Origin of the sequence: Micromonospora sp. NPDC048843 (assembly GCF_040649965.1) — a bacterium.
GTDB classification, from domain to species: Bacteria; Actinomycetota; Actinomycetes; order Mycobacteriales; family Micromonosporaceae; genus Micromonospora; species Micromonospora hortensis.
Genome location: NZ_JBEZGJ010000004.1, coordinates 57046 through 107305 on the forward strand (window position 1 = coordinate 57046; position 50260 = coordinate 107305).

Sequence of the window (50260 nt, forward strand, 5' to 3'; positions counted from 1 at the left end):
ACCGGTCGGCCACGCCGACCGCGACCGCCTGCTGTATGCCTTTCTCGCCGCAGCCCGCTCCGGTGAACTGGCCCAGCTCGAGGAACTGCTCGCCGAAACAGCCATCTCCTACGCCGACGGCGGCGGCACCGTCCGGGCCGCCCAGCTACCCGTCGTCGGACGTGACAACGTCGCGCGTTACATCCTGGGACTGATCCGGAAGTTCGGCCGCGACCTCTCACCGGAGATCGTCGAATCCAACGGCCACGCCGCGATCCTCGTCTCGCGGCCCGGGGCAACTGTCGCTCTGGTCACCATCGACGCCTCACCCGCCGGGATCGAACGAGTGTTGATCATCCTCAACCCTCAGAAACTAGCCCAGTTCCAGCGGTGACAGTCGGCACCGGCGCCTGGCGACGCGTGGTTCGTCGACGGCACGTACGTCGAGGTCGATGGTCTGGCGCCTGAGTCGTCGCCGAACCTGCCGGTGCCGCTCGCGCGAATGGGATCGTTGCTGAGTGACGAAGTCGCTTGACCTGCATCTGGAGTTCGATCGGAGTGCGGGTTCCCCGGGTCGCTCGCTGGAGAGCGCGTTACGGGAGAGCATTCGGACCGGCCGGCTGCGGGCCGGGTCGCGCCTACCTGGCAGCCGGAGCCTGGCCGCCGACCTGGGCTTGGCCCGGGGCACCGTGGTGCAGGCGTACGCGCAGTTGGTGGCGGAAGGGTGGCTGCTGGCGGCACCCGGCTCGGGCACCCGGGTCGCGGACGTGCTCCATGATCCGCCCGGCACGCGCGGACAACCGCGGCCGTCGCCCCCGGCAGGGCCATTGATCGAGTTGCGGCCGGGGATTCCCGACCTCGCGTCGTTCCCCCGAACGGCCTGGGCGGACAGCGTCCGCCGGGCGCTGACGACGGCTCCACGCGGCACGCTGGACTACTCCGAACCGACCGGGCTACCCGCACTGCGGGCGGCGGTGGCCGGCTATCTCGCGCGCACTCGGGGGGTGCTCTGCGACCCGGAGGCTGTGGTGATCACGGCGGGCCTCACCCAGGGCCTCTCCCTGCTGGCGCGGACGCTGCACCGGCGCGGCGTCCGCGCCATCGCCACCGAGAACCCTGGTCTGGCCCATCACCGCACGGTGCTGCGTGCTGCGGGCCTGACAGTCACCCCGCTCACCGTCGGCCCCGGCGGGGCCGACCCGGATGACGCGGCGGGTCAGGCCGCGCTGCTCACCCCGGCGCACCAGCATCCGACCGGGGTGGTGCTCGCCCCACGGCACCGCTACCGGCTCATCGCGTGGGCACGGAAGCACGACGCGTTCCTGATCGAGGACGACTACGACGGCGAGTTCCGCTACGACCAGCGGCCGGTGGGCGCCATGCAGGCGCTGGCACCAGAGCGAATCGTGTACGCGGGCAGCACGAGCAAGTCGCTGGCGCCGGGCGTCCGCCTGGGTTGGTTCGTCGTACCCGAGCCACTGCGTCGCGAACTGACGACGACGATCGTGGAGGCCGGCGCCGCAGTTTCCGCGATCGACCAGCTCACGATGGCCGACCTGCTCACGCACGGTGACTACGACAGGCACATCCGCCGCATGCGCCTGACCTACCGACGTCGCCGGACCGAGCTGGCCGCCCGCCTTGCCGAGGTGACCACCACTGCGCTGAAGGGCATCGCTGCCGGCGTACACGCGCTGCTACCGCTGGCTTCCGTGGCGGAGGAGCGCTGGCTGATCCAGGCCGGACGCCGCGAGGGACTGCGCCTGATCGGCCTGCACGGCAACGGCTACTGGCACGATCCCGCGGATGAGCGGCAGGCGGCAGCCCTGGTCCTCGGATACGCGGCGCCGCCGGCTCACGCCTGGCAGGAGGCACTGTCCGGACTCTGCCAACTGGTCCATCAGACCGGTCACCAACTGGTCCATCCTGCTGGTCCGGTCGGGGATACGTTCGACTCATGCAGACCATGAAGATCGGAAATAACGAGATCGTGCTGCTGGGCACGGCCATGCCACCGGAGTTGCCGGATGGCTCCCACGTGATGACAGCGACGATCGAACTGCCACCGGGCGACCCGGGCACGCCGCCACACCGGCACTCCGGCCCGGTCTTCGGCTACCTGCTCGAGGGCGAGATGATCTTCGAGCTGGAGGGCGAGCCCGAACGGGTGATCAAGGCCGGTGAGGCGTTCTGGGAGCCAGGCGGCGACGTCATCCACTACCGGTCGGCCAACAACCTGTCCGATCAGGTGACCAAGTTCCTGGTCGTGATGGTGTGCGCGCCCGGCCAGGAAATGCTGGTGCTGGTGAGCCCCGACGAGCTCGAACAGCGTAAGAACCGCCGCTCAATCCGGCCGAACTGACGGAAGAGGCACGTCATGCGTATCGTTCTCGCCGGTTCGACCGGCGTCATCGGCCGCCGGCTCGAGCCGATCCTGACCGCCCGGGGGCATGAGGTCATCGGGTTGGCCCGCAACGGCCCGGTCGCCGTCGACGTGCTCGACCGGGACGCGGTCGCGGCCGCCGTCCGCGACGCCCGGCCCGACGTGGTGATGCACCAGCTGACCAGCCTGAGCACTGGCGACTTCGCCGCCAATTCGCGACTGCGCCGGACCGGGACCCGCAATCTGGTCGACGCGGCGCTCGCCGCCGGGGTACGCCGGATCGTGGCGCAGAGCATCGCCTGGGCCTACGAGCCGGGCGCCGAGCCCGCGGCCGAGCAGACCCCGCTCGACCTCGACGCCCCAGAGCCACGCCAGACCAGTGTGGCCGGTGCCGCCGCGCTCGAATCCGCCGTCCAGGAGGCGCCCGAGTGGGTCCTGCTGAGGTACGGCACCCTCTACGGCCCGGGCACCTGGTACGCCCGCGACGGTCTGATGGCCCAGTTCGCCGCCGCCGGAAAGGTCCCCGCCGACGCGGACGTGAGTAGCCTGCTGCACGTCGACGACGCCGTCGCCGCCGCGGTCGCTGCTCTGGAGTGGCCCGTCGGCGTCGTCAACGTCTGCGACGACGAGCCAGCCGCCGCCTCGCAATGGGTGCCCGCGTTCTGCGCGGCGGCCAATGTGCCAGCGCCAGCGGTGACCGAGGGCGAGCGGCATGGCTGGGCGCGAGGAGCGAGCAACCACCACGCCCGCACGCACCTTGGCTGGAGCCCGACCCATCCCTCCTGGCGTCAGGGATTCGCCACCCTGTGAGGCGTCCGCACAGTTTGATCTTGCAGAAGCAACGGAGACGAAGAGTCATGTTCGATCACCCCGAACTCGCCGCGCTCAGCGACGACTATGCCCGCTTCGGGCTGGAGCGCGATGCGGTACGCGAATGGGAGGACGGCGCCCGCACCGACAATCGCGCCGGGTCGTACGAGTGGTGGTACTTCGACGCCCACCTCGACGACGGCGCGAAGGTTGTCGTGGTGTTCATGAACAAGGACCTCGGCGCGGCGGGTAGCCCGCTGTCACCGCAGCTCCGGGTCAACCTGGAACTGCCTGACGGGACGATGTCCCACAACACGATCGCGATCCCCGCAGCGGACTGGTCGGCGGCGAGCGGGCGTACCGACGTCGGCATGGGGCCGGGCAACCGCTTCCACGGCGAGAGCCTGCGCGAGTACCGGATCCAGGCGACCGCCGGGGGGCTGAGGGTCGACTTCACACTGACGTCCGAGGTCCCGGCCTGGCGTCCGGCCACCGGGCACATGCTGTTCGGCCCGGAGGGCGACCTCGAGTTCAACTGGCTGCCCTCGGTGCCCCAGGGAGCCGTGCGGGGCTCGTACACGATCGACGGGGTGCGGCACGAGACGACCGGCGTCGGCTACCACGACCACAACTGGGGCAACGTCGGGCTGCCGAAGATCATCAACGACTGGTACTGGGGACGGGGGCAGGCCGGACCGTACACGGTCATCGCGTCGTTCATCACTGGCGCCGAAAAGTACGGCTTCGCCGAGATCCCCATCTTCATGCTGGCCCGCGACGGCCGGATCATCGGCGACGATCCAGCGAAGATGACGTTCGAGCGGGACGGGGTCTACACCGACGCGAAGACCGGCAAGCCGGTGGCGGGCATCGTCCGCTACACCTACGTGGACGACGACGACACGTACGTGGTGACCTTCGACCGCGAGCGCGACCTGGTCCGCAATCCCCTCACCAAGGACCTGCCCTGGCTGAAGCGGGCAGCGGCCCGGTTGGTCCGGTTCAACGGCGCCTACCTCCGCTTCGCCGGCCTGCTCACGATCGAGCACCACAAGGGCGGACAGGTGGTCGAGGCGTTCGCCGAGGACGCGATCTGGGAGCTCATGTACTTCGGGCACGCCCGCGCCACCGCCGCGGGTTCGTCAGTGCCCGGTCGGCGGGTCGCCCGGAAGCGGCACTGAGTTCATCGGCTGGCGAAGGCGCTCGATCAACTCGCGGGCGGCCTCGGCGTACCGCTGCTCCGATCCGCGGGGCCGGTGTCCCTGGATCGGCGGCGGGACGCTGTCGCCAGGTAGCGGCACCACGTCGGCGGGATCCCGTAGCCGGCGGTCCACCGTTGCCGCCGTCCCGCGGACGGTTACCGGCGTGGTTGTCCGGTGGGCGGTGAATATCCAGCCGCCGATCGAGTCGGTGTCACGCCACAGGTTCACCCACCGCCAGTCGACGCGAGAGCCGATCTCGTGCAGCACCTCGTCGTCGACGAAGGCGGGGAACAGTCGGGCGTAGAGTCGGCTCAGAGGTGACCCATGGGTGAGCAGAGCGACTCGACTGCTGACCTGCGGCGGTAACTGGAGCACTGTCGCGGCGGCCAGCACCGAACCGTGGCTGTGTGCCGTGAGCAGCACGAGGTTGCCGCGTCCGACCAGGTACGTGATTCGTCGGGTCAACTCCGGCACCGCTCGTTCGGCGTAGCAGGGTGGCGCGAACGGGTGGGCGGCCCGGGGCCAGAACGTGCCCAGGTCCCACAGGACACCAACGTGGCGCCTGAATTCGGCCGTCCGGTAGGCGAAGATTCCACCGATGGTCAGGCCGAGGATGATCGCCGCGATCCCCCAGCTCCCGAACGCGATGGAGAAGGTGATCAGGTCGCCGGGCACCCGTGCGTACCGCTGCACAGACTCGCTCGGCAGCAACTCCAGCAGACCGAGGGTGGTGGTGGCCGTGCCGATCCCGGCCAGGCAGGCGTAGACCACCGCCAACGGAATCAGTCTTTCCGTGAAGCGGGCCCTGGCTATCGCCTTCTGCACCTGCCGCAGCCGGGTCGCGGCTGCGGGCGGGGGGTCCGGGTAGTCGCAGGCGACGATCGCCGCCGCAGCACGAAGCCGACGGCGTCGAGAGATGAGAATGACCGGAACCGCTACCACCAGCGTGAACAGCACTGTCCGGAGAAAGCCGAAGATCGCCCAGGTGAACGCCGGCGGCAGACCGGAGGCCAGACCCTCTCCGGTCGGCGCGTCGCGATCCAGGAAATCCGCCACCCGGTAGACGAACTCGGCGGACACTGCCACCGCCAGACTGACCGCGCTGGCCGCCATCACCAGCGCGCCCAGCCCGAGCAGCGGGATGGCGTCCCGCCGTCGACCCCGGCGCCAGAGCAGCACAGCGCCGAGGGCGGCCAGCAGGATCGTCTGCGCAACGAACAGCGAGGTGAGTAGTGCGCCGTAGCCGGGCAGGCCTCCCACCTCGCGCCACGGCGCCGGGCTGGCGAGGACGTGGACCGTCACCACGATGGTCAGGGCCACGGCTACCGTCCGTACCGTGCGGGTGATTCGGTCCAGTCGCTGATCCGAGGCGGCCCGGTCGAGCAGCGGTGGCAGGCAGAGCAGGACCACGCAGCTGGCCAGCACCGTCCCGGTGGCCACGGCCAACGCGATCGTGCTGGCCGAGGCGCCGTTCGCGGCTCGGGCGGCAAGCAGTGCGACGTCCAGTGTCGCGAACGCCGCCGCGACGTGGATCGAGCGCAGCCGACCCACCAGCGGCCCGGCGTCCCACTGACCGATCCCGCTGAGTCGATGCTCGGAGACCTCGTCCGCCGGAGCGCGGAACGCGTCGAACATCTTTCCCGGCCGGGTGCTGGCCCGCCAGAGCAGGCCGATGGCGGCGGCCGGAACCACAGCGAGTACCGCGAGGCGCAGGCCCACGGGTTGCCCACCCAACCAGGACAACCAGGTGCGCCCGGCCAGGCAGCCTGACGAGCCCATGCACTTCCACGCGACCAGGTCCAGCGTGACGCCGACGAAGGCCAGCACGTAGAGCGCGGTGAGGGTGAGCGCCAACAACCGGCACAGGGATCTGACAATCGCGTCGGAGCCAGGGCTCGCCGGTCGCATCCAGATCGCCAGGTTGGCAAGCATGAACGGCAGGAGGAACACCAGCGTCAGTGTTCGGACCACGCTTCCGGCGGGCAGGTCACCCCAGCGGTACGCCTCCGTCACCCGTTCACCGCTGCCGCACGAACATGGGCGTTGGGGTCGGTAGAAGCCCCCACTGCGGTCGCCCGCGACCTGCTCGACCTGCGCCACGTTCAACACCTGGGCGGCGCTTGCGCTGGCGGCGCCGTGTACCCGCAGCTCCACCACGTCATCGCACATCCCGGGCCCGCTTGACCGCGCTGATGCACCCGACATCGGCCCCTCCGAAGCACCTTCGGTGGCCAAGCCGGGTGAGCCCAGCCCCCGCGCCACTCGCGGCGGTGTACCCCGCCCGGCCTAGACCAACCGTGCGCCCGCCGCACGGCTGGCTAGCGCTTACAGGTCCTCGGGCCGCACAAAATTCCTGTCTCGATCTGGTGGGCGGTGGCTAACGTACGCGGATGAGCATTGTCCCGAGGACCGGACTGCGGCTGCGGTTCCTCAGCGATCCGGGCGAGTTCCTGGCCGTTGCGGGTGACTACCTGGGCGCCGATCCGGTCGTCAGCACTGTCGTGACCACCATCGCGCACCGGCTGTTAACGCAGCGGGCCGACGGGATCCCGCAGCCCGACCGCAACTGGTGGCTGGTGGTCAGCGACGACTCCGGTGCCGTGGTCGGTGCCGGGATGCGCTCGGCGCCGTATGCCCCCTATCCGCCGTTCCTGCTGCCCATGCCCGACGAGGCGGCCGTTGCGCTGGCCCACACCTTGCACGAGCGCGGGGAGGAGGTCCTCGCTGTCAACGGGGCCCTGCCCGCCGCTGAGCTGTGCGCCTCCGCGCTGGCCCGACTCGGCGGGGGTGAAGTCCAGGTCACCCAGCACACACGGCTGCACGAGCTCGGCGAGCTGACGGGGCCACCACCGGTGCGGGGCAGCCTGGCGACCGCGACCGAGGACGACGCGGGACTGGTCACGCAGTGGCTCGCCGCGTTCACGGGTGACGCCGACGAACAGGCGGGCCGCCCGCCCGGTACGAGTGCGCACGAAGCGCTCGACCACGCGGAGGTGCTGCGTCGGATCCGAGCCGGACGGCTGTGGTTCTGGGTCGACGAGACCGGGGAGCCGGTGCACCTCACCGGCGCCAACCCACAGTCGTTCGGGGTGGCCCGCCTGGGCCCGGTGTACACACCGCCGGTCCAGCGCGGACGTGGTTGGGCCAGCAACGCGGTAGCCGAGGTTTCCCGCCGAATCCAGGCCGACGGCGCGCGGGTCTGCCTGTTCACCGACCAGGCCAACCCGACGTCGAACAAGATCTACGCCGCCCTCGGCTACCTGCCGGTCGTCGACATGGCCAACCTGGTCATCGTCCGATGAGCAACTGGCGGAGCGGCTCCACCGATCAGATCGAGGTCTGCTCGCGCAGTCAGTTGGTCGAGGTGGCGGCGGTGTTACCGGAAGCGGGCAGGTTCGTCGTCGCCCGGCTCGACGGAACGAGGATGACGGACGCGGACCACACCTTCTACGAGTTCTCCGACGCGCTGCTCTTTCCCGGCTACTTCGGTTGGAACTGGGACGCGTTGTCCGAATGTCTCCGTGATCTGCACTGGTTGCCTGCGGACGGGTATCTCATCGTCGTCGAGAACGCGCCTCGGGTGCTGTCGAGCAGTGCCGAGGATCGGCACACACTGTTCCAGATCCTGGCGCAGGCCGTTCATCACTGGGCGAGCCCGTTCGGCCAGCCAGAGTTCACTGTGCTGCTGCTCTGTGACCGCGACGACGAGGCGACTCTGTTGCGGGAGGAGATCGCCCGCGCGGACGCCGGTACGCCTCACCGAGACGGGCCCGCTGATCGTCGGACGTAGGAGACGGTTGTCCCAACCAGCAACACCGCTCCTGCGAAAAAGTAGGTGTTGACTCCGATGCCGGTCCAGAACTCGCCCGCCGAGATGTCCGCCGCCCCCACGAAACCACCGCGACGGACACCGGTGACCATCAGAAGATTCTCGACCATTCCTGGAACACCCCGGATGACGAGCAGCATGCTGCCGAACAACAGTGGCACCAGCAGTAACCATTGGGGAAGACGCCGAGCCGGCGGGCGGACTGTGGCCAGAACGACGGCTGCTCCGATGGCTGACATGGAGATGAGCACCACGTTGAAGATCACGTAGGCCCTCATGCCCCACTGTCCATCACCGGTGGGATCGGGCCCGGGGAAGAACACCAGGAGCACGTGGGACACCACAAAGAAGATCAACCAAGCCAAGGCGCCGTACGCCCAGCGACGACCTCTGTAAGCGGGCATACCAGCACCCTCGCCGAGCCAACACCGTGACGCCTCCCTCCCCGGGCCGGTTCCACTCCCCCAGGAGAGCGAGGTGCGGGAGCGCCAACACCTACCCGACTAGGTCTCGGCGGCGGGTTCTCGGCGGCGATCGCTGGCAGCAGATGCTGCTACCGGGGTGCCACTTTCGGCATGATCCTCCGTTCGCCGGTGGCGGCCATCGAGTGCATCGCGCCGCTGGCGAACGGGATCAGCCGAGCCAGGCCCGGCTGTCCGTTGCGCCGGGCCAGGTCGGGCCCGAGACGAGCCATCAGCAGGTGAGCGCCGGCAAGGGCCGGACGTAGAGGGTGATGTCGCTGATCACGCCGGCCGTCTACAGCCAGTCGTGTTCACGGGCGTAGCGGGCCGCGTCGTGGCGGGTCCGGGTCTGGGTCTTGCGCATCGCGTTGGAGAGGTAGTTGCGGACGGTGCCCGGAGCGAGGTGGAGCCGAGCGGCGATGTCGGCGACCGAGTAGCCCTCGCCGGTGACCCGCAGGACGTCGGCTTCCCGGTCGGTGAGGGGGCTGTCCTCGGTGACGGCGAGGACTGACACGTCCGGGTCGATCCAGCGTTTCCCCGAGTGCAGGGTGGCGATGACCGAGGTGATGTGGGCCGGCTCGGCGGACTTGCTGACGAAGCCCTGGACGCCGAGCTTCAGCGCCTTGCGCAGCACGCCGGGGCGGGCGTGCCGGGTCAGCATGAGGATCACCTGCTCCGGTCGCTCGCGGCGGATCTCGGCGACGGCGCCCAGGCCGTCCACGCCCGGCATCTCCAGGTCGATGACCAGCACGTCGGGCCGGTGCCGCAGGGTGGCGGCGATCGCCGACCGGCCGTCCTGCGCCTCGGCGAGAACGGTGATGTCGCCCTCCATCGGCAGCAGCGCGGCCAGGGCCGTGCGCAGCAGCGCCTCGTCGTCGGCGAGCACGATGGTAGTCATCGGCCGTCCTTCCCGCTGACCGTCGGGGGCGCGTCGGCCCGAGCGGGTGGCAAGACCGCCGCGGTCAGGAACCGCCCGTCCTTCTGTTCCACCGTCAGCTCACCCCCGTCGCCCGCCACCCGTTGCCTCAGTGCCGCCAGCCCCCTGAGCTCCGGGGGCGTGCTGGCGGTCACGCCGTCGTTGACGATGGTGATGCCCGACGCGGCGAGCGTGATCTGCACCTGGGTGGCCTGCGCGTGCCGCAGGATGTTCGTGGTCGTCTCCCGCAGCACCTGCCCGAGCAGCTCACTGGCGCGGGGATCGACCTCGGCCTCCCGGGTGACCCGGACCCGGATGCCGGCGGCCTCGAACAGGTTCTTCGCGTTTTCAATCTCCGCGGTGAGGTTGAGCCGCCGTTGTGCGTAGGCGAGTTCCTTGGTCTGCGCGATGGTGTCGCTGACCAGCGTGTACGTCTCCCGCAGCTCCTTCTCCGCCCGAGCGGTGTCGCGGAGCAGCAGTCGCTGGGCCAGGGCGATCTTCAGCTTGACCACGTGCAGGGTGTGGCCCTGGATGTCGTGCAGGTCGCTGGCGAACCGTACGCGCTCCCGGACCACGGCCAGCTCCGCCTCGCGTTCCCGAGTCTGTTCGAGCTCCCGGATGAGGTCGTAGAACCGCTCGCCGACCACCGTGAAGGCCGTCACGACGACGGTGAGAGCGGTCGGGATGAGAACGTAGGTGACCAGGACGTGACCTATGTCGTCCCGCTGCACCAGCAGCCGTGCCGCGCCGACGGCGGCGACGTAGGTGAACAGCCCGGCCATCGTCAGAGCCCGACGCCGTCGCACCTCGCGCAGGGCAAGCGAGCCTACGGCGCAGACACCCCAGTAGGCGTTGGGGCTGCCGGTCACCAGGACCCCGAGGGGCCAGACCGCTGCCGCCACAACAAGGCAGGGCAGCGCGACCCGGGCGAGGTCGTTTGCCGTCCACCGTTCGAAGGCCACCACGGCCGCCACGGCACCCGGCGCCAGGACGACGATGTGCCACCAGCTACGCGCGTCGGTCCAGAGCAGGACCACCGCGGCGAACACCACCGGCGGCAGTGACGTGGCGAGGTTGAGCCGGCGCAGTCTCCCCTGCGTCGACTCGGTGAAGCGCGGCGTTCTCGCGGTCACCATGTCAGTATCCGGCAGCCAGAGGCGCCGACCAGTGACACCACGTCACATGCGGTGATGACGTGGCGCCACTGACGGGTCGGCGGCGCCCGCGCTGTCATTGGTGTATGTCCACCACACCCGTCATCGAAGTCGACCGGCTGAACCTCACCTATGGCGACTTCCACGCCGTCAAGGACGTCACCTTCGAGGTGCGACCCGGAGAGCTCTACGCGCTGCTGGGCACCAACGGAGCCGGAAAGACCTCGACCCTTGAGGTTGTCGAGGGACATCGGAGGCCAACCTCGGGCACCGTACGCGTCTTCGGGCACAGCCCCGACGACCGGAGAGCGGTACGTCCCCGAATGGGCGTCATGCTCCAGGAGAGCGGATTCTCCCCGGACCTCACCGTCCGTGAGTCCGTCGGTCTGATCGGTCGGCTCACCCGACGCACCGACGACGTCGGCCGGGTGCTCGACATGGTCGACCTCACCGGCCGAGCCGGCCGCAAGGTGTCGCAGTTGTCCGGCGGGGAGAAGCGGCGGCTGGACTTCGCCACAGCGGTCTACGGCACCCCGGAGCTGATCTTCCTGGACGAGCCGACCACAGGCCTCGACATCCAGTCCCGCGATGCGGTCTGGGCGACGGTGGACCGGCTCCGGGAGAACGGCGCGACCATCGTGCTCACCACGCACTACCTGGAGGAGGCACAACAGCGCGCGGACCGGATCGGGCTGATGCACGAGGGCGCCTTCCACAGGGAAGGCACCGTCTCCGAGTTGACCCGCACCCTGCCCGCTGTCATCCGCTTCTCCCTCCCGGCACCGGTGCCGACGCTGCCGGTGCGGGCCACCGTCGACGCGGACGGGAAGGTAGTTGTCGAGACCTTCGAACTGCAGAAGGACCTGCACCTCCTGCTCGGCTGGGCGCAGGACCACGTCGTGGAACTGCGGGACCTGGCGGCGGGGCCGACCCGCCTCGACGACGTCTTCCGCGCCATCAACAGTTGATTCGATCTTCCGCGAGGAGCCTCACCGTGTTGTCCATCGCGTCCAGCGAACTGATCCAGATCTTCCGTAACCGGCTGGTGCTGATCACCAGCCTCATCATCCCGGTCGCGGTCTGTGTGTTCTTCGTCCGTCAGCACGAGACCTACGCCGCCATCGGGAGCCTCGGCTACATCGCCGCGATCGTCACGTTCACGGTGGCCGCGTTCGGGCTGTACGCCACCGCCGTCACCACCCTGGCGTCCCGGCGACAGAATCTCTTCCTCAAGCGGCTGCGCTCCACCGCCGAAGGCGACGCCGGCATCCTCGCCGGCCTCCTGCTGCCAGTGGTCGTCCTCGCCGGGGTGCAGGTGACAGCGATCCTGACCGCCCTGGCAGTGGTCGCCGGCGCACCGGCGAACGTCGCCCTGCTGGTGGTGGCGGTCCTGGCGACAGTGGCCATGATGATCGGCTTGGCGTTGGCCACGGCCGGGTTGACGAACTCCCCCGAACACGCCCAGGTCACCACCCTGCCCGTTACCCTCGGGGTGATCGCCATGGCCAGCTGGGTGGGCATCACCGGCACCGAGAACCTCGCCTGGCTCAAGCGGCTGCTGCCCGGCGGCGCGGCCACCGAACTGACAATGAACGCCTGGAACGGCGGTGTCGCCGTGACCGACTCCCTGCTCCTGCTCGCGCCCACGCTCGGCTGGGTCGTCGTCGCCGTCGCTCTGGCCACCCGACTCTTCCGCTGGGAGCCGCGCCGATGACCTTCGACGCCCGGTCGTACGCGCCGACCCTGGTGGAAGATCTCCTACTGCTCCTGTTCCAACCCAGGTCCGGGACCATCGCGGGAGAGAACACCCTCTTCTACGTCCTCGGCGGCGCCGTTCTCGCGGACCTCACCCTCGGCGGCCACCTGACCAGTGCGGACCGGGGACGGCTCCGGAGCGTGGCGGGTCACCCACCGACGGATGGCCTCCTACGCCCCGCGTGGGACTACCTCGCCGAGAAACCGAGGGGGGTGCAGACGGCCCTGGCCGCGATCGGTCCAGCCCTGCGCCAGCCAGTGCTGGAGCGGCTCATCGCGCGAGGCGACATCGACCAGGAGCCCCGTAAGGTGCTCGGCCTGTTCCGGACGACGGCCCTTCGGGAGGGCAGAACCGAACGACGGGCCCGCTTGCTCGCCGACGTTCGGCAGGTCCTCGTGGACGGCGCGGAGCCGCAGGCGCGGGTCGCCGCGCTCGCGGCGCTGCTCTCGGCGAGCGGGACGCTCCCGCAGTTCCACAGCGAGATCCCGTGGACGTCATCGGTGATCAGCCGGGCCAAGGAACTCGAGCGGGGCAACTGGGGTGCCGACGCCGCGGCGGCGGCCGTGACCAGCACCGTGACGGCCACCGTCGTCAACAGCGCCATCGCGGCCATCACGGGTCGGTGAAGGTTCCATGCTCACTGCCTGGAGTTGGCCGGGTGCGGTCGTTCGGGCGGTTTCCCCTTGGCGTGGACCGCGTCGGAAGCGGCGATGCCGGCGAGGACGATGACGGCGGTGACGGCCACGGCCAGCGGCGGCACGAAGATCATGAATGGCGACGCGCCAGCAAGCGCCAGAGCGCCGATGATCCGAGAGTGGGACACCCGGGCGAAGACGGCATGTTCCACCAAGGCTCGTCCGATCAGGAAGAGCATCGGTCCGCCGAGGACGACGAGGATCCACGCCGCGTTGGTATGCCCGAACGGATGTTCGATCACGATCTCGTATCCGACGGCAACGGCGACGATCCCGGCCACCATGAGTACATGCGCGAGGAAAGCCTCCCGGATTAGGTGCGCGGGCTCAGCGGCGGCCCTGATGGCTTCGGGCAACAGCTGGCCCGCCCTGAAGATGTAGACACGGAAAAGCAGCACAGTGGTGATGAAGGAAACCGAGAAAGCTGCCGCCGCTCCGCCGTTTCGAAACGATGTGTCGCTGTAGGTCGAGCCGGTCGTCAAAATCAATTCGCCCAGGGCAATGATGAAGAATTGTCGGTAACGCTCAGACAGGTATTCGGCCAGGACGGGCCACTGCCGTTGGGTGGGGCGGGACCACGGTGCGGGATAGAACAACAGCAGTGCCGCGCCGTCGATGGCGATCGCGAGCGTCCACAACAGGGTGCGGGCCAGATCCGTCACGATCGCGCCGGCGATCCACGGCACTGCCGACAACGTGAACCAGAAGAACACTCCAGCCGCTCGGCGCTGAGCTTCGTGGCCGCGCAGAAGCGGCACGATGACCAGCCCACGGATGATGTGGACGGCAACGTACGCACCAGCGAAGGCCAGACCTCTGTCACCGAACGCGTGCGGCACCGCGACTGCCATCACCAGCGCCCCGAGCATGGCCGTGTAGACCAGCACCTGAAGCTGCGGCCGCTGCGGGTCGTAGAGGTCGGTGACCCACGCCGTGACGAACCACAGCACGATGAAGGCCAGCAGCAACAGCAGCGTCTCGCCCGCCTCGATGAGGACGACACGCTGCTCGGTGAGTTCCTCGACCAGCCGCTGCGAGACCCGATTGAGGGCAAAGATGAAGACCAGGTCGAAGAAGAGTTCCAGAAGGCTCGGTCGCTGGGGTTGCCCGGGTTTTCGAAGCAGCGCTGCTGCCCTTGTCGACATGGGCCGCCCATTCCTGCCGGCTTCGCCTATCCGGGTATTGGTACCACGCCGGGCAGGTCGTCGAGTCGTTACCCGAAGAATGCCAGTGGGCGCGCGCCGATCCCTGGGTGCCCGAGGCCTCGGCCGGTGCGGTCAGCGGCAGCAGACGCGAGGCGTCAGCAAAGTGCTAGCACTGCTCAGAATCTCGCTCACGAGTAGCGGACAGCCGACACCAGAGCACGATGTAGCCGACTGTGACCATCAGATCACTACGCGCACACTCCTCTCCGAGATGTTCCCGTCGACTGGAGGAACAGATGCGTCTCCGATCGTTCGTCACCACGGCGCTGGCCGCCGTCCTGGCAGCCAGCGCACTCGCGCCGCCGGCACCGGCTGCGGCGGCCACCGCCGACCGCTGGGGCTTCGCGTACGTCAAGGACCCCACAGTGTCGGCCTGGACCGTGCTGGACACCAGCCGGCAGTGGGGTAGCTGGAAGACCGCGTTTCCGGCCGCCTGGGCCGACGGCATCAAGCTCGCGCCCGGCCGGTTCCAGGTCCGCTTCCCGCAGATCGGCGCCGGTTCCCGGGGCGTGCCGCACGTGACCCCGGTGAACCGGACCGGTCACTACTGCGAGGTGGTCCGCTGGTTCCAGTCCGGCACCGACGAGATCGTCGACGTGCAGTGCCACAAGCCGGGCGGCACGCGCGACGACACCCCGTTCACAGTGCTCTGGACGACCAGCTCGGGCGTGCTGCCGGCCGGCACCGCCCACGCGTACGCGCAGTGGAGCAGCGGCCTGGTGGCGCAGTCGTACAACTCCACGGGTGCGGTGAACACTGTCGGACCGCTGGGCGTCGGGCAGTACCTGGTGCGGCTGCCCGGGGTGGGACTGGCCGGGCTGCTCGCGGGCAACGTGCAGGTCACCGCCGTGCAGCCGAACGCCGGTCCGCGTCGCTGCAAGGTCTACTCCTGGAGCGCCGTTGGCACCGGCGTGCAGGTGTACGTCTTCTGCTACGACCAGGCCGGCGCGTTCATCAACACCGACTTCGTCCTCTCGTACCACCGTCGGCGGCCGGTGATCGGCTCGCTCGGACCGCCGTCGTACTTCGGTTATCTGGGCACCGCCGTCGGCGGGCCGACCAACGACAACTCGGTACTCGGTGTCGGTGCGAACACCGTGGCACCGTTGGCGCCCTCCGGCCGCTACCTGGCGACCTTCCCGCAGGTCGGCCTCAAGGAGACGCACGTTCAGGTGGTGGCGCAGGGCACCGGCAGCAACTACTGCCACCTCACCCAGCCCTGGACGTACACCACAAACGCCGACGTCGACGTCATCTGCTTCGACAACGCCGGTGTCGTCACCCCGCACCGCTTCCTGGCCACCTTCACCTCCCGACTCTGACGCCACATCGCGCCGCGCCGGCGGTCTCCATTGCCGCCGGCCCGGTAAAGGCCCCTGACGTCAGCGCAGGAGCGGGGCGAGGCCATCGAGGAGGCGCTGGAGGCCGAACTCGAAGAGCGTGTCCAGGCTCCAGACCATGTCGTCGGCGGTGATGAAGCGGGCCATCAGCGGGAGCCGCCCGTCGGCCAGAGCCGCGCCGATCCGTTCTCCGTGGGCCGCCACCCACTGGGTGTCGGTCAGGCCGCTGTCCTGCTCGGCCTGCGCCTCCTCGGCCAGGTTCACCGCCGTGCCGCGCACGTAGTTGGCCACCGCCACCGCCGCCGTGAACTGTGCGTTCAGGTCGAGCCCGCGCCCCTCCAGGGCGCGCATCATCCACTCGGTGTGGGCCATGGCGTGCGGGGCCGGCAGTGGCCGGGTGAAGGAGAGCGCCTGGGCCAGCCAGGTGTGCCGACGATACATCGCCCACTGCAACTGGGCGACGGCCTCCAGGCAGACCCGCCAGCCGTCGTGGTCCGGGGTGAGGGCCGGGGGCGGGTTGTCGGCCATCACCTTGTCGATCATGAACAGCACCAGCTCTTCGCGGTCGGCCACGTACCGGTAGATCGCCATCGTCGGAATGCCGAGCTGGCCGGCGAGCCGGCGCATCGACAGGCCGTGCAACCCCTCGGCGGCGGCGATGGCCACGGCGGCGGCGACCACCTGCTCGCGATCAGGGTCGGGTGCTCTACCCGCACCGGCCGCGGCGACCACTGTGCCGACGCCCCGCAGGGGCTCAACGAGACCCCGTTCGCGCAGCGTTGCCAGGACCTTCGTCGCGGTCGCCATCGCGATCCCGTACTCGGCCATGAGCTGCCGGGTCGACGGGATCCTCACCCCGGGCGCGAGCTCGCCCGACAAGATCCGGTCCGCGAGATCGGCGGCGATCCGACGGTACGGCGGTTCCTCCACAACAGCCTCCCGTGCACTAGTGCAGTCACGGTACCCCGTGGACAAATACGGGTGCCAGCCTCACTGTTGATGGCAGCTAGTGCACTCATACGCTGTACGACATGACTGATTCCACTGCTCTGAAGTCGCTTCGTAACGCCGCCGATGGCCCCGGTGGCCGCGCGGTGACCCGCGAACCGGTCGCTGCCTCGTACGCCGACACAAGCGTCTCGCGAGGAGCGATGTCATGACTGTGCTCCGCCCCGGCCAGCAGGGCCATGTCCCGGATGCAACCGCTGGGAGCATCGACGGCGCCCGGATCAACGTCGTCGACGCGTTGCGCGGGATTGCGCTGCTGCTCATCCTGCTGGTGAACGTGTGGTACTTCAGCTCCGGATATGCGTTCCAACTGGTCAGCGATCCGTCGTACGGTGCGCTCGACCGGCTGGTGGCAGGTGCCGTCGAACTGCTGTTCGCGATGAAGGCGTACCTGCTGTTCTCATTCCTGTTCGGCTACAGCTTCACCCTGCAACTCGACTCGGCGGCCCGGCGTGGGGCGGCCTTCGGCCGGTCGTTCCTACGCCGGCTGTCCGGGTTGTTCGTACTCGGGGCGCTGCACGCGGTGCTGCTGTTCCACGGTGACATCCTCACCACGTACGCGTTGCTGGGTCTCGTACTGCTCGCCATACGGCGGATCGAGCCGCGCTCCGCCCTGCGTACGGCGGCGGTCATCGTGGGCGTTACCGCGTTCGTTGTCGGTCTGGCCGCGGTTCTCGGTGCCGCTGTGGTCCCGGACCAGGCCGCCGCGGTCACCGCCGGTGCGCGTTCGACGGAGGCCCTACGCGGCGGGCTCGGTGATGTCGTCCTCGAGCACCTGCGCTCGTTGCCGGCGATGCTCGGCGCCCTTGCCGTGCAAGGACCGTTGGCCTTCGCCGCGTTCCTCGTCGGTCTGGCCGCTGGCAAGCACCGGATGCTCGCCGCCGCGCACGCCCACGAGAACGTGCTGCGCCGATGCGAGCGGGTCGGCTATCCGGTCGGCCTGGCCGGCGCCGCCGTGTTCGCGATCGGCGGCGGCACGGCGAACATGACCGGCCTGATGGTCAGCATCGTCACCGCGCCGTTCCTCGCGGCGGCCTACGCCGCGACTCTGCTGCGTCTGTTCACACGGCGTCCGCGCGTCGCGGACGCGTTGGCGCCCGCGGGGCGCATGGCGCTGACGAACTACCTGGGCCAGTCGCTCATCTGCGTGCTCGTCTTCACCGGCGTCGGGCTGGGCCTGGCCGGCCACACCGCGCCGGTGCAGACGCTGCTCATCGCACTGACGATCTTTGTGGTCCAGGTGGCAGCCAGTCGTTGGTGGATGCGGCGGTTCCGGTACGGCCCCTTGGAATGGGCGTTGCGCGCGTGGACCCACGGCAGGCGACCCGCCATGCGCCGGTAGGCCCGACAGCTCCGAACAACCTGCGCGGCCGGACGGCGACCATCATCGACCGGCCGGCTGCGCGGCGGCGTCCAGGTGTGCGGCCGTGCCCGGCCGGCGACCCGGCCTACGTACCCCGGACCATCCGAACGTGCATGGCGACCACCCGCGAGCTTCGGTCAGATCCCGCCGACAGCCGCCGGGGGCCGGCGTGCAGCACTGTCGGCGACGAGGACCGGCTCGGTCGCTGACCGCATCGGTGGCCGCGCTCCGACCTTGCCGCCGCCGGTGGCGTACCAACCGGGAGGGCCATGACGAGGGGACGGAGCCTGGCCGTGAGCTCGTCGTTGAAGGGGTCAGCCTTGCCGCCACTTCTGGTTGGCGGTGCCGGCGCAGTCCCAGATGATCAGACGCGCGCCGTCGTTGCCGTTCCAGCCGTCGATGTCGACACACTTGTTTGCCTGCGGATTCACCAGGTCGCCGGCCGCCGACAGGACGAACTGCTGAGCACCGGTGCCGTTGCAGGACCAGAGCTGAACGACCGCACCGTTGGCGGTGGACCCGCCGGAGACGTCCATGCACTTGTTGTTCTGGGACCGCAACGCCCCGCCGCTGAACGTCCAGGCCTGGGCGGCAGTGCCATTGCATACCCAGGTCTGCAGCGGTACTCCTTCGGAGAAGTTGGACGACGGCACGTCTATGCACTTGTTGTTCCAGTTACTGATCAAGCGGGTGTTACCGCCTCCGCCGGAGGTGATCAGACTGAGTCCATAGGTGCTGAGGATCTCGTTGACCGGCTGGAACCACATCGTGGCACCGGAACTGCAGTTACCGGACCCGCCCGAGGTCACGCCCTGCGCCTGGTTCCCCGAGATCCAGGAGCCGCCGGAGTCCCCGGGCTCGGCACAGGCGTTGCTGCGGCTCAGGCCGGAGACGGCGCCCTGGGCATAGTTGATCGTCTCGTTGCGGCCCAGAATCGTGCCGCAGCGCCAGCCGGTCGTACGGCCGGACCGGCACACCGAGCTGCCGATCGCGGCGTCCTGCGAACCTGCCACCGTCACGTTGCCGCCGGAGTAGTTGTTGACCCACGGCTGAGGTGTCCAGGAACTGTTGGTACGGATCCACGAGTAGTCGTTGCCGGGGAAGGACGAGCCCGCGAAGCTGCCCTGTGCGACGTTGTTGTAGCCGAGGGTGGGGCTACCAACTCCGCCACAGTGTCCGGCGCTGACGAAGCCGCCGACGACCGCGAAGCCGACCGAGCAGAGCGTGTTGCCGTTGATGACGTACTGGTCGCCACCGCGGACGTCGTACAGGGGCCGGGGTGCTTCGGGGGCCTCGACGACGGCGATGGCGTCGACGGCGACGTCGCTCTGCCGGGCGAACGCTCTGGCGGCTGCCTCGCCGCCGGGCTTCACCCGCACGACGACGCGGTTGGCCTGGACGTCGACGTACCAGCCGTGGACGCTACCGCCGGCCTTGGCACCGTGTCGGTCGAGCGCCGCCAGCGTAGCGTTGAGCTGGTTCTCGCTGCGGGAGACGACGCTCACGTCCGCGCCCTGCGCGCGTACCACGGTGATGGCGGAGGCGTCGGTGACCGCGACGGTCAGGCGATCGCCGCCCTCCGGGATCCAGGCGCCGGCGAACGACGGGCCGAGCCTCGCGCGCAGCCGCCGCTCGACAGCGGGCGCGGTGGCCTCGACCCGTACCCGCTTGACGATCTGGGCGTCGGTGAGGTGCAGATCCCTCCGCATGGCGGCGACCATCGCGGGGTCCATGTCCAGGGTGGGCGAAGCGCTCGGCGCGTCCGGAGCCGGACCCGGGTCGGCGAAGCCCGCGGTCGGCGTGAGGCCGAGCGTGGCGAGCACCACGGCGGCGATGCCGAACATCCTCGGTGCACGGTTCATGGCGATTCCTTCCAGCTCCCGGCGGCAGGTCGACTGCGGACCGGCGGTGGCGGAGGAGGTACCGAACGGCGCGGAGAGCGCTCTCTCGCACAGAGAGTGTGGACCGGGAGATAAATCTCTGTCAATGCCATAGTGGTGTCCGCACGCTCGGGCGGCTGTCCGGACCGCACGGCCGAACCCAGCACATCCAACGCCGCGAGCAGGGGCGCGGTGCCCGGCCTAGGTGTCCCGGATCGTCAGCCACCGCTTGGAGACCGAGGCCACCTCGGTGCCGCCGCGCTCGATCACGTACTCGTGGTCGAGCAGGTCACCCTTCATTTCCAGGTCATCAGGCCCCGGCACGTCGATGGTGAACCTGTCGCGAAACGGCGTGAGCAGCTTCTTACGGACCTCTGCCGCCTTCTCGCCGCCGATCCGGACCTCGTACGTGGGACGCAGCGCCACCAGGTGCCGCGACCGACCCTTACCGCCGCCCCTCAGCGGTCCTCCAATGACGACCGATCGGCCCGGCGATCGGTAGCCCTCGGTGGAGGGTTGATCGCCGGGCCGCCCCGGTGACGAGCCGCGCAGGGCGGCCCGTCGGTCAGCCGGTCAGAGGCCGGCGGCGTGTGCGGCGGCGGTGCCGCCGACCACGGGCAGGACGATGTTGCTGCTCTTCAGCGCGACCTGGAGGTTCGCGGCGGTGGTGTCCGCCTGGCTGGAGTACTGCGGGTAGCTGGCCACGATGATCACGCCAATCCGGTGGCCGGGCTTGAAGACGTAGTCCTCGGGCAGCAACGGGAAGCTGAAGTTGTACGACTCCCCCTGCACCAGCGGCACGGCGACGCGGATCGACTGCCGGTTCTGGGCGTCCATGATGCCCTTGGTGACCAGCTCGTAGTCGGCAGTGGCCACCCGCTTCGTCGTCTGCTTGTAGCAGCCGTCGTCGGTCGGGCTGCTCTGGCCCCAGCAGTCCTCGGTGGTCAGGGTGATGATCCCCTCGCCGGAGGCCCGGTGCGCGACCCGGTCGTCGGTGCCGTAGTCGACAAGGATCGCCCCGAGATTGGTGTCGGTCTGATCGGCGGAGGCCCGCAGTTGCACTGTGGGTGTGCCGGAGATGTGCAGCGGCGCGGTGAGTGGCGCGGAGAGGAAGGCCAGCCGGTTGGGCTGCACCACGTCCGGGTTGAGGATCATGGTGTTCTGGCTCTGCGTGCGACTGTCCTGGAACGCCCCGGTCGCCGGCTTCGCGGTGGGCACCAGCCCGAGACCGCCCGCGCCGGTGGTGCCGGGCTGGAGGAACACCTCCGTGTCGGCCTTGCCGGGGACCGGCCAGTCGGCGTGGGTCTCCCACACGTCGGCGGAGCGCTCCAGGTCCACCCGCGGCTCGTCCATGATGCCGTTGGCGACGTTCTGCAGCCAGAAGTCGAACCACCTGTGCAGCGTCGACACCCACACCGCGCGGCGCGAGTCGAACGGGTCGACGTGGCCCTCCTGCGACAGCCACAGCTTGCGCGGCACGTTGTTCTCCGCCAGGGCGTACCAGAACTTGCTGAAGTGGTCCGGCCGGACGTTGTCGTCGTTGAGGCCGTGGTAGAGCAGCACACTGGCGGTGACGTTGGGGACCTTCTTGACGTAGCTGCGCTCGTTCCAGAAGGCCGTGTAGTCGCCGTGCTCGTCGCCGTCGGCGGCGCCTATCGCGTCGCGCACCGGCTTGCAGTAGTCCCGGCGCTCGGGGTTGGTGACCGTGTTGGCCAGCGAGGACACGTAGCTGTTGCCACGGGTGACCACCCCGTTGCTGCGCACGTAGTCGTAGTACTCGGTCGGTCCGCTGATGGGTACGACAGTGGTCAGGCCCTTCACGCCGGTCACCGCCGTGGCCATCGCCAGCGAGCCGTCGTACGACTTGCCGATCATCCCCGTCTTGCCGTTGTGCCAGTCCGCCTTGACGACCTCGCCGGCGGCGTTACGGGCGGTGGCCCGGCCGTTGAGCCAGTTGATGGCCTGCTTGGCGCTCAGGTTGTCCTGGTTGGCGTTTGTGGTCGGGCAGCCGGTGGAGTTGTTGGTGCCGACCATGTCCAGCAGGATGACCGCGTAGCCGCGCGGCACGAAGTAGTTGTCGTAGAACAGTGGCCACTTGTCGAGCAGCCCGTCGCCGTCGAGGTCCGCCTTGCATTCGGACTCGTTGCCTCGGCAGACCGTCGAGTAGTAGGGGCTGGCGTCCATCACCACGGGGGCCTTGAGCCCCTGCGCGGTCGCCGCCGGCCGCATCAGGTCGAACGCGATGATGTCGCGCAGACCGTCGTTGTCGCTGTCGAAGGTGGAGTCGATGAACAGGCGTTCTCGAATGGCGTCGGCGTAGCCGAACACCGGCTGGGTGACGCCGTCCTGGACGACGATCGACGGCGGGCCGTCCGCCGCCTGCGCCTGCGGCGCCGCGCCGAGGGCGGCGAGCACAGTCGCGGACAGTACGGCCACGCCTGTGCGCCAGCGCGTTCCCACTGTAGGCATGCATTCTCCTTGATGTGTCCGAGGCTGCGTACGCTACGAGCCGGTGGCCTGCGCCACCACCTGCACCTGTAGGAACTTCGCCGGGTGTGCTTCGACGCGGGCCGCACCCGGGGTGCCCGGGTGACGGGACTACGGCTGGTCGGCCAGCACCAGCTCCCGCAGCCGCCGGTCGAGTGTCGGGGCGTCCAGGCCACCCGGCCAGCCGCGGAGCAGGGCGCCGCCCTTGGCCACCAGCACGACGGTCGGCGGCTCCCGCACCGCGTACGAACGCCAGATCGTCTGCTGGTCGTCCACGACCACCGGGTACTCCACCCGGTGAGCGCGGAGGTAGTCCTGGACCTCGTCGGCCTGGTCCGCGCCGGTCACACCGACGAAGACCACCCGGTCCCGATAGCTGCGGGCCAGCTCACTGAGAGCGGCCTGGCGGCTGGCGCAGGTGGTGCACCAGGAGCTGAAGAAGGTGAGGACCACGGGACGCTGCGCCCACAGCTCGGCGGCGGCGAACGGTGTGCCGTCGGTCAGTGCGCCGGTGAACGCCGGGGCGGCCGGGGCGGTGCCGGGCGCCGGGCGCAACGCCAGGTCGGCGGGGACCGGCCCGGGCAGCGCCGCCGCCCCTCCGACGGGCGTCGGGGCGGGCGCGGGCTCGGGCGTGCTGCATCCGCCCAGCAGCGCCGCCGCCAGCACCAGCGGCAGGAACACCCGCCTCATGACGGCACCACCGCCACGAGCGCCGGGCCCTCGCTGCTGTCCGGCGTCAGGTCGAGCGCCGGCCGGCCGTCCACCTCCAGCCGATAGGAGGCCCGCTGCGGCACGCGCACTCCAACGGCGAACTCGCAGTAGGTGGGCAGACGCTCGACCCCCAGATCCTCGGCGAAGGCGGCCACCGCGGTCCCCGCCGGTAGCTGCCCGCTGGCCAGCGCCGCCCCGTCCGGGTCGAGCACGCGGAACGGCGCCCGGTTGTGGAAGTGCTGGTACGGACCGGTTCCGGCGCAGTCCACGCCCGCGGCCCGGATGTTGATGTCGCGAACCAGGACCCGGACGGTCGTCGGATCGACAGCCTCCTGGGCGGCGCCGACGGTGCCGCAGCCGGTAGCGCCAGCCAGCAGCAGGGAGAGCAGAGTCACGATGCTTCGCCGCACGTCATCCTCCTTCCGTCCGCCTGCCGGGTCCGTGGCGGCCTACCGCCGCGGACCCGGCAGGAACGGGGTCAACCTCGGGCGCAGGTCAGGACTTCTCGACCCGGCACTGCTTGGTCACCGTCTTCGTCGGGTCGCTCTCCGAGGTCGCGGTGAGCTTCACGAAACCGGTGTTCGCGGCGGCGGCGGTGGCGCCCACCGACACCTTGACAGTGGTGGCCTTGCCGAACTGCGCGGTGGCGAGCTGGTTGGGCAGCCAGGTCCGCCAGCCCTTGCCGGCGACCTCCGCCGACAGGCGGAAGACGTCCGACTTCAGGTACGCGCTGACGTCCTCCGGGTGCTGCTGCCCGCCGGCCGAGTAGGAACCGGTGTTGGTCAGCTCGAACGAGCAGGTCACCCCGCGGTTGGTCGGCTTGCCGCCGCCGCTCACCTCGCCCTTGCCCAGCAGCACGCCGTGACTGCTCGGCCCGCCGGTGCCGTCGAGCGAACGCACCGCCACGGTGTAGGAGAGCGAGCCGGCCGAGTCCCGCTTGAGGTCGATGATGTAGAAGTGCAGCCGGTTGGCCTCGTCGACGTACTCGTACTGGCTTCCGGTGTCCGCGCCGGCGTGGAACAGCGCGTCGGAGAGCTGCCGGTAGTCACCCATGGTGATCTTCTGCGGGGTGCCGTCGGGCCGGTAGAAGTCGATCATGTCGATATCCTGCGGGTTGGCGTCCACCACCCACTGAAAGGGCGCGCTGTCGGCGTTCTTCGTCTTGCTGACCAGCACGCCACTGTCCGGGGTGAAGGAGTCCGCGCCCATCCGGTCGACGACCTCGACCGTGTAGTTGTTGAAGTTGCCACCGTCGCACAACGGGTCGGTGGTGACGCCACACGTCGGCGACAGGTCCTTGTTCAGCGCGATGTTCACGCCGCTCAGACCCTTCTGGCCGGCGTCGACCGCCCGGGCCGTGACCTGCGCGACCACCAGGCCCGACGAGGCCAGCGACTCCCGTGACAGCCGCAGCACGTGCTCCTCACCGAGCAGGCCGATCTTGAGTTTGTCCCGCACCGTGTGCAGCGAGCCCATCGAGCCGCCGTTGGTCGGCGGGATCTGCCAGCGGGTGTGCGGGCCGCCCGGGCCATTGAACGACCCGCGCGACATCATGCTCCAGATCCCGGTGTACGCCCTGCGCAGCGGCTCGCCGTACGGGTTGTTGTAGTTGTCGCCGATGCCCAGCAGATGGGTCAGCTCGTGGGCGTAGACGCCCATGCCGGAGCTCTCCCCCTGCGTCGAGGACCCGCCACCGGCGTTCGGCCACAGTGTCGCCGCCGCCTTCCACGAGGTCCAGTTCACGTAGCGGGTCTTAGCCCAGTTCGGCAGGTTGGGGTCCGGCGGGCCCCAGGCATCCGGCACGTCCTCCTTGTTCTGGAAGATCATCTGCCCGAACTCCTGCCAGGTCGACGACTCGTCCTGGCCGGCGCTGAGGATGAACACCAGCTCGTACTGGTTGGCGACCTCCTCGCCGACGGCAGCCCGCCAGGCGCCCAGGCCGTCGGTACGGATGTTCTTGCCACACACGTCCCCGCTCGGGCAGGCGCCCGGGTTGAACCCGTTGTCCAGCCCGTACTGGTAGGACTTGGCCGGCATCTGGTACGGCCCGAACCCGGTGAGGTCGACGCCGTAGCGACCGTTGGAGTCCTGCATCCAGTACTCGTGCAGCGTGTGGCCCTTGTTGAGGGTGTTCGGGGTGTTCAGGAAGTCCTGGTAGAACTTCGGCACGTCCGCCCGGGGAATGTTTGTCGCGACGGACTGGGGGTTGCCGAAGACCGTCGAGCGGGCCCGCTGGGAGACCGCGAACGTCTCGTCCGGATAGTCGAGCGCCACCAGGGCGATCTTGAAGTTACGGACCGAGCCGGACACGCTCGGGTCGGCCCAGTTCTTGCCGGGCACGGCCTTGTAGTCGTTCCAGGTCATCGTGTCCGGGTTCTGCCAGGCCTGCGGGTCGAGGACCTGGAACGGCGCGGTGCCGCCGGCCGGGTTGGCCGGGGCCGCGGCGGCCTGCGCCGCGCCGGTCGCCACGAGCGTGGTCACCACGGCTGCGGCCAGCACGGCCCGCCTCAGCCGGGTGCGGTGGGGGGTAGCACGGTGCACGGAACCACCTCTCGTCGGAGGAAACGCGGCGCCGGCGTCCCGGTGGGGGTGTAGCGGAACACCTGTCAGCAGGCCGCGCAGCGAATCTAGGAGTACGGACCGGTGCCGGTCACTGTGCAGATGTCGGCAGGTGGGCCGGCGACTTCCGACACCTGAATGACCGGCGCCCACCGGCGGATCAGCCAGGGCCGGTCCCGGAAGCCGGATCGGCCGTTGCCGCGAGGGCCCGCAGCACGTCGCGGCGCACCCGGTCGGCGGCAGTCCCGGACAGCGGTCCGCGCGGTGGACGGCAGCGCCCACCGAACCGTCCGGCGCACTCCATGGCGAGCTTGACGGCCTGCACGGCTTCCGGCCGAGAGGCCCAGCCGAGGATCGGGTGCAGCTCGGCGTAGAGCGGCAGCGCCCGGCCCAGATCGCGGGCAGCGCACAGCTCGTACAGGCGCACGGCCTGGCGGGGCAGCGCGTTGGGCAGGGTGGCGACCCATCCGGCGGCGCCACACAGCACCAGTTCGAGCACCACGTCGTCCGCGCCGACCAGCACGTCGACGTGCGGGCAGAGGTCCCGCAGGCGGTGCAACCTGCGTACGTCGCCGGTGACCTCCTTGACCGCGACGATCCCGTCGATCTCGGCGACGGTCGCCAGCAGGTCCGGCGTGAGGTCCAACCGGGAGTCGTACGGGTCGTTGTGGGCGACCACCGGCAGGCCGACCGCCGCCACCTCCCGGTAGTGGGCGACCACGTCGGCGGGGCGGGCGGCCGGTCCGTCGGGTGGCCGCGCGAGCACGCCGTGGGCACCGGCCTCGGCGGCCTGTTCCGCCCAACGGCGGGCCTGCCTGCTGCCGTAACCGCCGACGCCGGGCACCACAGCGCAGCCGGACGGTGCGGCCTGCACCGTCGCCCTCACCACCGCGGCCCGCTCATCGTCGGAGAGGGCCCGGTACTCCCCCATCGACACGCACGGCGAAACCCCGTCGCACCCCTCGGAGGCGAGCCAACGGACGTGTTCCTGAAGCTTGTCGAAGTCGACCGACAGGTCGGCGCGAAACGGCGTGGCGATGGCGACCAGCACGCCCTGCCAGGGCCTACCAGCTCCCACTCGGCAATCCCCCGCCCGTCATCCCACCCGCACCGAGCGCGGTGCTGGTGCGGTCCGTACCGGAACCCTAGGAACGCCTGTCGCCCCTGGTCTTCGGACAGATGCCGGAACCGTCGCGACGCGGCCCGTCTTTTTGTCGTGACTTCGACAGTGGACCTTGCGCGATGACCCACCCGCACCGGAGGGTAAGGACTGGCGGTCGCGCGATCCCTGTCACGCAGCGCAACCTTGGGAGTTACATGCACGGTGAGCTCCAGCGAATCGTCGACGCCGTCGCCGTCCGGGTGGGGCGACCCGCCCTCATCGAGGACCGGCGACAGCGGGTGGTCGCCTACAGCGAGCACGACGGCCCGATGGACGACGTCCGCCGGACGTCGATCCTGCGCCGGCAGACGACGCCGGAGGTGATCGCCTGGTTCCGAGACAGGGGCATACTCACGGCGCACGCGCCGGTCCGCACCCCCGCGTGCGCCGAGCTGGACCTGCTGGCGAGGGTCTGCGTGCCGATCCGGCACGACGACCTGTTGCTCGGGTTCGTCTGGTTCATCGACGCGGACGGTTCGATGACCGACGCCGACATCGCCACCGCGACCGGCCCCTTCACCGACCTGTCGTTGGCCCTGTACCGGGAGAACCTGCTCGGTGAACTCGCCTCACAGCGGGAGACCGAGGCCACCCGCACCCTGCTGGTGGAGAGCCGGCAGGCGCGCGAGCACGCGGCGCGGGCGCTGCTGGAGGAAGGCGTGGTGGTCGCCGACGGGGCGACAGTCGCGCTCGTCGCCCAGCTCGTGCCGGCCGCTGGGAGGCAGCCCGACGAGGTGGCCCGGATCGCCCTTGAACAGGCCCTGGTAGCCACCCGCCGGTGGATCGGCGTGCGGGAGACACTGCACCTGGTCTGGCACGACCATGGGGTGCTGCTGGTCTGCGGCGACCGGGTCGCTGGCCGCCCCTCGCCGGAGGCCTCCGCCGCTCATCTCAACGACGCGCTGGGCGCCTCGACCCGGGGCCTGGCCTCGGTGGACCGGACGGTGACCGGGATCGGACAGCCTCGCGGCGGGCTCTCCAGCGCGGTCGATTCCTACCAGGAGGCTGCGCACGCCGCCCGGGTCGGCACACAACTACCCGCGCTGGGCGGGGTCGTCTCCTGGGCCGGCCTGGGCATCTACCGCGTGTTGTCTCAACTGGACAGCGAGCACCTCGACGTCGCGGGTGTTCATCCCGGGCTGGAGCGGCTGCTGCGCGACGATGCCCACCAGGTGCTGCTGGAGACCCTGGAGGCCTACCTCGACCTGGCGGGCAACGCGCACGCGACCGCCGAGAAGCTCCGGTTGCACCGGACGACCCTCTACTACCGGCTGCAACGGGTGGAGCAGCTCGCCGGGACCGACCTCAAGGACGGCAACGAACGGCTGTGCCTGCACCTGGCCATGAAGCTCGGTCGGCTCACCGGCCATTACCGCACGCCGTGACACCGCCGCCGGCCCGTTGGGCGACCACGGACAGCAGCGGCTGATCCGAGCGGCCGTGGGGGCGGTCCCGGCGTACCTCGTCAGACGAGGCGGGTCATCCAGCCGTGCGGGTCGGCGGCCCGGCCGTACTGGATGTCAAGCAGGTGGCGGCGCAGCCGCATGGTCACCGAGCCCTCGGCGCCGGCCTCCGGGGCCGTCACCTCGCCGCCGTCCCAGACCAGGCGCCCGACCGGCGTGACCACGGCGCCGGTGCCACACGCGAAGACCTCGGTGATAGCGCCGGAGGCCACGCCCTCCTGCCATTCCCTGATCTCCACCGGGCGCTCCTCGACCTCCAGGCCCAGGTCCTTGGCCAGGATGAGGATCGATCCCCGGGTGACGCCCTCGAGGATCGTGCCGAGTCCCGGGGTGATGATCCGGCCGTCGGCAGTGATGAAGTAGAGGTTCATGCCGCCGAGCTCCTCCACGTAGCGGCCCTCGGCGGCGTCCAGGAAACAGACCTGCTCACAGCCGTGCTCGGCGGCCTCGACCATCGGTGCCAGGCTGGAGGCGTAGTTGCCGCCGCACTTCGCCTCGCCCGTACCGCCCCGCGCCGCCCGGGTGTACTCGGTGGAGAGCCAGATGGAGACCGGCTTGACGCCACCGGAGAAGTACGCGCCGACGGGGCAGGCGATCACCATGTAGGTGATCTCCTTGGCCGGGCGAACTCCCAGGAACGGTTCGGAGGCGAACATGAACGGCCGCAGATAGACGCTGTATTCGTTCTCGTCCGGGACCCACACCTGATCGGCACGGACCAGTCCCTCGACCGAGGCCATGAAGTCCGGCACCGGCAGTTCGGGCAGTGCCAGCCGTCGGGCCGATCGGGCGAAGCGCTCGCCGTTGGCTTGCGGCCGGAACGACCAGATCGAGCCGTCCCGGTGCCGGTACGCCTTCATCCCCTCGAAGATCTCCTGGGCGTAGTGCAGCACGGCCGCCGCCGGGTGCATGAGAATCGGACCGAAGGGGATGATCTCGGAGTCCTGCCAGCCGCCGTCCGGCCTCCACACCGCCCGTGCCATGTGGTCGGTGAAGTGCCTGCCGAACCCCGGATTCGCCATGATCTCGGCTCGCCGCTGCGCGCTCGCCGGGCTCGGATTCTGGTGCAACGGGAACGGCAGGCTCATCGCCGGGTCCTCTCAATGGCCGCATCCCTGGGCGCTCAGGTCACCGCGAACGAACACAGGGGGAGCTTGTCGGATGACAGGTGCAGAATACCGACCGTATTGTCGCCGATCGTGGACAGATTGCGGCGACCCGGAACGACCGGCCAGCCGCAGGCGGCTGGCCGGCTGTGCCGGGAGCGGCACCTCGACGGTCAGGGCCGCAGCCACCAGGGGCTGGTGTAGGCCACCGCGAAGTCGTTACAGGGGTGGCCGGCCGGGCCGGGGGTGCCGTTGGGCACTGACGGGTCGGAGATCCGGAGCACCACCCAGTCGCCGTCGGTGACGTTGAGCGACACTGTGAAGTCGGTGACCTGGCCGTTGACGGTGTCGATGACGTCGACGACGGTCGGCGCCGAGGTGCCGGGACGGAGGACCTGGATCCGCAGGGGCTTGCCGTCCCAGGCCGAGCCGCGGTCCAGATCCAGCAGGAACCGGACGTCACCGGAGGTCACGTTCAGCACCCCACCCATGCGTACGCCGTTGGCTGTGGCGTCAACGCGCAGGCCCGAGACGCGCGTGGCGAAGGAACGGCGGGCGGCCATCGCCTCGAACACCGCCGCGCGGGTGTTCTCGGCGACCCACAGGCCGCTGCGGCCCTTGCCCTCGTGGAAGCCCCACGTGGTGCCGTGCTCGTCGGTGACACCGGTCAGAGCCGGCCGCCAACCGGCGTTCAGGCAGGCCACCAGCGGTGACGTCACACCCGACGACCAGCCCTCGAAGAGGAAGTCGTCGGTCCGGTTGAACATCTCCAGCCCCACGAGCTGATTGCGGACCGAGGCGTTGAGGGAGAAGTTGTTGAACCGGCCCGCCTCCCGACCAGGGTGGTTGAAGCTCGCCAGACCCCCGGGCCTGCCGGCGAGCCAGTTGTACAGGCTGCCGGGGCTACCGGCCCGCAACAGGTCGGCGAAGTCGGAGGTGTTCCAGACGTTGATGTGCCCCTGCAACGGATGCGACCACTCGAACCCGCGGATCGCTGTGAACTGGCCCGGGTCGTTGGCCGCGTTGGCCAGGTCACCGGTGGTCCGCCACTCGGACGAGCTGAGCCCGTCGATGGCGAAGAGGGTGGCGTGGTCGGTCAGCGCGGCGACGTCCAGACCGGCCTCGCGCATCGAGGCGAACGCGGCCTCGGCGCTGCCGTCACCGTCCGACATGACCGTGTGGTTGTGCATGTCGGTGTGGACCAGCATCGTGCCCTGGGTGATCAGGGATGACCGGCCGGCGCCGGCCGCAGCGGTCGGGGCCCCGGCCATCGTCGTGTTGGCCGCCCGGGCGGCGGTCGGTAGCGCGGCCAGCATCAGCGTTCCGCCGGCACCGGCCAGGAGCGCCCGTCGGCCGAGGCCTGCGGGGATCTCCACCTGGCCGTACGGCACGTCGTCGTCGGATCCGTGGTCGTGATGGCAGTGGTGTGGGTGATGTCCCGTCATAGGTATATGGATGTAGATAGATTTGGCCGAGACGTCAAGCCGAGTCGTCGGTCAGGCGAACACTGCGGTACGCCTGGTGTCGCTAGTGCAGGGGTTGGTCGCCGGACCAGTTCGGGCGCAACGCGTGCGTCCCGCCCCGCCAGTTCTCTGCGCGAGGTGATGCCGAGCTTGCGGAAGATCTTGCGTAGGTGATAGTCCACAGTGCTCGGGCTGATGAACAGTTGTGCCGCCACCTCGCGGTTGGAGGCGCCGTTCGAGACCCGCCGCGCGATGGCCCGCTCCTGGCTGGTCAGGCAGCAACTCTGGGCGAAGTGGTTGGTCGTGTCGTGGCCGGCCAGCCTGCCACGCAGTTCGCGGCGGGATGCGACGCCCAGCCGGTGGAACACTCCGCGTAGGTGATGTTTGACGGTGTGGGTGCTGATGACCAGGTTCGTCGCGACCTCGACGTTCGTGGAGCCGGCCGCCACCAGCAGGGCGATCTGTTCCTGCCGCGGGGTCAGTACCGCACGGGGAAGGACTCGGGCAGGCTCGGTTACGACGCGGCGCATGGTGCTCCTCGGGCGAGGGTTCGGGGTCTCGACGACCATCCGACCGCACCGCGGTGCACGACGAGTGCAGACTGAGTGCTCGCCCTAGCCGCTCACGACGCACCCCTCATCAGGCTCAGGCGGGCCCGGACGTACGCGACCATTGTCCGGTATGTCTCGGCCTGTTCCATGCCGGAGAACTCGATGAGTTCCCGGAAGCCGTTGTCGGCGATGAGGCTCTCGAACTGCTGGCACCCCCGTTCCGCGCGCACCAGGTCGCCCAGATCGAAGGCGGCCCGCGCGAGGATCGCCGCGACGGCGCACCGGGGACCGTCCGACTCACAGAGGCCTTCCGTCAATCCCCACTCCGACACCTCCACCGCTCGTTCGAGCCGGCCAAGTTTCCAGGAGGATTCGGCGATGACCTGTGCGTAGTAGATCTTCAGGTGATCGAGGTGCTGCGCCACGGCAATGGACAACCCTTCGTCCGCGAACCGTGTGCCGGTCTCGAACCGAGAGGACCCCAGGAGCGCTCTCGTGAGTGTCAGCAGCGCAACGGCGAGCAGTTCCTGGTGCCCCGTCTGCCGGGCAAGATCCACCGAGCGTTCGCCGTACGCGTTGGCGGCGTCATGGTCACCACGCGACAACGACAGCACGGCGAGGTTTCGCAGGACGTCGGCCTGCCCGGCCAGCTCTCCAGCGCCTTCGAAGATGGACAGGGATCGACGGAGATGCTCGTCGGCCTGCGGCAGCGGGGCGAAGACCTCACCGACGCTACGAAGAAGTTCGGCCTCCATCAGTGGCTCACCGAGCACGCTGACCAGATCGAGGATCGCGAGTGCGGTCTGTGTCCGGCCCGGGGGTATGGAGGTGCTGCCCGGCGCCGAGGCGGCGAGGACCATGGCCGCCGCGTCCCGCCCGAGGCCGTGTGCGAGGGCCAGATCGATTGTCGCCCACAGGGCGGCCCGTTCCCGTGCGTACCAGGCGGCAGCCTGTGGCACGCTGTCGAACGATTCAGGCGTCACCTCTGACGGCGGTTCGCCGACGGCGCCGACTGGCTGCCGGTGGTGCGTCGCGTACGCGGCGCGGGCCGAGTGCAGGTAATGCGTGATGAGACGCCGCTCGTACTGCGGGCGTTCTTGATCCTCGTCGAGGAGCTCACCCGCGTAGGCCCGCAACAGGTCGTGCAGCACATACCGCCCTGGCTGCGACTCGTCGAGCAGATTCGCGGTCACCAGTTCCATGAGCAGTGCGCGCGCCTGTGCGCGACCGACTCCGGCGACACTGGCCGCCGACTCCAGCGGGATCAGTGGACCCGGGTGGACGGCGAGGGCACGAAACGCCTGCGCCGTTGCTGGGTCGAGCGACTGGTACGACCACGAGAACACCGATCGGACGTCGTCGGACGAGTCCGCGCTGGACAGCGCGTCGAGTCGGGCGGACGGCGCCGAGACGTCGCTGAGGGCCGCGCTCAACGGCAGGGCCGGGTTGAGGGCCACGCGGGCCGCGACGATCGCCAGTGCGAGCGGCAGCCCGGCGCAGAGCGTGATGACCTTGTCCAACGCGTCCGGGTTCGCTGTGGCGCGACGGACGCCGAGCCGGTTGATCAGAAGCTGGCGGGACTCGGCCCCGGTCAGCCGATCGACGTGCAGGTAACGTGCGCCCTCCCGGGTGACCAGGCTCGTCATCCGGTTGCGGCTCGTCACGATGACCAGACAGCCCCGGGAGGCTGGCAACAGCGGGCGGACCTGATCGGAGTCGCGCGCGTTGTCCAGGAGGATCAGCAGGCGACGACCGAAGAGGCGACTGCGGTAACGAGCTGCCTGCGCGTCGACGGTCTCCTGCGGTGACGAGACCGCCGGCTCGCCCAGGGACGCGAGCAACGTGGCGAGTGCCTCCTCCGGTGACATGACGCGTCCGTCCGGATCGAGACCCCTCAAGTTCAGGAACAACTGGCCATCGGGGAACTCGCTGGCGATCTGGTGGGCCCAGTGCACGGCGAGCGCGGTCTTACCGATGCCACCCATGCCGCCGAGCACGGTGATCACGATGGTGGCATCGCCGAACGCGTCGGACAGTTGGTCGTCGAGCACGGCGGCCACGTCGTTTCGGCGGACGAAGCCCGCGACCTGCGGCGGCAGCTGTGCGGGCCGGGGAGCCTCCGGCGGGCGCAGTTCCTCCTGCAGGGTCCAGCCGCTGGCGAGTAGTTCCCGATAGGCCTCCCGCAGCTCCGGCCCCGGGTCCACCCCCAGTTCCTCGGCGAGACGTTGACGGGTCCGCTCGAAGACCCGTACCCCTTCCGCCCGGTGACCGGTGGCCACGTACGCGCGCATCAGGCACGCCTGTAGCGCCTCGTCCAGCGGCACCGCGGCGGCCACGCTCAGCAGTGGGGTCAACACGGTGTCAGCCATGCCGTGGGCGATCGCTGCCTCGCTGGCCGCGAGCGCCACCGCGACGCGCTCCCGTTCGATGGCGACGAACTCCGGCGAGCTCAACGCACTGGCCGGAAGGTCGGTGAACGCAGGGCTTCGGCCAAGCTCCAGAGCGGTCAGGTACGCCCGGACGCCGGCCATGACGTCCTCGCCGGCGAGCGCCTCGCGGGCCCGCCGGACCAACTCGCGATACATGGCCAGATCGGAGGCCTCGGTCGCGAGGGTCAGCCGGTAGCCCGTACCGGCCGGTAGGAGGTATCGACCGGTTTCGCGGACGTCCAGGTCCGGTTCGAGGATCCGCCGGAGGTTCCCGACGTGGCGGTGGATCTGGTTGGCGGCGCTGGCCGGCGGTTGTTCGTCCCACAGGCTGTCGATGATGGTGTCGAGGCTGACCGCGTCACCCCCGGCGGCGAGGAGCTTGGCCAGGATGATCCGCTGGCGGACCGGGCCAAGATCGACGTCCGAGCCGTCTCGCCGGCAGCCGAGACCGCCGAAGACCTTGAACTCGCAGTGGGACGGCGGCCCGTCCGGCAGCCTGCGGTCGGGCGTCGTCACGATTGACATCCTAGGGATGGAAGGGCAGCGGCTTCGCTTTTCGGCTCAGCCTGCGGTTTGCCCCGGGTCCCCCGCATCGCCCACTTCTCGTTGTCCGACGAGCCGGTCGCCAACAACGGGGACTACGTGGTTCGGGCGATTCGCGAAAGGGTGTCATCTCCGTACCTTCGGCATGGTTCCAACGCGGAACGCAAGCCCAAGGAGTGCGCATGCCCCATGTCACAGTTGGCTCAGAGGGAGCCGACCCGATCGAGATCTATTACGAGGATCACGGCTCCGGTACGCCTGTGGTACTCAGCCACGGCTATCCGCTGAGCGGGCAGGCCTGGGAAAAGCAGGTCTCCGCACTACTCGCAGCCGGTTACCGGGTCATCACGTATGACCGGCGGGGTTGGGGCAAGTCCAGCCAGCCCGACGGTGGGTACGACGTCGACACGTTCGCCGACGACGTGAACGTGCTGCTCACGAAACTGGACGTCCGCGACGCCATTCTCGTGGGTCACTCGATGGGAACCGGCGACGTTGCCCGGTACCTGGGTCGTTACGGCACCGAGCGGGTCGCGAAGGCCGTGCTGATGTCGCCGATCCCGCCTTTTCTCCTGCGGACGGACGATAACCCCGAAGGCGCACCGCAGTCGTTGTTCGATGGGTTCATTGAGGCCGCGCGGGCGGACCGCAACGGGTGGCTCAAGCAGTTCCTAAAGAACTTCTACAACTTCGACGTCTATGGCGGCTCGCTGGTCAGCGACGACGAGTTCCAGGCAAGTGTGAACGTGGCCGTGGCCGGATCTCCTGTCGCCGCGGTGGCCTGTATCCCGACCTGGCTCACCGACTTCCGTGCCGACCTGTCCAAGATTGACGTGCCGGTACTCGTGATTCAGGGCGACCAGGACCGAGTCCTGCCCATCGCGGTTACCGGCCAGCGGGTGTCCGCCTTCGTCGGTGATTCGCGCTTCCTCGTCATCGAGGGCGGGCCGCACGCCATTGCCTGGACCCACAGCGATCAGGTCAACGCCGCCCTGCTCGACTTCTTTGCGAAGTGAAGTGAAAGGAAACACTGTGACATTGTCCTTCCGGCGGCGCCTCATCTCCGTAGGCGTGGCCATCGGTGCCCTCACCCTGGTAGGTGCCGGTATCGGCACCGCGCAGGCTTCGACGAGTAGCGCTTTGCATTCGCGCCCCGCAGCGGTCAAGCCGACAGTCGTGCTCGTGCACGGGGCGTGGGCGGACGGGTCGAGCTGGGACAAGGTGGCGGCCAAGCTCCAGCACGACGGTTACCGGGTGGTCACGCCGCCGAACCTCCTGACGGGCGTGCAGAACGACGCCGCGAATCTGCGCGCGTACCTGGACACCATCACCGGACCGATCGTCCTCGTCGGGCACTCGTACGGCGGCATGGTCATCACGAACGCCGCTCTGGGCGACAAGCAGGTCAAGGCCCTGGTGTACGTCGACGCGTACATCCCGGACCAGCACGACACGGTGCTGTCGCTGACCTCGGCCGTGCCGGGCTCGGTCTTCGCGGCCGAAGCGTCCACCGTCTTCGACCAGGTCGCGATCCCCGGCGACGACCCGCACAATGTCAACCTCTACGTGAAGCCGTCGATCTTCGGCAAGGCGTTCGCCGACAAGACCATTTCCGCCAAGGACGTCGCGGTGCTGGCGGCCCGGCAGCGTCCGCTGGCCTTCAATGCCCTGGTCGAGGAGTCCGGCGAGCCGGCCTGGCGCACCATTCCCTCGTGGTCGGTGATCGGCAAGCAGGACGCCGTCATCCCTGCCGCTCAGCAGGTCGCCATGTCCAAGAGGGCCAAGGCGCACGCCATCGAGATCAACGCCCCCCACCTGTCCATGGTCACGGACGCGGGAGCGGTCACGAACCAGATCGAGGCGGCCGCCAAGGCGACCGACTGACACGACAGCCGGCCGTGGCGTCGCTCACCGCGATGCCACGGCCGGCCTCTTCGCCGTTGCTGCCGAGGGTCATGAGACGGTCAGGCGGTCGTCCGGGCCGCCTCCACGATGACCTCGGTGACCTCACCGGGATGCGAGATCAGGCCCAGGTGACCGGCGTCGATCCGGGTGATGTCGGCCCCCGCACGCTTCATCATCTCCTCCTGACGAGCCGGCGGGATGACCCGATCCTCGGTGCCGATCACCGCCCATACCGGGATCGTCTTCCACGCCGGCTCCGTGGCCGGCTCACCCAGGGCGTTCGTGGCCAGCGCGCTCTGGGACACGGCGAGCACCTCCGCCTGCCGCCGAGGCAGACCGTTGGCGAAGCCGGTGATGAATATCTTCGGCAGGACGTACGCGTCGACAGCACCTTCCGGGGCACCGGGGAACGGCACGAGCTTGAAGACGCTCGTGGGGTCGGTCAGAGCCGGCTCGAGCACCGAGCCGGAGCCGGCGGTGAGTTGCTCCACGGTCTCACCCTTGTCCGGGGCGAAGGCGTCGACGAACACGAGTGCCTTGACATTCTTGTTGCCGGTCAAGGCATCGCTCGCCACGAAGCCGCCGTACGAGTGGGCCGCGACCACGATGGGACCTTCGATGGTGGACAGGAAGTCCTTCAGGTAGCCGCTGTCGATTGACGGCCCCCGGTTGGGTTGCGGCGCGACCTGGACATCGAAACCGCGTGCCTGGAGTCTGCGGACCTCCCCACTCCAGCTCGAGCCGTCGGCCCAGGCGCCATGGACCAGGACGATTGTTGGTTTGGTGCGATGCCCCTCGTCCGGCGTTGGTCGCCCACCGCCGTCCGCGGACACGCCTGGGGCGGCTGAGCCGAGCACCGTCACCAGCGTTGCGGCGGCCAGCGTTGCGGCGATGGCCTTCGGCCGACGTAGCGAGATACCGAGCATGTCTCTTCTCCCTCGTTGGTCAGTGGTTTCCGAACGCGGGCAGATGTGCGCGATGACGTGCATGATCGCCCGACCTCACCGTATTCACGCCGAGCGCGAATCTCGGACAGAAGAGGAAAATAACTCAAGTTTCACCTTGCGGGAGGACACGCCACCAAACGGGCTCACTCGACGGCCGGTGGACGCTCCAGCCGGCCGCGCTCCCCCGACTTCCCGGCATCTGTAAACAACCCTTGATATTAACTCTCACGAACGTCAATATGTGGAGGTCGCGGGTCATCGAAGCCTGGGGAGTGAGCCATGAGAAGCCGTCGAATTTTCGCAGTGGTAGCCGGGGCGGCGATGACCGTCACGGCCGCCGTCGCCTTCGTTCCCAGCAGCATGGCGGCCGTACCCTCGGCCAACGCCGTCCCGATGGTCGCCTGCACCGCCCCCACCTGGGCCGAGGGCCCCACCTACCAGGCGGGCGCCCAGGTCACCTACAGCGGCCGGCTCTACCAGGCACTGGTCACCCACACCGCACACCCCGGCGCCGGCTGGAACCCCGCCTCGACCCCGTCGCTCTGGCGTGACCTCGGCGCGTGCTCGGGAACGACGCCGCCGCCCACCACGCCACCGCCGACGACCCCGCCGCCCACCACGCCACCACCGACCACACCTCCCCCCACCACACCGCCGCCAACCGGTGGGAACTGCGCGGTGAAGTCGCGACCCACCGGCAAGGTGTTGCAGGGCTACTGGGAGAACTGGGACGGGGCCACCAACGGCGTGCACCCCGGCCTCGGCTGGATCCCGATCACCGACAGCCGGCTCAACCAGCACGGCTACAACGTGATCAACGCTGCGTTCCCGGTGATCCGCTCGGACGGCACGGTCCTCTGGGAGAACGGCATGGACGCCGGCGTGAAGGTGGCCACCCCGGCCGAGATGTGCCAGGCCAAGGCGGCCGGCGCCACCATCCTGATGTCGATCGGCGGAGCCGCAGCGGGCATCGACCTGAGCTCCGCCGCTGTCGCCGACCGGTTCATCGCGACGATCGTGCCGATCCTGACGGCCTACCACTTCGACGGCATCGACATCGACATCGAGACCGGCCTGACCGGCAGCGGCAACATCAACACCCTGTCCACGTCGCAGGCCAACCTGATCCGGATCATCGACGGAGTGCTGGCCCGGATGCCGTCGAACTTCGGCCTGACCATGGCACCGGAGACGGCCTACGTCACCGGCGGCAGCGTGGTCTACGGCTCGATCTGGGGCTCGTACCTGCCGATCATCAAGAAGTACGTGGACAACGGTCGGCTCTGGTGGCTGAACATGCAGTACTACAACGGCAGCATGTACGGCTGCGCCGGCGACTCGTACCCGGCGGGCACCGTGCAGGGCTTCACCGTGCAGACGCAGTGCCTGAACAACGGGCTCACGATCCAGGGCACCACCATCCGAGTGCCGTACGACAAGCAGGTCCCGGGTCTGCCGGCACAGATCGGGGCGGGCGGCGGCTACCTGTCGACGTCGCTCGTCACGCAGGCCTGGAACTCCGTGCCCGGCCTCAAGGGCCTGATGACCTGGTCGGCGAACTGGGACGGGTCGAAGGGCTGGACCTTCGGCGACAACGTGAAGCGCCTGCAGGGCCGCTGACGGGTGACGGCGGCGCACCGACCAGGGATGAGAAGTCGTGCCACCATTGCGAACCAAAGTTCGGTCCCGCTGCGATAGGTAGGCATGACCGTCCAGGACGACGCCGGCCTCCTGGCCCTGATCGCAGGCGGCGACCGGAACGCGCTCGAGGCGTTCTACCGCCGGCACGCGCCGTGGCTGCGTCTGCGCCTGTGCTACCGCTGCGCCGACGACGCCCTCGTCGACGACGTCGTGCAGGAGACGTTCCTCGCCGTGTGGACCGGCGCCGCGGCCTCGTTCCGGCCTCGCGACACCGACGCCGCTGCCTGGCTGTGGCGGATCGGGTCGCGCCGGCTCATCGACGCGCTGCGTCGCCGCACGTCCCGCGACCGGCTCGGTCGGCTACTGGCCCGCCTGCGCGGCCGCGACGAGTCGTCCGCCGAGGAGCAGGTACTGATCGGGCTCGAGCACGGCGACCTCGGCGGGGCTCTCGCCCGCCTCTCCCCGGAGCTGCGCGCTGTCATCCGCGCCACCGTCCTTGACGGCCTCTCCACCGCCGAGGCCGCCGTCCTGCTCGGCATCCCCGCCGGCACCGTCAAGACCCGGGCGATGCGCGCCCGCCGGCAGCTGCGAGAGGAGTTGACATGACCTGGCACCTGCTCGACGAGGACCTACGCGCCTACGCCACCCGTACCCTCGCCGCCCCTGGTCTGTGGTCCACGGAGGCGCACCTGGTCGCGTGCGGTGAGTGCCGCGAACGCCTCGCCGCCGCCGCCGCGACAGTCGACCTGGAGTCGGCGATCGACGGAGGCTGGGCCCGCCTCGACGTCGCCCTGGACGCGCCGCGACCGGGGCCTGTCGAACGGTTGATGATCACGGTAGGCGTTCCCGACCACACCGCGCGGCTGCTCGCGGCGACGCCGGCGCTGCGGCTGTCGTGGCTGGTGGCGATAGCGGTCACTGCCGCGTTGACGGCGACGGTCGCCGTGTTCACCGACCCGGTCGTGTTCCTCGCCGTGGCCCCGCTGTTGCCGCTGGTCGCGGTCGCCATGTCGTTCGCGCCCGGCATCGACCCCACCCACGAGATCGCTGTGGTCACTCCGATCCGCTCGTTCCGGTTACTGCTGTTGCGGTGTCTCGCGGTCCTGTCCGCGACCACCGCGCTGTCCGCCGTGGCCAGCCTCTTCATCTACGAGTACGGGCTGCGCGCGACCGGTTGGTTCCTGCCGTCGCTCGCCCTGACAGTGCTGTCGCTGCTGCTCTCGCCTCGCCTCGGCGCGGGACCGGCCGCTGTCGCCGTCGGCGTCGGCTGGGCGGCAGTGGTCGCCGCCACCTTCGGCGACCGGCTCGTCTTCACAGTGGCCGGGCAGGTGGGCGTCGTCATCGTGGGCGGGATCGCCGCGGTGGCACTGTCGCGTCAGCGCGGCACCTACGACAGCTACCACGTCCCCAACCTGATGAGGAGAGCTTCATGACTGCCGTTCGGGCAACCGGTCTGGCGCTGCGGTACGGGCGCGCCACAGCGCTCGAGGACGTGTCGTTCACGTTGCGCACCGGGGTGACCGGGTTGCTCGGCCCGAACGGCGCGGGCAAGACGACGCTGCTGCGGATCGTCGCGACGGCCCTGCCGGCCGACGGCGGAACGCTGCGGGTCTTCGGTCACGACCCGAGCACGCCGCCCGGGCGGCTCGCGGTCCGGCGTCTGCTGGGCTACCTGCCGCAGGATCCGGGCTTCCACCCGTCGTTCACCGCGTTCGAGTTCGTCGACTACGTCGCGATTCTCAAGGAGCTCACCCACCGCACGACGCGGCACACCGAGGTCGCCCGGGTGCTCGCCGCCGTCGGCCTCGACGACCGACGGCGATCCCGGATCCGGACCCTGTCCGGCGGCATGAAGCAACGGCTCGCGCTGGCGGCGGCCCTGGTCGGCGACCCGGACCTGGTCATCCTCGACGAACCGACGGTAGGCCTCGACCCGGAGCAGCGGCTGCGGTTCCGGGAGCTGATCGCGGACCTCGGCGAGCGCAAGACGGTGCTGCTGTCCACCCATCAGACCGAGGACGTCATGTCGCTGTGCCAGGAGGTCGTCGTCCTCGACCGGGGCCGAGTGCGGTTCGAGGGCACCCCGGCGCAGCTCGCCGGGCTGGCCGCCGGCCGGGTGTGGACGAGCGCGGCGCGGCAGGCAGGGGCGTTGGCATCATGGCGGACGGGCACGGGGCTGCACCGCCACGTCGGCGACCCCCCATCCGGGGCCGCGCTGGTGCAGCCGTCGATCGAGGACGGCTACCTGACGCTGGTCGGCGCCACCACCGAGGCGTCGGCGATCGCGGGCGGCGGGCGATGACCGCGACAATGACGGTGGCCGCGCCGGCCCGACCGACGCCGTCGTCGACGCAGGGGCGTCGGCGAGCGCTGCTCGCACTCGCCCGGTTCGAGTCGGTTCGGATGCTCCGACACCCGCTCACCGTCGCGGCCGCGCTGCTGTTCCTCGGCCCGTGGCTGTGGGGCTGGCTGTCCGGCTCGGCCAACCGATATCCGGTGCTCCCCGATGAGCTGATCACGATCCAGCTGCTCGCGTTGCCGGTCCTCGGCGGGTCGGCGCTGATCGTGGCGAACCTCGTCACGCTACGGGCGCACCGACACCATGTCGACGCGTCCTACGACGTCCTGGTGCTGCCGCCAGCATGGCGGGTCGGCGGGTTCCTCCTGGCCCTGCTACCGCTGGCAGGCCTCAGCTTGCTGCTCGTCGCCGTCCGGGTCGGGGTCTCCGCGGCGCTGCCGGGCGCTGCCGGGTCGGTCGACGTCGCCACGATGCTGACCCCGTCGGCGCTGACGCTGCTCCTCGGCGCCGTCGGGGTGCTCGCCGGGGTCCTGATCCGCTCCGTGCTGGTCGCCCCCCTGCTCGTCCTGCTCGTCTTCGTGCTGGAGTACGCGGCGATCATGGTGACCACCCTGATGCTCATCGGGACCGGCTGGCGCTTCCTGTTTCCGGTCTACATCAGTGAGTTCCCGGCTCCGGTGCCCGCTGGTGTCTCCGACCGGCCCGCGGCCCGGCACCTGGTCTACCTGGTCGGGATCACCGTGCTGCTCGTCGCGGCCGCCGTGGCTCGGGCCCACGCACGGCGGTCGGTCGTCGCGGCCGGGCTCGCCGTCGGGCTGATCCTCACCGTCGGCGGCGGGCTGACCCAGTCGCGACCCGACCCCGACATCGCGGTGGCCCGCGCGACCGTCAAAGACCGGCCGGCGAGCATCCAGTCGTGCGTCCTGCGAGGCGACGTCACCTACTGCTACTTCGACGGGTTCGACGGGTTCGTTCCCGGGTGGGAGTCGGTGGTCACCGCCGTACGCGCTGTCGTGCCGGACAGCGCCGCCTCGTCCGGGCCACCGCTCGCGGTGCGGCAGCGAGCCCTCGCCGAGGAGATCTCGGCCGGGGGTTCCGGGTCCGTCGCCGAGGCCATGCAGGCGGTGGCCGCTTGGAAGGTCGAGGACGCGGCGGCGGGCACCCCGGAGGCGGTCCGGGTCGACACCGCGTGGGGCGACGATCGGGCAGCCGCCGCCCTGGCCGCCGAGGTTGCCTACCGGCTGATGGCCGCGAAGGCGTACGACGGGGGGAACTTCCTCTGCGGGGCGCGGGCGGCGCTCCTGGTGTGGCTGGTCGGGCAGGCGTCGCCGACCACCCTGGCCGGGATGCGTTCGCTGGACGAGACGAGCACCGGTGCGCTCGTCTTCAGCGACATATCGGGCCTGTACGGCATCTTGGCACCCGACCGGGCGGCGGCACCGGCGTTGGAGTTGCTGGAACGGCCGTCCGATGAGGTACCGCTGCTGGTCGAGCGGCACTGGGCCGAGCTGACGGCGCCCGACACACCGTTGGAGCGGTTCGGCGCCATCTTCGGGGTGCCGATCCAGCCGCTCGCCCCGGACGCCGAGGCGCTGCCGTGCGTCCCGTGAGCGACGTGCCAGCCGTCGGCGCGGCGGGGCCGGCGGCCGGCGGGCCCGTGCCGAGGCGGGGTGGGCGACTACGGACGGTGGCGGCGCTGGTCTGGCCGACGCTGCGGGCGACGCGGATCTCGCCGCTGCTGGCGGCCGGGGTCGTCGGTGTGGCGATCGTGTCCCCACCGGCTGTGACCGGGTCGGTCCTGCCTCCCGACGAGCACATCACGCTGCTGCGGTTGGTGATGGCCTGCGTCGGCCTCGGCGTCACGTTCGTACTCGACGACCCGGCGAAGCCGACCGCGGAGACGCTGCCGGTCCCGGCCTGGCTCGGGGCGCTGCTACGAGCGGTCCCCGCCGCGGTCGTCGGCGGTGCGTGCTGGGCGGCAGCGCTGCTGGTGACACGGTCCGGGCCGGAGACCGCGTCGCTGCCGTACGCGGACCTGACCCGTGAGGCCGCTACCGTCGCGGCGGTCGCGTTCCTCACGTCGGCAGTCGGCTGGCGGCGGTCGCCGCGCGGGATCGGCAGTCCACTCGCCGCCCCGATGCTGCTGCTCGGGATGACGGTGGTGGCGCTGCTGCCGGCCTCGGTGGCTTTCCTCGTCGACGTGGGCGACGGCTGGGACGCGGCCCACGACCGCTGGATGTATCTCCTGGCGGGGGCACTGTTGGCGACCGCCGGGGTGCTCACCGTCCGCCGGTACCCCCGGCGCGGCTGACAGCCGTACGGCACCACACCCCGCCGTGAGCCTTCAGTCGAGCCGCCGACAAAGTGACAGCACGGTTTGAGCGTGCATTCCCCTGTGGCCAGTTCGAATTCACCGCGTCGCTCTACGGTGCCAGCGGACCGAGAACGTCCTGCTCGTACCTGGAGAGATGAGGATTGATGGCAGTAAGCAAGCGGGTGGGCCTGACTGCTGCGGTGGTCGCCCTGACCCTGACGCTGCCGGGCGCCGCGACAGCGGCCGCGGCCGAGCGGAACACGTGGGGCCAGGCCGAGTTGTTGACGTTCGCCGCGCTGCCAGCGGCGACCTTCGTTTCCGGCAGCGAACCGTCCGGCTCGTCGCTCGGCAGTGCCCCCATCAATGGGATCACCCCGCCGTTCGCCGACCAACCGATCCAGGGGTTCAGCGGCGTCCTGCGCAACACCGACGGCACCTTCGACGTGCTGTCCGACAACGGCTTCGGCAACAAGGCCAACAGTGCGGACTTCGTGCTGCGTGTTCAGCGGGTCGCGCCCGATTTCGGCAGCGGGGCCGTGGACGTGGTCGGTGGCATCAACCTGACCGACCCGTATGGCAAGGTGCCGTTCCCGCTCACTCGTGCCGACCGCGTGCTCACCGGAGCCGACTTCGACGTCGAGTCGATCACCCGGACGGCGGATGGCACGTACTGGCTCGGTGACGAGTTCGGTCCGTACCTGCTGCACTTCGACCGGGCGGGCCGCTTGCTACAGGCGCCGGTGCCGCTGCCGGGGGTGTTCGCCCCCGAGAACCCGGGCCGCGGTGCCACCCCGGCCAACCTCGCCAGCAGCAAGGGCTTCGAGGGCATGGCCCAGTCTCCGGACGGTCGCATGCTCTACCCGCTGCTTGAGGGCACGACCACTGGCGACCCGGCCGGCACCCTCCGGCTCAACGAGTTCGACACCCGGGCCAACGCCTACACCGGCCGGCGCTGGGCCTACGCGCTCGACTCTCCTGCTCACGCGATCGGTGACGCCATCATGGTCGATCGGGACCGCTTCCTCATCATCGAGCGGGACAACGGTCAGGGCGAGACGGCAAAGGTCAAGAAGATCTATCTCGCCGACAAGCGCGACCGGAACCGCGACGGACTGCTCGACAAGACGCTTGTCGCCGACCTGATGGCGATCGCCAACCCTCGGCACGTCGGCGGGTTCGGTGACCCGTTCACGTTCCCGTTCCAGACGATCGAGGACGTGGTGATCCTCGACGACCGCACGCTCGCCGTCCTGAATGACAACAACTTCCCGTCGTCGGCGGGCCGGACGCCCGGCCAGGCCGACAACAACGAGTTCATCGTGATCAAACTCGATCGCCGCCTGGACGCGGACAAGCGCGTCCTGCGTCGCTACTGACCCGATGTCAGGGGGGTGGGCAGACCAACCGGCTGCCCACCCCTCATCCCTCGGCGGTGGGTCGGCTGTGCACCACCAACTCGTCGATCTCCAACCGGCCGATGCGCAACTCCCGTACGACCGCCCGGCGGATCGCCAGCCGCCCGATGGCCAGCGCCCCGACAGCCACGGCCCCCGCGGCCAGCGCCCCCACGGCGAGGGCGCCGATCGAGGCCGCCCCCGCAGCCCTGGCGCCGGTAGCCGCCGCGCCCGTCGCCACCGCGCCGTTGGCGCGCGTCCCGGTCAACCGCATCAGGCTCACGTCTCGCTTCATCGCCCCATTGTCCGCGTACCGCCGGCTGGGCGCCGATCACCTTCCTGTACCGGTGCCCGCTCCCGGAGAGGCGTTGATCACCACCGAGGCGGTGGGCGTGGCTGGCGCCGACGTCCTGATCCGGAGCGGTGCTCTCGCCGCGTACGGCTTCCGCGAGGGTCACATCCCGGGCGGCGAGGTTGCCGGAACGGTCACGGCCGTGGGCGACGGCGTCGGCCCCGCGTGGGTCGGGCAACGCGTCTGGGCCTTCACCGGTACGGGCGGCGGCTACGCCGAGCAGGCGGTCGTCGCCGGTCCGGACATGCCCACGTTCCTCGACCGACTCAACCCCAACGGCCGGCTCGTGGCCGTCGGCGCGGTGGGCGGCCAACCGCCAGCGGACTTCGGGACGAGGTTGATGGCCGCGTTCCAGAAGTCGATGTCGTTCGCCACCTTCAGTGCGGCGACGGTGCCGGCGGCCGCTCGACGAGCCGTGCGAGTGGAGCAGTTCGCCGCCGCCGATCGTGGGGAACTCCAGACCGTGGTGCACGAGGTCCTGCCGCTGGAGCAGTCGGTGGTGGCGCACCAGAAGATGGACGCCGGCGAGGTCTTCGGGAGGATCGTCCTGACCTCGTAGCCAACGGGATCGTTCACGGCGGCGCGACACTGTCGAGGCCATCACCGGGTGGCCCCTTCCACTGAACCCGCTGCACCGATCGGGGTGGTCTCTTAGGCTGCGTGGACGGGGCGCCCGGTTCGACGAGTGCGTCGCTGTGGCGCTGTGCGGGCTGGTCGGGGTGCTCCTCTCGGCGGCAGCGGCCGAGCACGGCTACCGCTGAGGAGCACCGATGACAGAGGACCGCACGGAGATCGTCGTCGGGTTGGTGGCGACCCCGCCGGACCACCCGGCTCGGGTGGCCGCGCGGCTCACCACCGAACTGGCCAGCGGGCTCGCCGAGCGGGTGAACGCGGACGTGCGGTGGACCGTCCGGGAAGGCTGGGGCGACGTGGCGCCGCGCCGCGACGGCGGCGTTGAGGCACTACTCGATGATCTTGCCCAACGGCGTGCCGACGACCAGTGGGACGTCGCCATCTGCCTGACCGACCTGCCGCTGCATGCCGAACGGGTGCCGCTGGTCGCGCAGACCTCCGCTCGGCGTCGGGTCGCTGTGGTGTCCCTGCCCGCGCTGGGACTGCACCAGCTGCGGGCGGCCCGCGCTGCCGTTCCGGATCTGGTGAGCCGGCTGCTGACCGAGGCTTCCGACCAGCGGGTGCCGCCGGCCGGCTGGGCACCGGCCGAGATGGCAACCCGGGTTCCCGCCGTCCACCAGGTGGTCGGCGAGGCCGACCCCGGTGAGCGGCGCTACGTCGCCTCGCGGCTCGTCGGCCGGTTACGGCTGTTGATCGGCATGGTTCGCGCGAACCGTCCGGGGCGTGCCCTGCTGGGCCTGTCGAAGCTGTTGGTCGGCGCGTTCGGCACTGCCGCGTTCGCGCTCACCACGGACACCATCTGGCAGATGGGCGACGCGCTCGGCGGACTCCGGCTCGCCGTGATCATGCTGCTCGGGCTGACAGCGTTGGTGGCCTGGTTGATCATCGCGCACGACCTGTGGGAGAAACCGAGCCGCGAGACGCCGACCGAACTGGCCCGGCTGTTCAACCTGGGTACGATCCTCACCCTCACTCTGGCCACTGTGCTGTCCTACGTGGTGTTGTTCGTGGGAACGGTGCTCGTCGCGGCGCTGCTGATCGACACATCAGTGCTGGAACAGACCTTGCAGCGACCGGTCCACTTCACCGACTATCTGACGCTCGCCTGGATCACCAGCTCGCTGGCCACCGTCGGCGGCGCGATCGGCTCCGGGTTGGAGAACGAGGAAACGGTTCGGGCTGCCGCTTACGGCTACCATCCGCGACCCGATGGCTGGCGGGACGAGAAGAGCGGGCAGTCTGACAGCGGCCCGTCGGACCCGCCCGTTCAAGGCTGATACTGACCGCGGGTGCGGGGCAGCCACTGGGGATGACGGTCGCGCAGGTAGCGAACCAGTCCCTCGCGCAGGTCGCAGCGCAGGTCCCAGGCGCTGGCGCCGTCGGCGGCCGAGGCCTGCACCTGGATGACAGCTGTCTGCGGGGTGGAGTCGACCATCTGAAGCACCCACTGGTCGCGATCCCACAGCGGTGAGGACTCCACCAGCCGGCGCGCTTCCCGACGTAGGTCGTCCAGGTCCGCGGTGTGGTCGACATGGATCTGGATTTTGCCGACAACCCTTGACTCGTTCCGGGTCCAGTTCTGAAACGGCCGCTCGGTGAAGTACGTGGTCGGCAGGATGAGCATCCGCTCGTCCCAGAGCCGGATCACCACGTTGGTCAGCTTCACCTCCTCAACTCGACCCCATTCGCCGTCCACCACCAGCACGTCGCCGACGTGCAGGCCGTCGGCGAAAGCGACCTGGACACCGGCGAACGCGTTGCCGAGCGCGGTACGGGCCGAAAGGCCGATCAACGCGCCGACCACCCCCGCCGACGTCAACACGGAGACGCCGAAGAGGCGTACCGGCCGAAAGGTGATCAGGATCAGGCCGATCGCGACGATGGTGACCACGGCGACGGTGAGCCGCCGCATGGGGCGAATCTGCGTCCGGGCCCGCCGCACCCGCCGGCTGGCGACCGCGTCACCCGGCAGCCGACTGAACGCGACCGCCTCGGCGACGTGCAACGCCTTGATCACCAACCACGCCCCGGACAGCACCAGAGCCACCAGGACGGCGTGCCGCAGATGACGCTGCCACCCGGCCGGACCCAGCGGCAGCGCGTAGTACAGCGCCCCGACCAGCAGCAGCGCCGCCGCCGGGCGGCGGCAGGCATGCCGCAGCGGCTCCAGCAACCACTGGTAACGGCCATGGGCCACCCGACGGACGACCATGCCAGCGATCAGGTCCACGACCACCGCCGTCGCCAGCGCGGCCACTACGATCAATGCGGTACGCATCAGAGGCCGTTCACCGCAACCCCGATGCCAGCTTCCCCCGGCTCACTGCCCAGTCCACGTGCTCAGGGTGCCACCCCGTCCAGGGGCAGGCGGCCAACATCGGCGAACAACCGCCGACCACACCTGCGTCAGGCAGGCGGTGTGGTGGGCGACCGATCGGCGGCCCCGGTACGAGACGACCAGGGCATCAGCCACCGTCGCGGCCCGCGGCGACGCCCGTGGCGAATCCCTAGGAGCGAGTGCGGATGATCGTCTTTCCGGTGATGCGCTCGGTCGGGTTGAGAGCGGCGACGGCGTCGTCGAGGCCTGCGACGTTGCCGATGTTCGTCCGCAGTCGTCCGTCCCGTACCCGCTGAACGATTTCACCCAGTTGGGTGCGGTCAGGCATCACCACGAAATCGATCGCCAAGCCGTCCACGGGCCGCGTCTCGGACGGCCCGACAACGGAAACCAGTGTTCCTCCGGCTCGAATCAGGCCTGCCGACCGCTTCCCGATGTCACCGCCGATGACGTCGAAAACCAGATCGACTCCGCCGACGTCTTCCAGGGCATCGCTGCCAAGGTCGACGAACTCGTGCGCGCCGAAGTCGAGGGCGTTATGACGGTCGGCGGCGCGTCCGGTGCCGATGACGTAGGCGCCGACCTCACTGGCGAGCTGCGTCACCATCGAACCGACTGCGCCGGCCGCGCCGTGCACGAGGACGCTCTGCCCCGCCCGAAGGCGGCCGTGCTCGAACAACCCCTGCCAGGCGGTCAGGCCAGAGATCGGCAGGCTGGCTCCCACCGTGAAGTCGACGTCGCCGGGCAGCGGCGCGAGGTTGCGCGCCTCGACGGCCACATACTCCGCCAGGGTGCCGTCGCGGGTCCAGTCCGTAAGGCCGAACACCCGCTGTCCCACTGAGAGCCCCGTGGTGCCATACCCGAGAGCGCTGACCACTCCGGCCAGCTCATGCCCAGGTATCGACGGGGTCCGGTCACGGCCGAGGCGATCGGTCCAGGTCGAGGGCCACGCCATCTCGGTCGGGACGAACCCCGACGCATGCACCTGAACGACGACGTCGTTGAGCGCCGGTTCCGGCTCAGGCCGCTCCACCAGCCTCATCCCGGCCGTTCCCGCAGCCTCGTCCGTCACCACGATCGCCTTCATCAGATACCTCCTTGTATCCAGCCCTCGTCTGCACTGGCACGAGGAGCGCCTTTCCGTTTCCCGGCATCGGCGACGCCACGCCTCGGCGCCGTGCCGCACCACGCCGACCGGTGGCCCCCGAACCTAGCTACGGTAAAACTGGTCCGTCAAGTCCACTATTGGGCCACGCGGGCGCTGCCGTGGCCGGTGGGAAGTACCAGATCAGCCTCATTAGCGACGTCATGGCCAGGCATCGGTCAGACAAGCCTTACCTGGACTATAGGGTCCAGGTAAGGTAGAGACTGCGGGAATATCGCCGGCCCGAAGAGTGTCTTCACTTGCGTGTCCAGGTGGGCTGGCACGACGACAGGCAAGGAGACGACGTGAACACCGAAAAGGCAATCCTCGCCGGCGGCTGCTTCTGGGGCATGGAGGAGTTGTTCCGCCGCCAGCCCGGCATCGTGTCCACGCGCGTCGGCTACAGCGGCGGCGACGTCCCGAACGCCACCTACCGCAACCACGGCACCCACGCGGAGTCCATCGAGGTCGTCTACGACACCGACAAGACCGACTTCCGCGCGCTGCTCGAGTTCTTCTTCCAGATCCACGACCCGTCGACGAGGAACCGCCAGGGTAACGACATCGGCATCAGCTACCGCTCGGCGATCTTCTACACCAGCGACGAGCAGAAGCGGGTCGCCGAGGACACCATCGCCGACGTCGACGCCTCGGGCCTGTGGCCCGGCACTGTCGTCACCGAGGTCACCGCTGCCGGCGACTTCTGGGAGGCCGAGCCTGAGCACCAGAACTACCTGCAGACCTACCCCAACGGATACACCTGCCACTTCCCTCGGCCCGGGTGGAAGCTTCCGAAGCGGGCGACGGCCTGACACCTCCGGCGCGCGGACCACGGTCC

Annotated in this window: 46 protein-coding genes (1 of these 46 cut by a window edge); 25 read left to right on the forward strand and 21 right to left on the reverse strand. The window is 69.7% G+C overall.

The annotated features are described in order from the left end of the window. From sigJ to AB0C20_RS01990, 5 genes are all read left to right on the forward strand, one after another. Window positions 1–373: the end of an RNA polymerase sigma factor SigJ gene (gene sigJ, locus AB0C20_RS01970; protein WP_357567017.1), read on the forward strand. Its footprint begins 512 nt before the window's first position; the window shows 373 of its 885 coding nt (coding positions 513–885); its start codon lies beyond the left edge, outside the window; its stop codon occupies window positions 371–373. Window positions 374–497: 124 nt separating this feature from the next. Continuing rightward, the gene (locus AB0C20_RS01975; RefSeq protein ID WP_357177541.1) at window positions 498–1949 is read left to right on the forward strand and encodes a PLP-dependent aminotransferase family protein; all 1452 of its coding nucleotides are present in this window, start codon (window positions 498–500) and stop codon (window positions 1947–1949) included. Next, window positions 1937–2341, forward strand: a complete 405-nt coding sequence (locus AB0C20_RS01980) for a cupin domain-containing protein (RefSeq protein WP_357177543.1) — start codon at window positions 1937–1939, stop codon at window positions 2339–2341. Before AB0C20_RS01975 ends, AB0C20_RS01980 begins: the two co-directional genes overlap by 13 nt. A 15-nt stretch (window positions 2342–2356) precedes the next feature. After that, entirely contained in the window at window positions 2357–3172 is an 816-nt protein-coding gene (locus AB0C20_RS01985) for an NAD(P)-dependent oxidoreductase (RefSeq protein ID WP_357177545.1), read from the forward strand. Between the two features lie 47 nt (window positions 3173–3219). Further along, window positions 3220–4353, forward strand: a complete 1134-nt coding sequence (locus AB0C20_RS01990; protein ID WP_357177547.1) for a hypothetical protein — start codon at window positions 3220–3222, stop codon at window positions 4351–4353. On the opposite strand, the gene AB0C20_RS01995 is transcribed toward AB0C20_RS01990, so the two are convergent. Next, window positions 4315–6543: a hypothetical protein gene (locus AB0C20_RS01995; protein WP_357567019.1), complete on the reverse strand. Its 2229-nt coding sequence runs from the start codon at window positions 6541–6543 to the stop codon at window positions 4315–4317. The genes AB0C20_RS01990 and AB0C20_RS01995 overlap by 39 nt on opposite strands. Window positions 6544–6764: 221 nt before the next feature. On the opposite strand from AB0C20_RS01995, the gene AB0C20_RS02000 reads away from it, so the two are divergent. Together AB0C20_RS02000 and AB0C20_RS02005 are read left to right on the forward strand one after the other, a co-directional pair. Continuing rightward, complete coding sequence (locus AB0C20_RS02000; RefSeq protein ID WP_357177551.1) at window positions 6765–7676, forward strand: GNAT family N-acetyltransferase; 912 nt, start codon at window positions 6765–6767, stop codon at window positions 7674–7676. Beyond that, window positions 7673–8164 (forward strand): barstar family protein, encoded by a 492-nt coding sequence (locus AB0C20_RS02005; protein ID WP_357177553.1) that lies wholly within the window; start codon window positions 7673–7675, stop codon window positions 8162–8164. Before AB0C20_RS02000 ends, AB0C20_RS02005 begins: the two co-directional genes overlap by 4 nt. Here AB0C20_RS02005 and AB0C20_RS02010 read toward each other — a convergent pair. The 3 genes from AB0C20_RS02010 to AB0C20_RS02020 all read right to left on the reverse strand — a co-directional run bounded on the left by AB0C20_RS02010 (window position 8131) and on the right by AB0C20_RS02020 (window position 10713). Beyond that, on the reverse strand, window positions 8131–8535 hold the full coding sequence (locus AB0C20_RS02010) for a hypothetical protein (RefSeq protein WP_357567020.1): 405 nt from the start codon (window positions 8533–8535) through the stop codon (window positions 8131–8133). The genes AB0C20_RS02005 and AB0C20_RS02010 overlap by 34 nt on opposite strands. Before the next feature lie 424 nt (window positions 8536–8959). Then, entirely contained in the window at window positions 8960–9562 is a 603-nt protein-coding gene (locus AB0C20_RS02015; protein WP_357177557.1) for a response regulator transcription factor, read from the reverse strand. After that, window positions 9559–10713 carry a histidine kinase gene (locus tag AB0C20_RS02020; RefSeq protein WP_357567021.1) on the reverse strand — a complete coding sequence of 385 codons (1155 nt, stop codon included), beginning with the start codon at window positions 10711–10713 and terminating at the stop codon, window positions 9559–9561. Before AB0C20_RS02020 ends, AB0C20_RS02015 begins: the two co-directional genes overlap by 4 nt. A gap of 107 nt (window positions 10714–10820) precedes the next feature. Between AB0C20_RS02020 and AB0C20_RS02025 the strand changes: the two genes are divergently transcribed. Genes AB0C20_RS02025 through AB0C20_RS02035 form a run of 3 tightly spaced genes read left to right on the forward strand, consistent with a single transcriptional unit; the run spans window position 10821 to window position 13116 of the window. Continuing rightward, on the forward strand, window positions 10821–11702 hold the full coding sequence (locus tag AB0C20_RS02025) for an ABC transporter ATP-binding protein (RefSeq protein WP_357177561.1): 882 nt from the start codon (window positions 10821–10823) through the stop codon (window positions 11700–11702). 26 nt (window positions 11703–11728) lie between these two features. Continuing rightward, complete coding sequence (locus tag AB0C20_RS02030) at window positions 11729–12448, forward strand: ABC transporter permease (RefSeq protein WP_357177563.1); 720 nt, start codon at window positions 11729–11731, stop codon at window positions 12446–12448. Continuing rightward, window positions 12445–13116 carry a GPP34 family phosphoprotein gene (locus tag AB0C20_RS02035; RefSeq protein WP_357177565.1) on the forward strand — a complete coding sequence of 224 codons (672 nt, stop codon included), beginning with the start codon at window positions 12445–12447 and terminating at the stop codon, window positions 13114–13116. Before AB0C20_RS02030 ends, AB0C20_RS02035 begins: the two co-directional genes overlap by 4 nt. An 11-nt stretch (window positions 13117–13127) precedes the next feature. Here the strand turns inward: AB0C20_RS02035 and AB0C20_RS02040 are convergent, their stop codons facing one another. Then, complete coding sequence (locus tag AB0C20_RS02040) at window positions 13128–14330, reverse strand: low temperature requirement protein A (protein WP_357567022.1); 1203 nt, start codon at window positions 14328–14330, stop codon at window positions 13128–13130. Between the two features lie 296 nt (window positions 14331–14626). Between AB0C20_RS02040 and AB0C20_RS02045 the strand changes: the two genes are divergently transcribed. Continuing rightward, complete coding sequence (locus tag AB0C20_RS02045) at window positions 14627–15712, forward strand: hypothetical protein (RefSeq protein ID WP_357177569.1); 1086 nt, start codon at window positions 14627–14629, stop codon at window positions 15710–15712. Between the two features lie 60 nt (window positions 15713–15772). Here AB0C20_RS02045 and AB0C20_RS02050 read toward each other — a convergent pair whose 3' ends face one another. After that, window positions 15773–16660, reverse strand: a complete 888-nt coding sequence (locus AB0C20_RS02050; RefSeq protein ID WP_357177571.1) for a TetR/AcrR family transcriptional regulator C-terminal domain-containing protein — start codon at window positions 16658–16660, stop codon at window positions 15773–15775. Window positions 16661–16886: 226 nt separating this feature from the next. On the opposite strand from AB0C20_RS02050, the gene AB0C20_RS02055 reads away from it, so the two are divergent. Next, a complete protein-coding gene (locus tag AB0C20_RS02055) occupies window positions 16887–18080 on the forward strand; it encodes a DUF418 domain-containing protein (RefSeq protein ID WP_357567023.1) in 1194 nt (397 codons plus the stop codon). Window positions 18081–18415: 335 nt separating this feature from the next. On the opposite strand, the gene AB0C20_RS02060 is transcribed toward AB0C20_RS02055, so the two are convergent. From AB0C20_RS02060 to AB0C20_RS02090, 7 genes are all read right to left on the reverse strand, one after another. After that, window positions 18416–19963: a ricin-type beta-trefoil lectin domain protein gene (locus AB0C20_RS02060; protein WP_357567024.1), complete on the reverse strand. Its 1548-nt coding sequence runs from the start codon at window positions 19961–19963 to the stop codon at window positions 18416–18418. Window positions 19964–20182: 219 nt separating this feature from the next. Next, entirely contained in the window at window positions 20183–20407 is a 225-nt protein-coding gene (locus AB0C20_RS02065) for a hypothetical protein (protein WP_357567026.1), read from the reverse strand. A gap of 147 nt (window positions 20408–20554) precedes the next feature. Continuing rightward, window positions 20555–22450, reverse strand: coding sequence for a CocE/NonD family hydrolase (locus AB0C20_RS02070; RefSeq protein ID WP_357567028.1), 1896 nt, complete (start codon window positions 22448–22450; stop codon window positions 20555–20557). Window positions 22451–22579: 129 nt separating this feature from the next. After that, window positions 22580–23158: a TlpA disulfide reductase family protein gene (locus tag AB0C20_RS02075; RefSeq protein ID WP_357177582.1), complete on the reverse strand. Its 579-nt coding sequence runs from the start codon at window positions 23156–23158 to the stop codon at window positions 22580–22582. Then, window positions 23155–23589 (reverse strand): hypothetical protein, encoded by a 435-nt coding sequence (locus AB0C20_RS02080; RefSeq protein ID WP_357177584.1) that lies wholly within the window; start codon window positions 23587–23589, stop codon window positions 23155–23157. The genes AB0C20_RS02075 and AB0C20_RS02080 overlap by 4 nt, the downstream gene beginning before the upstream one ends. 85 nt (window positions 23590–23674) lie before the next feature. Beyond that, window positions 23675–25720 (reverse strand): M6 family metalloprotease domain-containing protein, encoded by a 2046-nt coding sequence (locus AB0C20_RS02085; RefSeq protein WP_357567029.1) that lies wholly within the window; start codon window positions 25718–25720, stop codon window positions 23675–23677. Window positions 25721–25898: 178 nt separating this feature from the next. Continuing rightward, window positions 25899–26816, reverse strand: a complete 918-nt coding sequence (locus tag AB0C20_RS02090; protein ID WP_357177588.1) for a dihydrodipicolinate synthase family protein — start codon at window positions 26814–26816, stop codon at window positions 25899–25901. A gap of 239 nt (window positions 26817–27055) precedes the next feature. Here AB0C20_RS02090 and AB0C20_RS02095 point away from each other — a divergent pair, with 239 nt between their 5' ends. Continuing rightward, the gene (locus AB0C20_RS02095) at window positions 27056–28285 is read left to right on the forward strand and encodes a helix-turn-helix domain-containing protein (protein ID WP_357177590.1); all 1230 of its coding nucleotides are present in this window, start codon (window positions 27056–27058) and stop codon (window positions 28283–28285) included. 80 nt (window positions 28286–28365) lie between these two features. Here AB0C20_RS02095 and AB0C20_RS02100 read toward each other — a convergent pair whose 3' ends face one another. The 4 genes from AB0C20_RS02100 to AB0C20_RS02115 form a co-directional block, all read right to left on the reverse strand. Continuing rightward, window positions 28366–29451: a branched-chain amino acid aminotransferase gene (locus AB0C20_RS02100; RefSeq protein ID WP_357177592.1), complete on the reverse strand. Its 1086-nt coding sequence runs from the start codon at window positions 29449–29451 to the stop codon at window positions 28366–28368. Between the two features lie 191 nt (window positions 29452–29642). Beyond that, window positions 29643–30914, reverse strand: coding sequence for a CehA/McbA family metallohydrolase (locus AB0C20_RS02105; protein WP_357567030.1), 1272 nt, complete (start codon window positions 30912–30914; stop codon window positions 29643–29645). Further along, window positions 30911–31462 carry a helix-turn-helix transcriptional regulator gene (locus tag AB0C20_RS02110; RefSeq protein WP_357567031.1) on the reverse strand — a complete coding sequence of 184 codons (552 nt, stop codon included), beginning with the start codon at window positions 31460–31462 and terminating at the stop codon, window positions 30911–30913. The genes AB0C20_RS02105 and AB0C20_RS02110 overlap by 4 nt, the downstream gene beginning before the upstream one ends. A 92-nt stretch (window positions 31463–31554) precedes the next feature. Next, window positions 31555–34428: a BTAD domain-containing putative transcriptional regulator gene (locus tag AB0C20_RS02115; protein WP_357567032.1), complete on the reverse strand. Its 2874-nt coding sequence runs from the start codon at window positions 34426–34428 to the stop codon at window positions 31555–31557. A 209-nt stretch (window positions 34429–34637) separates the two neighbouring features. Between AB0C20_RS02115 and AB0C20_RS02120 the strand changes: the two genes are divergently transcribed. Further along, window positions 34638–35471 carry an alpha/beta hydrolase gene (locus AB0C20_RS02120; protein ID WP_357177600.1) on the forward strand — a complete coding sequence of 278 codons (834 nt, stop codon included), beginning with the start codon at window positions 34638–34640 and terminating at the stop codon, window positions 35469–35471. A 16-nt stretch (window positions 35472–35487) separates the two neighbouring features. Then, a complete protein-coding gene (locus AB0C20_RS02125; protein WP_357177602.1) occupies window positions 35488–36339 on the forward strand; it encodes an alpha/beta hydrolase in 852 nt (283 codons plus the stop codon). A gap of 80 nt (window positions 36340–36419) precedes the next feature. Here the strand turns inward: AB0C20_RS02125 and AB0C20_RS02130 are convergent, their stop codons facing one another. After that, complete coding sequence (locus AB0C20_RS02130; RefSeq protein WP_357177605.1) at window positions 36420–37286, reverse strand: alpha/beta hydrolase; 867 nt, start codon at window positions 37284–37286, stop codon at window positions 36420–36422. Between the two features lie 300 nt (window positions 37287–37586). On the opposite strand from AB0C20_RS02130, the gene AB0C20_RS02135 reads away from it, so the two are divergent. From AB0C20_RS02135 to AB0C20_RS02165, 7 genes are all read left to right on the forward strand, one after another. Then, entirely contained in the window at window positions 37587–38927 is a 1341-nt protein-coding gene (locus AB0C20_RS02135; RefSeq protein ID WP_357177608.1) for a glycosyl hydrolase family 18 protein, read from the forward strand. An 84-nt stretch (window positions 38928–39011) separates the two neighbouring features. Further along, on the forward strand, window positions 39012–39554 hold the full coding sequence (locus AB0C20_RS02140) for an RNA polymerase sigma factor (protein ID WP_357177611.1): 543 nt from the start codon (window positions 39012–39014) through the stop codon (window positions 39552–39554). Then, entirely contained in the window at window positions 39551–40381 is an 831-nt protein-coding gene (locus tag AB0C20_RS02145) for a hypothetical protein (RefSeq protein ID WP_357567033.1), read from the forward strand. Before AB0C20_RS02140 ends, AB0C20_RS02145 begins: the two co-directional genes overlap by 4 nt. Then, entirely contained in the window at window positions 40378–41250 is an 873-nt protein-coding gene (locus AB0C20_RS02150) for an ATP-binding cassette domain-containing protein (protein ID WP_357567034.1), read from the forward strand. The genes AB0C20_RS02145 and AB0C20_RS02150 overlap by 4 nt, the downstream gene beginning before the upstream one ends. Further along, window positions 41247–42857 (forward strand): hypothetical protein, encoded by a 1611-nt coding sequence (locus AB0C20_RS02155; RefSeq protein ID WP_357567035.1) that lies wholly within the window; start codon window positions 41247–41249, stop codon window positions 42855–42857. Before AB0C20_RS02150 ends, AB0C20_RS02155 begins: the two co-directional genes overlap by 4 nt. Continuing rightward, window positions 42854–43558, forward strand: a complete 705-nt coding sequence (locus tag AB0C20_RS02160) for a hypothetical protein (RefSeq protein ID WP_357567037.1) — start codon at window positions 42854–42856, stop codon at window positions 43556–43558. The genes AB0C20_RS02155 and AB0C20_RS02160 overlap by 4 nt, the downstream gene beginning before the upstream one ends. Window positions 43559–43725: 167 nt before the next feature. Next, window positions 43726–44937: an esterase-like activity of phytase family protein gene (locus AB0C20_RS02165; RefSeq protein WP_357177627.1), complete on the forward strand. Its 1212-nt coding sequence runs from the start codon at window positions 43726–43728 to the stop codon at window positions 44935–44937. A 43-nt stretch (window positions 44938–44980) separates the two neighbouring features. Here the strand turns inward: AB0C20_RS02165 and AB0C20_RS02170 are convergent, their stop codons facing one another. Further along, window positions 44981–45250 carry a hypothetical protein gene (locus AB0C20_RS02170; protein ID WP_357567039.1) on the reverse strand — a complete coding sequence of 90 codons (270 nt, stop codon included), beginning with the start codon at window positions 45248–45250 and terminating at the stop codon, window positions 44981–44983. A 52-nt stretch (window positions 45251–45302) separates the two neighbouring features. On the opposite strand from AB0C20_RS02170, the gene AB0C20_RS02175 reads away from it, so the two are divergent. Then, complete coding sequence (locus AB0C20_RS02175) at window positions 45303–45866, forward strand: zinc-binding dehydrogenase (protein ID WP_357567040.1); 564 nt, start codon at window positions 45303–45305, stop codon at window positions 45864–45866. Between the two features lie 211 nt (window positions 45867–46077). Then, window positions 46078–47217: a hypothetical protein gene (locus AB0C20_RS02180; RefSeq protein WP_357177636.1), complete on the forward strand. Its 1140-nt coding sequence runs from the start codon at window positions 46078–46080 to the stop codon at window positions 47215–47217. On the opposite strand, the gene AB0C20_RS02185 is transcribed toward AB0C20_RS02180, so the two are convergent. Both AB0C20_RS02185 and AB0C20_RS02190 read right to left on the reverse strand, forming a co-directional pair. Then, the gene (locus tag AB0C20_RS02185; RefSeq protein ID WP_357177640.1) at window positions 47208–48218 is read right to left on the reverse strand and encodes a mechanosensitive ion channel domain-containing protein; all 1011 of its coding nucleotides are present in this window, start codon (window positions 48216–48218) and stop codon (window positions 47208–47210) included. The two genes, AB0C20_RS02180 and AB0C20_RS02185, sit on opposite strands and share 10 nt — an antisense overlap. 229 nt (window positions 48219–48447) lie before the next feature. Then, window positions 48448–49365, reverse strand: a complete 918-nt coding sequence (locus AB0C20_RS02190; protein WP_357177642.1) for an NADP-dependent oxidoreductase — start codon at window positions 49363–49365, stop codon at window positions 48448–48450. Window positions 49366–49727: 362 nt separating this feature from the next. On the opposite strand from AB0C20_RS02190, the gene msrA reads away from it, so the two are divergent. Further along, window positions 49728–50234, forward strand: coding sequence for a peptide-methionine (S)-S-oxide reductase MsrA (msrA, locus tag AB0C20_RS02195; protein WP_357177646.1), 507 nt, complete (start codon window positions 49728–49730; stop codon window positions 50232–50234). Window positions 50235–50260: the final 26 nt, after the last annotated feature.

Bases quoted from the DNA above. Each gene is read 5' to 3' on its own strand.
- AB0C20_RS01985 (WP_357177545.1), top strand. From the start codon at position 2,357: ATGCGTATCGTTCTCGCCGGTTCGACCGGCGTCATCGGCCGCCGGCTC.
- AB0C20_RS02140 (WP_357177611.1), top strand. From the start codon at position 39,012: ATGACCGTCCAGGACGACGCCGGCCTCCTGGCCCTGATCGCAGGCGGC.
- AB0C20_RS01990 (WP_357177547.1), top strand. From the start codon at position 3,220: ATGTTCGATCACCCCGAACTCGCCGCGCTCAGCGACGACTATGCCCGC.
- AB0C20_RS02035 (WP_357177565.1), top strand. From the start codon at position 12,445: ATGACCTTCGACGCCCGGTCGTACGCGCCGACCCTGGTGGAAGATCTC.
- AB0C20_RS02045 (WP_357177569.1), top strand. From the start codon at position 14,627: ATGCGTCTCCGATCGTTCGTCACCACGGCGCTGGCCGCCGTCCTGGCA.
- AB0C20_RS02120 (WP_357177600.1), top strand. From the start codon at position 34,638: ATGCCCCATGTCACAGTTGGCTCAGAGGGAGCCGACCCGATCGAGATC.
- AB0C20_RS02130 (WP_357177605.1), bottom strand. From the start codon at position 37,286: ATGCTCGGTATCTCGCTACGTCGGCCGAAGGCCATCGCCGCAACGCTG.
- AB0C20_RS02110 (WP_357567031.1), bottom strand. From the start codon at position 31,462: ATGCGCCGCGTCGTAACCGAGCCTGCCCGAGTCCTTCCCCGTGCGGTA.
- AB0C20_RS01995 (WP_357567019.1), bottom strand. From the start codon at position 6,543: ATGTGCGATGACGTGGTGGAGCTGCGGGTACACGGCGCCGCCAGCGCA.
- AB0C20_RS02015 (WP_357177557.1), bottom strand. From the start codon at position 9,562: ATGACTACCATCGTGCTCGCCGACGACGAGGCGCTGCTGCGCACGGCC.
- AB0C20_RS02070 (WP_357567028.1), bottom strand. From the start codon at position 22,450: ATGCCTACAGTGGGAACGCGCTGGCGCACAGGCGTGGCCGTACTGTCC.
- AB0C20_RS02060 (WP_357567024.1), bottom strand. From the start codon at position 19,963: ATGAACCGTGCACCGAGGATGTTCGGCATCGCCGCCGTGGTGCTCGCC.
- AB0C20_RS02165 (WP_357177627.1), top strand. From the start codon at position 43,726: ATGGCAGTAAGCAAGCGGGTGGGCCTGACTGCTGCGGTGGTCGCCCTG.
- AB0C20_RS02000 (WP_357177551.1), top strand. From the start codon at position 6,765: ATGAGCATTGTCCCGAGGACCGGACTGCGGCTGCGGTTCCTCAGCGAT.
- AB0C20_RS02100 (WP_357177592.1), bottom strand. From the start codon at position 29,451: ATGAGCCTGCCGTTCCCGTTGCACCAGAATCCGAGCCCGGCGAGCGCG.
- AB0C20_RS02145 (WP_357567033.1), top strand. From the start codon at position 39,551: ATGACCTGGCACCTGCTCGACGAGGACCTACGCGCCTACGCCACCCGT.
- AB0C20_RS02105 (WP_357567030.1), bottom strand. From the start codon at position 30,914: ATGACGGGACATCACCCACACCACTGCCATCACGACCACGGATCCGAC.
- AB0C20_RS02180 (WP_357177636.1), top strand. From the start codon at position 46,078: ATGACAGAGGACCGCACGGAGATCGTCGTCGGGTTGGTGGCGACCCCG.
- AB0C20_RS01980 (WP_357177543.1), top strand. From the start codon at position 1,937: ATGCAGACCATGAAGATCGGAAATAACGAGATCGTGCTGCTGGGCACG.
- AB0C20_RS02095 (WP_357177590.1), top strand. From the start codon at position 27,056: ATGCACGGTGAGCTCCAGCGAATCGTCGACGCCGTCGCCGTCCGGGTG.
- AB0C20_RS02005 (WP_357177553.1), top strand. From the start codon at position 7,673: ATGAGCAACTGGCGGAGCGGCTCCACCGATCAGATCGAGGTCTGCTCG.
- AB0C20_RS02170 (WP_357567039.1), bottom strand. From the start codon at position 45,250: ATGAAGCGAGACGTGAGCCTGATGCGGTTGACCGGGACGCGCGCCAAC.
- AB0C20_RS02150 (WP_357567034.1), top strand. From the start codon at position 40,378: ATGACTGCCGTTCGGGCAACCGGTCTGGCGCTGCGGTACGGGCGCGCC.
- AB0C20_RS02040 (WP_357567022.1), bottom strand. From the start codon at position 14,330: ATGTCGACAAGGGCAGCAGCGCTGCTTCGAAAACCCGGGCAACCCCAG.
- AB0C20_RS02025 (WP_357177561.1), top strand. From the start codon at position 10,821: ATGTCCACCACACCCGTCATCGAAGTCGACCGGCTGAACCTCACCTAT.
- AB0C20_RS02075 (WP_357177582.1), bottom strand. From the start codon at position 23,158: ATGAGGCGGGTGTTCCTGCCGCTGGTGCTGGCGGCGGCGCTGCTGGGC.
- AB0C20_RS02055 (WP_357567023.1), top strand. From the start codon at position 16,887: ATGACTGTGCTCCGCCCCGGCCAGCAGGGCCATGTCCCGGATGCAACC.
- AB0C20_RS02190 (WP_357177642.1), bottom strand. From the start codon at position 49,365: ATGAAGGCGATCGTGGTGACGGACGAGGCTGCGGGAACGGCCGGGATG.
- AB0C20_RS02155 (WP_357567035.1), top strand. From the start codon at position 41,247: ATGACCGCGACAATGACGGTGGCCGCGCCGGCCCGACCGACGCCGTCG.
- AB0C20_RS02185 (WP_357177640.1), bottom strand. From the start codon at position 48,218: ATGCGTACCGCATTGATCGTAGTGGCCGCGCTGGCGACGGCGGTGGTC.
- AB0C20_RS02135 (WP_357177608.1), top strand. From the start codon at position 37,587: ATGAGAAGCCGTCGAATTTTCGCAGTGGTAGCCGGGGCGGCGATGACC.